This is a genomic window from Clostridium acetireducens DSM 10703, from assembly GCF_001758365.1.
Taxonomy (GTDB): domain Bacteria; phylum Bacillota; class Clostridia; order Clostridiales; family Clostridiaceae; genus Clostridium_C; species Clostridium_C acetireducens.
The window spans coordinates 1-57,671 of record NZ_LZFO01000005.1 but is presented as its reverse complement, the minus strand read 5'-3'; the positions used below and the strand labels follow the sequence as shown (position 1 = coordinate 57,671).

Annotated in this window: 47 protein-coding genes and 1 pseudogene (1 of these 48 running past the window's edge); all 48 read right to left on the bottom strand. The window is 24.9% G+C overall.

Annotated features, from left to right (window positions below; genetic code table 11):
• Positions 1–1,885: the 5' portion of a helicase-related protein gene (locus tag CLOACE_RS11730; RefSeq protein WP_070109466.1), read on the bottom strand. Its footprint begins 203 nt before the window's first position; 1,885 of the gene's 2,088 nt are visible here — the first part of the coding sequence; the start codon lies at positions 1,883–1,885; its stop codon lies beyond the left edge, outside the window.
• Positions 1,851–3,014, bottom strand: a complete 1,164-nt coding sequence (locus CLOACE_RS11725) for a hypothetical protein (RefSeq protein ID WP_070109465.1) — start codon at positions 3,012–3,014, stop codon at positions 1,851–1,853. Before CLOACE_RS11725 ends, CLOACE_RS11730 begins: the two co-directional genes overlap by 35 nt.
• A gap of 31 nt (positions 3,015–3,045) precedes the next feature.
• Positions 3,046–5,733, bottom strand: a complete 2,688-nt coding sequence (locus CLOACE_RS02470) for a DrmE family protein (protein WP_070109464.1) — start codon at positions 5,731–5,733, stop codon at positions 3,046–3,048.
• Between the two features lie 375 nt (positions 5,734–6,108).
• On the bottom strand, positions 6,109–7,095 hold the full coding sequence (locus tag CLOACE_RS02465; protein WP_070109463.1) for a helix-turn-helix transcriptional regulator: 987 nt from the start codon (positions 7,093–7,095) through the stop codon (positions 6,109–6,111).
• A 45-nt stretch (positions 7,096–7,140) separates the two neighbouring features.
• Positions 7,141–7,725, bottom strand: coding sequence for a GGDEF domain-containing protein (locus tag CLOACE_RS02460; protein WP_175429426.1), 585 nt, complete (start codon positions 7,723–7,725; stop codon positions 7,141–7,143).
• Positions 7,726–8,014: 289 nt separating this feature from the next.
• Positions 8,015–11,158 carry a restriction endonuclease gene (locus tag CLOACE_RS02455; protein ID WP_070109461.1) on the bottom strand — a complete coding sequence of 1,048 codons (3,144 nt, stop codon included), beginning with the start codon at positions 11,156–11,158 and terminating at the stop codon, positions 8,015–8,017.
• A gap of 11 nt (positions 11,159–11,169) precedes the next feature.
• Positions 11,170–13,164: a site-specific DNA-methyltransferase gene (locus CLOACE_RS02450; RefSeq protein WP_101495368.1), complete on the bottom strand. Its 1,995-nt coding sequence runs from the start codon at positions 13,162–13,164 to the stop codon at positions 11,170–11,172.
• Positions 13,157–13,885: a DUF4391 domain-containing protein gene (locus CLOACE_RS02445; protein ID WP_070109460.1), complete on the bottom strand. Its 729-nt coding sequence runs from the start codon at positions 13,883–13,885 to the stop codon at positions 13,157–13,159. The genes CLOACE_RS02450 and CLOACE_RS02445 overlap by 8 nt, the downstream gene beginning before the upstream one ends.
• Before the next feature lie 9 nt (positions 13,886–13,894).
• Positions 13,895–17,038 (bottom strand): helicase-related protein, encoded by a 3,144-nt coding sequence (locus CLOACE_RS02440; RefSeq protein ID WP_070109459.1) that lies wholly within the window; start codon positions 17,036–17,038, stop codon positions 13,895–13,897.
• A gap of 579 nt (positions 17,039–17,617) precedes the next feature.
• Positions 17,618–18,895, bottom strand: coding sequence for an FAD-dependent oxidoreductase (locus CLOACE_RS02435; protein ID WP_070109458.1), 1,278 nt, complete (start codon positions 18,893–18,895; stop codon positions 17,618–17,620).
• Positions 18,896–18,921: 26 nt separating this feature from the next.
• Positions 18,922–19,905 carry a sulfide/dihydroorotate dehydrogenase-like FAD/NAD-binding protein gene (locus CLOACE_RS02430; RefSeq protein ID WP_070109499.1) on the bottom strand — a complete coding sequence of 328 codons (984 nt, stop codon included), beginning with the start codon at positions 19,903–19,905 and terminating at the stop codon, positions 18,922–18,924.
• 124 nt (positions 19,906–20,029) lie between these two features.
• Positions 20,030–20,725 carry a response regulator transcription factor gene (locus tag CLOACE_RS02425; protein WP_070109457.1) on the bottom strand — a complete coding sequence of 232 codons (696 nt, stop codon included), beginning with the start codon at positions 20,723–20,725 and terminating at the stop codon, positions 20,030–20,032.
• A 66-nt stretch (positions 20,726–20,791) separates the two neighbouring features.
• Complete coding sequence (locus tag CLOACE_RS02420; protein ID WP_070109456.1) at positions 20,792–22,243, bottom strand: HAMP domain-containing sensor histidine kinase; 1,452 nt, start codon at positions 22,241–22,243, stop codon at positions 20,792–20,794.
• Between the two features lie 9 nt (positions 22,244–22,252).
• Entirely contained in the window at positions 22,253–23,005 is a 753-nt protein-coding gene (locus CLOACE_RS02415; RefSeq protein ID WP_070109455.1) for an ABC transporter permease, read from the bottom strand.
• Entirely contained in the window at positions 22,992–23,717 is a 726-nt protein-coding gene (locus CLOACE_RS02410) for an ABC transporter ATP-binding protein (protein WP_070109454.1), read from the bottom strand. The genes CLOACE_RS02415 and CLOACE_RS02410 overlap by 14 nt, the downstream gene beginning before the upstream one ends.
• Positions 23,718–23,800: 83 nt before the next feature.
• The gene (locus CLOACE_RS02405; protein WP_070109453.1) at positions 23,801–25,045 is read right to left on the bottom strand and encodes a hypothetical protein; all 1,245 of its coding nucleotides are present in this window, start codon (positions 25,043–25,045) and stop codon (positions 23,801–23,803) included.
• A gap of 147 nt (positions 25,046–25,192) precedes the next feature.
• The gene (locus CLOACE_RS02400; RefSeq protein WP_070109452.1) at positions 25,193–25,564 is read right to left on the bottom strand and encodes a hypothetical protein; all 372 of its coding nucleotides are present in this window, start codon (positions 25,562–25,564) and stop codon (positions 25,193–25,195) included.
• A gap of 78 nt (positions 25,565–25,642) precedes the next feature.
• Positions 25,643–26,428 (bottom strand): Cof-type HAD-IIB family hydrolase, encoded by a 786-nt coding sequence (locus CLOACE_RS02395; protein ID WP_070109451.1) that lies wholly within the window; start codon positions 26,426–26,428, stop codon positions 25,643–25,645.
• 180 nt (positions 26,429–26,608) lie between these two features.
• Entirely contained in the window at positions 26,609–27,274 is a 666-nt protein-coding gene (locus CLOACE_RS02390) for an ABC-2 transporter permease (protein WP_070109450.1), read from the bottom strand.
• 11 nt (positions 27,275–27,285) lie between these two features.
• Complete coding sequence (locus CLOACE_RS02385) at positions 27,286–27,909, bottom strand: ABC-2 transporter permease (RefSeq protein WP_070109449.1); 624 nt, start codon at positions 27,907–27,909, stop codon at positions 27,286–27,288.
• Complete coding sequence (locus tag CLOACE_RS02380; protein WP_070109448.1) at positions 27,902–28,768, bottom strand: ABC transporter ATP-binding protein; 867 nt, start codon at positions 28,766–28,768, stop codon at positions 27,902–27,904. Before CLOACE_RS02380 ends, CLOACE_RS02385 begins: the two co-directional genes overlap by 8 nt.
• A gap of 21 nt (positions 28,769–28,789) precedes the next feature.
• Positions 28,790–29,161 (bottom strand): GntR family transcriptional regulator, encoded by a 372-nt coding sequence (locus tag CLOACE_RS02375; protein ID WP_070109447.1) that lies wholly within the window; start codon positions 29,159–29,161, stop codon positions 28,790–28,792.
• Between the two features lie 130 nt (positions 29,162–29,291).
• Positions 29,292–30,962, bottom strand: coding sequence for an AAA family ATPase (locus CLOACE_RS02370; RefSeq protein WP_070109446.1), 1,671 nt, complete (start codon positions 30,960–30,962; stop codon positions 29,292–29,294).
• Positions 30,963–31,087: 125 nt separating this feature from the next.
• On the bottom strand, positions 31,088–31,426 hold the full coding sequence (locus tag CLOACE_RS02365; protein ID WP_070109445.1) for a YqfO family protein: 339 nt from the start codon (positions 31,424–31,426) through the stop codon (positions 31,088–31,090).
• Positions 31,427–32,095: 669 nt separating this feature from the next.
• The gene (gene csx20 / locus CLOACE_RS02360; RefSeq protein ID WP_070109444.1) at positions 32,096–32,482 is read right to left on the bottom strand and encodes a CRISPR-associated protein Csx20; all 387 of its coding nucleotides are present in this window, start codon (positions 32,480–32,482) and stop codon (positions 32,096–32,098) included.
• 16 nt (positions 32,483–32,498) lie between these two features.
• Positions 32,499–32,654, bottom strand: coding sequence for a hypothetical protein (locus tag CLOACE_RS11720; RefSeq protein WP_175429425.1), 156 nt, complete (start codon positions 32,652–32,654; stop codon positions 32,499–32,501).
• Between the two features lie 77 nt (positions 32,655–32,731).
• Positions 32,732–33,730 carry a WYL domain-containing protein gene (locus CLOACE_RS02355; RefSeq protein ID WP_070109443.1) on the bottom strand — a complete coding sequence of 333 codons (999 nt, stop codon included), beginning with the start codon at positions 33,728–33,730 and terminating at the stop codon, positions 32,732–32,734.
• Entirely contained in the window at positions 33,714–34,898 is a 1,185-nt protein-coding gene (locus tag CLOACE_RS02350) for a helix-turn-helix transcriptional regulator (protein ID WP_070109442.1), read from the bottom strand. Before CLOACE_RS02350 ends, CLOACE_RS02355 begins: the two co-directional genes overlap by 17 nt.
• A 159-nt stretch (positions 34,899–35,057) precedes the next feature.
• The gene (locus CLOACE_RS02345) at positions 35,058–36,887 is read right to left on the bottom strand and encodes an NERD domain-containing protein (protein WP_070109441.1); all 1,830 of its coding nucleotides are present in this window, start codon (positions 36,885–36,887) and stop codon (positions 35,058–35,060) included.
• Between the two features lie 169 nt (positions 36,888–37,056).
• Positions 37,057–37,593, bottom strand: coding sequence for a hypothetical protein (locus CLOACE_RS02340; protein WP_070109440.1), 537 nt, complete (start codon positions 37,591–37,593; stop codon positions 37,057–37,059).
• Positions 37,594–37,619: 26 nt separating this feature from the next.
• On the bottom strand, positions 37,620–38,459 hold the full coding sequence (locus CLOACE_RS02335; RefSeq protein ID WP_070109439.1) for an RAMP superfamily CRISPR-associated protein: 840 nt from the start codon (positions 38,457–38,459) through the stop codon (positions 37,620–37,622).
• Positions 38,443–39,267, bottom strand: coding sequence for a type III CRISPR-associated RAMP protein Csx7 (gene csx7 / locus CLOACE_RS02330; protein ID WP_070109438.1), 825 nt, complete (start codon positions 39,265–39,267; stop codon positions 38,443–38,445). The genes CLOACE_RS02335 and csx7 (CLOACE_RS02330) overlap by 17 nt, the downstream gene beginning before the upstream one ends.
• Positions 39,257–40,021, bottom strand: a complete 765-nt coding sequence (csx7, locus tag CLOACE_RS02325; RefSeq protein ID WP_070109437.1) for a type III CRISPR-associated RAMP protein Csx7 — start codon at positions 40,019–40,021, stop codon at positions 39,257–39,259. Before csx7 (CLOACE_RS02325) ends, csx7 (CLOACE_RS02330) begins: the two co-directional genes overlap by 11 nt.
• A 77-nt stretch (positions 40,022–40,098) precedes the next feature.
• Complete coding sequence (locus CLOACE_RS02320; protein ID WP_070109436.1) at positions 40,099–40,533, bottom strand: hypothetical protein; 435 nt, start codon at positions 40,531–40,533, stop codon at positions 40,099–40,101.
• A gap of 20 nt (positions 40,534–40,553) precedes the next feature.
• Positions 40,554–41,702 carry a hypothetical protein gene (locus CLOACE_RS02315; protein ID WP_070109435.1) on the bottom strand — a complete coding sequence of 383 codons (1,149 nt, stop codon included), beginning with the start codon at positions 41,700–41,702 and terminating at the stop codon, positions 40,554–40,556.
• Positions 41,703–42,242, bottom strand: a complete 540-nt coding sequence (locus tag CLOACE_RS11900; RefSeq protein WP_070109434.1) for an RAMP superfamily CRISPR-associated protein — start codon at positions 42,240–42,242, stop codon at positions 41,703–41,705.
• Positions 42,235–44,118 carry a Cas10/Cmr2 second palm domain-containing protein gene (locus CLOACE_RS02305; protein WP_070109433.1) on the bottom strand — a complete coding sequence of 628 codons (1,884 nt, stop codon included), beginning with the start codon at positions 44,116–44,118 and terminating at the stop codon, positions 42,235–42,237. Before CLOACE_RS02305 ends, CLOACE_RS11900 begins: the two co-directional genes overlap by 8 nt.
• Positions 44,111–45,109, bottom strand: coding sequence for a hypothetical protein (locus CLOACE_RS02300; RefSeq protein WP_070109432.1), 999 nt, complete (start codon positions 45,107–45,109; stop codon positions 44,111–44,113). The genes CLOACE_RS02305 and CLOACE_RS02300 overlap by 8 nt, the downstream gene beginning before the upstream one ends.
• 21 nt (positions 45,110–45,130) lie before the next feature.
• A complete protein-coding gene (locus tag CLOACE_RS02295; RefSeq protein ID WP_070109431.1) occupies positions 45,131–46,273 on the bottom strand; it encodes a putative CRISPR-associated protein in 1,143 nt (380 codons plus the stop codon).
• Between the two features lie 22 nt (positions 46,274–46,295).
• Entirely contained in the window at positions 46,296–47,585 is a 1,290-nt protein-coding gene (csx2, locus tag CLOACE_RS02290; protein ID WP_070109430.1) for a TIGR02221 family CRISPR-associated protein, read from the bottom strand.
• A 302-nt stretch (positions 47,586–47,887) separates the two neighbouring features.
• Positions 47,888–48,838 carry a DNA-processing protein DprA gene (dprA, locus tag CLOACE_RS02285; RefSeq protein ID WP_070109429.1) on the bottom strand — a complete coding sequence of 317 codons (951 nt, stop codon included), beginning with the start codon at positions 48,836–48,838 and terminating at the stop codon, positions 47,888–47,890.
• A gap of 12 nt (positions 48,839–48,850) precedes the next feature.
• Positions 48,851–49,423: a ComF family protein gene (locus tag CLOACE_RS02280; protein WP_070109428.1), complete on the bottom strand. Its 573-nt coding sequence runs from the start codon at positions 49,421–49,423 to the stop codon at positions 48,851–48,853.
• A 538-nt stretch (positions 49,424–49,961) separates the two neighbouring features.
• Positions 49,962–51,773 (bottom strand): non-homologous end-joining DNA ligase LigD, encoded by a 1,812-nt coding sequence (gene ligD / locus CLOACE_RS02275; protein WP_070109427.1) that lies wholly within the window; start codon positions 51,771–51,773, stop codon positions 49,962–49,964.
• Positions 51,774–51,777: 4 nt separating this feature from the next.
• Positions 51,778–52,800, bottom strand: a pseudogene (gene cas1, locus CLOACE_RS02270) (CRISPR-associated endonuclease Cas1).
• A 53-nt stretch (positions 52,801–52,853) separates the two neighbouring features.
• A complete protein-coding gene (locus CLOACE_RS02260; protein WP_070109424.1) occupies positions 52,854–53,702 on the bottom strand; it encodes a hypothetical protein in 849 nt (282 codons plus the stop codon).
• 1,187 nt (positions 53,703–54,889) lie between these two features.
• Entirely contained in the window at positions 54,890–55,798 is a 909-nt protein-coding gene (cas6, locus tag CLOACE_RS02255) for a CRISPR system precrRNA processing endoribonuclease RAMP protein Cas6 (RefSeq protein ID WP_070109423.1), read from the bottom strand.
• A gap of 195 nt (positions 55,799–55,993) precedes the next feature.
• Entirely contained in the window at positions 55,994–56,524 is a 531-nt protein-coding gene (locus tag CLOACE_RS02250) for a hypothetical protein (RefSeq protein WP_070109422.1), read from the bottom strand.
• Entirely contained in the window at positions 56,517–57,020 is a 504-nt protein-coding gene (locus CLOACE_RS02245) for a hypothetical protein (RefSeq protein ID WP_070109421.1), read from the bottom strand. Before CLOACE_RS02245 ends, CLOACE_RS02250 begins: the two co-directional genes overlap by 8 nt.
• Positions 57,021–57,671 lie beyond the last annotated feature (651 nt).

Here is a 57,671-nt window from a genome sequence, read left to right as displayed (position 1 = left end):
ATCTTTCTATTATTTCTTTTAATTTATTTTCCACATAATCTAATTCACTATTTTTTACCTCTTTATTCACATTAGTTTTATATAATAAATCACTCACTCTATCTATAATTATATTTTTAATCTTATCTATATCATAAGCAGTAGTATCAAAATATTCTGCACTATCTTCTGATGTTAAACCTAATATATGCCTAATCATAGCTATAAAAACAGAGTGGAGCATTCTATCTATTGCAGGCTCTGAAAAACAAGTTATACTTGTAGGTTCTACATGCTTATAAAAGGATTGATGATAATCATGGAACATTTCATAATGGGATTTATCTCTACTTCTAGATGGACTGTACAAAGTAAATACTAATCCTGGATTTTTTCTACCAACTCTACTAGTAGCTTGTATATATTCTGCTGTTAATTTAGGCTGCTCTAATACCATCATAAGATTTAATCTAGACACATCTACCCCAACTGAAATCATATTAGATGCTAATAAAACATCTATAGCATATTTTTTATTAGCTATATTTTCAGATGAATAATTAATCTCTAAATTATCTAATGTTTTATTTATTTCATTAGCAGTTTTTCTACTAGTAAGTTCAGTTGTATTATATAAATTTCTAGTATATTTTCTTTTTAATAGTCTATTAGATACTATATTTATATTCTCTTGAATATCTGCTTGAATTAAACTATTGGTCATTCCTAATTCTTTTAATGTATTAAAATAACAAACTAATGTCCAATATTCACTTTTAACTTCTTCCGGTATATCTAACATCTTAACTCTATTAGTAAGTGCTGACATTAATCTTACCTGTGTAGTTGTTAATGTTTTTCCTGTTGGTAATAAACCTGCATACATTCTTCCAGGTGCATATTTATTTTCTTTTACAAAAAAAGAATCCTCTGCTAATAACCCTGATGATGGAAATTGCTTTACATCTCTTACATATAATTGATTACATTGATCTTCAGCCCTTCTAATAGTAGCTGTAGATGCAATTATTTTAGGCTTTATTCCTTTTTCACTACACATAGCATCTATTGCAGTTTCATAAAGACCAACTATTGTTCCTAAAGGCCCAGATATTAAGTGTAATTCATCTTGAATAATAAGTTCTGGTGAAGGACTTTCATTACCCTCATCTAAAGCAAATAATTTTGATGCACTAGCTTCCCAAGTTGTCATTGCAAACTTATCCACTGTTCCAAATAATAGTGTAGGTGGATTTTCATATATGTCTTCATCTACAATCTGCACAGGCAAATATTTTTCTTTTTCTTTTGTAAAAGGACATTCTTCTTCTGGACAAAATATTTTACTAGTCTTATTAGTAAACTCATATCCCCATGTACCTATTTCAATGCCTTTATTCCTCTTTTTTTCATTTTTCTCTTCTTCATCAAATACATAATCCTTTTCTAGCTTAGTTCCACACCAAGGACATTTAAGTAACTGAAATTTGTTACTTGTATCTTTTTTATAATCTAATTCAAATTTACTATTAGATTTTTTCTTTAATTCATCCCAATATATTTTAGCCTGTGCTCTCTTATTTGGAGTTTGATTTGAACCAATCCATAATCCAATAGTTATTTTTTTCTTGCCCAAATTATATTTTCCTTCTCTTCTAATCAATTCACAAGCACATATCATAATACTTGCTCTTATAAATTGTTGAGCTGCAAGTAATCTTAATGTATATCTCATTAAAATAGTAGTTCCCACACCATTTTTAGGGTTTTTTAGTCTTCTTAAAAATATTGTAAATGCTGAAAGTCCTAAGTAAGCTTCCGTTTTTCCACCACCAGTAGGAACCCATATTAAATCAACAATATCTCTATCTTTACAATTTGGATGAACAATAGACTCTATACACATTAATATAAATCCAATCTCCACTCTCATTAACCTGTTGTGATGTTGAAACTCCATGCCCTGTTGCATAATTTTTCTTATTTCTATAAAGAAGTTCTAAAGATTCTTCTTCATCATCTAGTTTTAAATTATTTTTTACTAGTTTTTTAGAACTATCTTCTATAAAAAACATTCCTTTATTATCTTCTGTTTTAATTCTTATTTCTGGTTGAAAAATTGATTTTAAGTCTCTTTCATAGGTATCAAATTCTTCTTTATTAACCAACACCACAGTATAACTATTTATATCTTGTCCATATTTTCTTCTTACAACACATATTTCTAAATCTGCTCTAACTTTTATATTTTCTTCAGTTCCACCTATGCATTTTAATGGATAAATTACATAATCTTTATCCAACTTTATTTCTATAACCTCTTCAAAATTCAAAGGTTCTCTAACATATGAATTCCTTTTATTAACTTCATCTTTGCATTGTCTAGATAAAACATATAGTATGGAAATTATTTTTCTATATTCTTCATCTTCTTTATATCTAGTATCATCTTTAAATCTTTTAACAACATTTGATGTTAAATTTGCTTTAAGTTTTAAAAATTCCCCATCTCTATATAAATAATCTTCTAGTTCATTGCCTAAAAAGAAATCTTCTCCTTCATATTTTATACAACAGTCCTTTAGTGTACTTTTCCTATATTTAGCTGCTTTTAATCTTATACAAAGCTTATCGATATTACCTTTTGCAAAAAATGTTATACCCATTGATGAAGGTTTAAGCTCATTTGCCATAGCAATTTTTTCATCTATATGATCTTCAATAGAATCTACTGAGTTATTATAGTTATTCCCCTTATGGCTAATTTTCTTAGTTTCTTCTTTATTTTTTAACTCTTCATCATCTACTCGTGTAGAATTTTCCATATCTATAGAACTATTATCCTCTTGTACATTTTCACATTTTTGTGGAAATAAAATACCCGTAGAATATCTTGCTATAGGCTCATCTGTTATAAGTTCATGTTCTATTGAAGATCCTATATCCTCAGAGCCTGGACCTAATAGTTCTTTTCTTACACTTTCATAAATCAATTCACGGGCTTTTTTACATTCTTCCTTAATATCATACCCCATAATTATTCCTCCTGTTCTACAATGCATTTATTTAAAAAATTTCAGATACTGTTTTTTCCTCTAAAATACAATTGGTCTTATTTATAGGTATATTTATTGAAACGTCTTCAATGTCATAAATTTCTTCTATTTCAGCATATTTTTTCAAATCTCCTAAAACATCATATACCAAGTTTTCAAATTCCCCTTCGCTTTTTTCATTAACAACAGATTGAATTACCATAGAATTAAAATTATCTTTCAGTTTAGTCTTTAAGCTTCTTATTAAATTACAGGATTCATATATTTCTTCCCAATGCTCTAATAAATATTTATCATTGGTTATCTTTGCAATAGCACTATAAGCTTCTTTTTCTATAGGTCCTATTATATTTTCATTTACAATCCATGCTTTTATAGATTGTTCAGTTCTATCGATTTTGTAAAATGATAATTCTAAAGCTATAAGTGAATAGTCACCAAAATAACTATCTATATACCTTTTTAACGAGCCTTTCCAGTACTTCATGTTATAATAATGTTTATAATATTTACTCTTAAATTTATCAGAACACATAATTTCATAAAACAACTTTGTTATTTCATCCTCTGTTCTATCATATATAAAAATTAATTTATCACCTATTTGTAATGCATTAATATATTTTATAACTATACTATTATTTGTATTATCAATACATTTGCTCTTATAAAATGGAGTTAATAAAGCATACTTTTTATCTTTAAAATTTATTTTTTTCTTTACAATTCCAGTATCATATTCTAAAAACTGTTTATTTGAACTATTATTAATATTTATATTCAATAAATCTTCTATATCTAAATCATATTCTAAAAACTCTGTATAATTATGTTCTCCTTCATTAGAATACAAATTTTCTTCTATTTCTTTTTCTATTTTTTCTATGTTATCATCCTGCATAGTACGTTTTTCTATAAATTTATTGTAATCTATATTAATATTTTGTAATGTTAATATATCATTTGAACTTCCTAAATTATTATTTTCTTCTATTAAATTAAATAATTTATTAAATTTATTAACTTCTCTATTATATTTAGATACTTCTGATGGATATAATAAACTAAATATGTTTAAACTATGGAAACAATAAAATTGATTTATATTTTTATTATATACACCAGTAAATATAACCTTTTTTAAAAAACTAGAAGGTTTATAATTTTTTATACAATGTACTTTTATACACCTATTTTTTATAAATTCATATGTTTTTAATATATTTTCTTCTATAGAACTATTACAAATTATCAAATCTCCATAACTTAAATTAATACTTTTTAAAAAATTAAATTTAGGATTTTTATAATACATTAATTCATATAATTTTTTAATTAATTGACTTATATTATAAAGTACTGTATAAGTATCTTCATAGTCTTCATTTTCTTTTACTATATACATTAATTTTTCTATAAGCACATCTACTGTACAATTATTTAAATTATTATTTATTATAAAATCATTATACTCTTTTATAGGAACTATAATATTTTCAAATTTTTTTAATAATCCATAAGAAATTCTTAAAAAAATTTTTTTATTATCACAATAAAAATCTTCCTTTAACACTTTTGCTAAATCAATTTTTAATTTAAATAAATTTTCTACTATATCTGTACATTTATCTATAATTTTATTTTCTACTTTTCTATTTAAAAATGAGTCTATTTTTTTATGTTTCAAATATATTTGAAACATATACAGACTATTAATTTCTTTTAAAAATATCGTTTTTGTCCATGCTTTTAATTGAATATCAAAACCACTTTCTAATAATTTATCTAATTGATTAATTTTATCAAAGGTATTTAATATATATATTTTTTTTAATTTTTTTCTTTTTAATAAAAAGTCTAATGAATCCTCTATTTTATTAACATATGTATCTTCACCTAATAATAATAAATTGCTTATTTCTTTATTTTCTTGTATAACATCTCTAGCTACACCTAAATTTGATGTAAAAATAAAAATTTCTTTTAATTTAAATTTATTTCCTTTTAAGTCCATACTATTATCTACACTACTATAATATTTACAAGGAAAAACTTCAGTAAAAAAATATTTTTTATTTTTAATCCTAATCTTTATTTTTTTCAGTAATTCTTCCAATTTATTTTTACTAGGATAAACTATAACCATTTCCTCTTTAATTATGTTGCCTAAGTCTTGTAATTTTATATCTAACATATCTGCTAAAATGTATTTACAATTTCTTTTATTGCTTTTTTTATTAGACATGGTGCTTAATTCTTTTGAATCTCCTCTATAAATAGAAAGTTTATAATAATCACTTACCCTTATAGAACTAGTAGGATCCTCCAATTTTATACCATTAGTCCTATTTCCTTTATATTTAAGCTTTATTTTTTTCTCACCATCTAATTCACATATACCTAAATATTCTACTTTTCCGCCTTTATAAATTACTATATCTCCTACATTTAAGTAATTTAATATATTGTTTTGCTCATGGCATAAATTTTTAATATATAAATTTATACCTAAAATTATTAATGTTAAAATTTCTGTTGATTTCTTATCTGGAGTAATTAATAAATTAATCTTGCTTTTATTTTTAAACATTTCTTGAATTACTTCAATATTTTTCAAATGATATTCATCTATATTTAATACATTATCTTTAAAAAATATATTATCTTTTAATATCTCTATTAATGACAATTTCTCCATAATAATCACTCATTTCATATGATATAATTATTTTTTACTAGATAATCAATAATTCTTTTAATTATAATATAAATAAAATTCATCTTAATTCTTCTAGTTTTGCATTTATACACTATGTTTTTACATAACAATATTACTTATATATTTATAATATACCATATTATTCTGTATAAGTAATATATTCTTCAAAATTAAATAATTGTTGTAAATATTCTTTTATTTACCTTAATAAATATTACTAATTTTTTTGAAATTTAAATTCAAAAAAGGAACCGCTTAAACAGTTCCTTTAATTTAACCCTATTTGAGCTTTTGACATTACTTTTCCGCCTTGAAAAGTTACATTCATATTGCTTTCACCTGAATTACTATAATTCACCTATACATATTCCTCATATCTTCAATAGTTTCTATCATCTCTTCCCTAAATTTATCAGAACCTAAAACCTCTACAAACTTCCCCTGACTCAAAAGCCACATCTTTATACCTTTACCAAACATATTTGCCTCTACTATATATTCACCATTCTTTTCTTTTACTATTTTAGCATTAGGTAATCTATCCAAAACTGCTTCTATTGATCCGCCTACAAATCTAAATTTTATCCTTTCTAAATCTCCTGTTTGCATAAATTGAATTAATTTTCTGAACTTTCCATCTTGAAATCTTTTGCTATATTCTACTCTATAATTTCTATGGGTAACAATTAAATCCTTAATTCTATCTACCCTATATATAGTAGGATATTTATAACTTTTTCCTTCAATGAAAGCTATAAGATAAAAATAATATTCAGAAAATAATAATCCTTGTGGGTACAAAGTTTTCTTAGAAACATCCTTTTGAAGTTTTCCATGTTTACCAAGCTTGAAATATTCAATGTCTAACATTTTTTGTTCTTTTATTGCAATACTAATTTGCCATAGCTTGTCTAAAAGTTCCTTGCCATGCTGTGGTGAGACATAGTTAACTAACTCATTACCTATAATGTATTTAATATTTTCTTTATCTTCACATATGCAATTATTAAGAAGCTTGTTAAACATACCTTCTATCTCTGTCTTAATAAAACCTCTACTTTCTAAAAGTACTTTAGAAATAGCTAAAACTTCTTTTTCGCTTAAATTTTCTTCTTTTTTTCCTTTAAGAACATATCCTCCTTTTTTCCTATCCATTATAACTTTCTCACCTATTAGTGCTCCATCAGGTTTTTCCACAAAATCTTTTATATCTTTTATATATCTATAAAAAGTTCTTTCATTAATATCAAATTTGTTTACTATATCATTTTTCCGAACTATTTTCCCTTCTTGTAAATCATTATAAATGGATAATAATACATCCGCTTTAAATCTCTGCATGTTTCATATATTTCCTTTCCTAATTCTTTTTACCATTTATATTAATTATACACATGTAAGCAAATTCCTTCTTTTTTTCATTTTTTTCTTATACATTTCCTTATCAGCCTTTTGTATTAATTCATTAATAGACATTTCCCTTTGTATTTCTTTACTATACTCATAAAATCCATGACTTAAACTCAAATTATATTTATTATTATTATTGTTAATTGCTTTTATCTTTCTAGAAATTCTATACCATACTTTGTCAGCTTCTTTCATTGTTGTGCCAGGAAATACTACTAAAAATTCATCTCCCCCCATTCTAATTACAAAATCAGTTTTCCTAATACTTTCCCTTAGAATTTTTGCTACAAATATTAAAGTTTTATCTCCTTCTTCATGTCCGAAGTTATCATTTATCATTTTTAGCCTATCTACATCAACAAAACAAATAACAAGATTTTTCTCATTAGTTTTTGACCAATTAAGTTCTTTATTTAGTAATTTTAAACCTGCTCTTCTATTTAATACCCTAGTCATACCATCAATGTTTGCATAATAATTTAATTTTTCTTTTTCTAAACAAAGTGTTTTTAAAATGTCATCTTTCTGTTTTAAAATTTTAATAAGCGTTTTTTTGTCCATATGTTCATACTCCATTTAATAACCCCTACCTTTAATATTTATATCCCATAATCTTTAATTTAATTATATAATATTATAATGACATTGACTGTCAGTATGAATATAAAATAGAAACAATATACAAAAATGGAAACGCATAAATTAATAAAAAAAGAGAATTCTAATAAGAATTTATATACTTATTAGAATTCTCTTCTATTTTACTAATTGATTTTAAATTTTTTACGTTACCTAGATACCATTTTAATATCAGATTACACTAATGATTAAAATCAGCAGATTTTTAATCTTATAAATTATTTTTTTCTTTAAAATCTATATAAGACTTTGCCCAACTAAAACTTACATCTTTTCCTGTTTCTTCACTTATAGTTTTAAAGTGTGCTTCTCCACATTTGATTTTTAATTGCTCCACATCTGATAGATCTTCAAATTCCTTATCAATTTTTGTTTCGGAAATAAAGTATAAACTATCTTTATTATTATTCTCATATACTATAGCCCAATCAGGGGTGTAACTACCATATGGAGTATCTATTATAAATCCGCCTTTACTTAATTTAGTAAATAATTTTACCTTTGGATCTCTATCTAATTGAATAGCAAATTCTTGTTCACCTTTGCTATCAAACTTATAGTACCTATTAATTCCTCTTTTAGTTCCGATATTCTCTTTGCTTGGATCCTCTGGATATAGATATACATTTTCTTTTCCTATCTCAGTATTAATAATTGTATCCATTTTAAAGATATCTGTTCTATTCAAGCTATATCCTTCTAATAAATCATATTCTATTGGACTTTCGCTTATATTATTTAAAAGAGTACATTTTATTACATTTAAAGCTCCATCTAAATACTCTTGGCTATTAAATAAATGTTTTTTTTCTACTGTATCATATATTTCACCAATACTCTTACGAGGCAAATCCGTTCCTTCCATAATATAATCTACCACTTCAAGTTTACTTCTTTTGTTTCTTATATATTTATCTTCTATTTTTTCCTTTAATTCAACTGCTCCTTCATAAGCTGCACCTTTTAATTTATCTATATAGTGCATACCTTCCTCTACAGAATAGTATTGTTCTTGTAAATCTTTATACTTAAAATATTCATTTAAATTTTTTACAGCCTCTTTTAAAAATTTATCTTCATTTATATTTATTCTATAAGCTGTTCTATAAGATAATCTATCTCCTAAATTAAATACTATATTTTTAAAATTATCCTCATTAACAAAACTACTTTCTCTATTTACAACTTTTTTCTTATCACCATCTTCTATAATAATCCTCTTAGAACCTTTTTCCTCCATAGCTTTAACTATTTCTTCTTTTAATTTAATAGAATAAATATTTAATACTTCATTTTCAAATTCTAATTTTTCTAATTTATCTTCTATATCTTTCTTTAATTCACCTTTAGCATTTACAATGCCATTATCCTTTAATTCTTTTAAAAAAGTTGAGGACAATTCTGCATCTATTTCTGATGGTTTTAAGCCAGCATCTTTAAATACTTTTAAAATTATATCTGCACTTACTTCTTCCTTATTAAATCCTGCTTCTTCATTATAAGAGTTTTGTAAACTTTTACTAAACTCATCATAACTACTATTAGCCACAACAGTTAAAACATTGTACTCTTCATTTTTATGCCTTTTTCCATAGATATCTACTGGTAACCTTAAACCTCGTCCTATTTCTTGCTTTTTAGCTATTTCATTATCACTCTTTTTTAAAGTACAAAGAGTAAATATATTAGGATTATCCCATCCTTCTCTTAGTGCTGAATGGGAAAATATAAATGCTAAAGAAGTATCAAAGGAAATCAATTCTTCTTTTTTATTAAGAATAAGTTCTATACCATTTTCTATACTTCTTCTTTCCTTTTGATTATAAGATTTTTTGTTTTCATCAATTTCTATTATATCTGTTCTAGTTTTTAATTTATCTATTGCAAAATATCCTTGTCTAACAGATTTAACATCATTATAATTTTTAAAATAATCGCCATATTCTTCAAACTTACTATTCCATTTTTCTTTTTCTATTATTCTAGAATATTCTTCATCAAATATTTTAAAATACTCTCCATCTTCCCCATCTTCTCCTCTAACTTTTGCTACTTCATCTATAAAGAATAGACTTAAAGCTTTTATCTCTTTACCTGCATCTAATAATTTAAATTGTTGTTCTAAATGAGATTCTATAGCTATTCGTATTTGAAGTCTTATTATATCCTTTTCATCAAAAGGTGTATAATCTTCTCCTTCTTTTAATTCTAATTCTATTCCATTTGCATTTATCTTTAATGATTTTCCCTTAAAAGGATTTTCTACTAATCTAAAATCTTTATATTGTTTTAAGTCTCCTGAAAGTTCATATATATTATCTTTATCCTTATTAATATCAAATGTTTTTACTTTTACTTCTTTGCCAATATCTTTAACAAAAATCTCCACTCTGGCATCATTATTTTTAGTCATTCCTCTGTATTTAATATAGGGAAAGTCTTGGGGAACTTGTCTAGTTATAGACCTTACTCTTATTCTCTTAACTAATTTATTTATATAGGCATCATAAGAATCTAATTCATAAACTAAATTCATTTTTGACCTATGGGTTGCTGAATATCTAATTATAAATCTTGGCTCTGTTTCATATATAGCTTTCATGGTTTTAGTTAAATCTTTTTTAGAAGTTCCACCATCAAATTTTTGTGGCTCATCTAAAATTATTATAGGATGAATTTCTTTCATCTCATCCCATACAGAAATCCCATTTACATTACCTTCTGCATCTCTATCACGCAGTCTATTATTAACACTATTAAATGCTTGAGTATTAATTATTAAAATACTTAATTTATTTTTATCTAAAAAATTATCCCTAACACTAACAACTGGATCTTTCATATTAGCATCAAAAGTTAAAACATGACTTGAAATATCAATTCCATCATAATCCTTTGCCAATTTATCTTTAAATATTTCTATGCTTTTTTGCACTCCTAACCTTATAGCTACAGAAGGAACTACTATAATAAACTTGTTAAAGCTACCTTTATATTGTTTATATAGTTCCATAATAGTTTTTAAATAAACATAGGTCTTGCCCGTACCAGTTTCCATTTCAACAGTTAAATTTAAAATGCCTTTATCTAAATCTACACTGTCATTTAAAAAAATATTGTTTCCAAATTGAACATACCTTAAATTTTCTAAAAACTTATTTCCTAAAGATATGTCTCTATTTCTAACATATTTCCCAGAACCTTGAGTTTGTTTTCTAATAACATTTAATCTATCACCATATATAGGATTGGTAACAACTTTTGGAATATTAATAAATAAATCTACTATAGAATTTACTGCTTCTTTTTGATAAAGCAATTCTTCTATATCAAATTCTATTCTTTTGTTTTCCACAAATACCCCTCCTATATCCAATAAATTTTCTGTTCTTTTTTATGATTTTCTTTAACTATAGCTCTTAATCTTTTAACAGTGTTTAACTTTAAATTTATATTATTTCCAAAAGCACTATCTCTCATAATAATCCATGATAAATCCACATTTAAACTACCTATTTTTTCTACCATATCTTTTGTAATTTCTTCTTCTAAACAAATTAACATAGTACAACCTACTAAATAGGTTCTTTGTCCTATATCTTCTAATAGTGTTATTCTCTCTGTTAAATCTATATCTTGTCTTTTTAATATCATTTCATAAACTACATCTATATCTGTAAAGTGAGGATTAAAATCTTCAGCATCTTTTATTGATAAAGCTTTAAGTTCTGCTAAATCCATTCCAACAGTAGTATCTTTAGCTCGTTTTAAATTAGTATCTTCTACTCTAAATGCTTTAAATCCTATATCTAAATCCTCTGGGTTCTTCATTGATTTTCTTTCTTCTTCACTAGCTGAATTATATTTTTCTTCTAGCTTTTTCTTTATATCCTCCCCAGCACGTCTTATGCGCTCTTTTCCTATTTCGGCTATATTTTTATATCCTACTTTATAAGCTTCAGATTTTTCATCTGTTGGTTCTGGCAATTGAACCATTATATATTTTCTATTGCCACCATCTTCAGCATTTAAATCCATAACTGCATGTGCTGTGGTGGATGAACCAGCAAAGAAGTCTAAAATTATATAATCTTTTATTTCATCTTGATAATCAACCATGCTTATTATATATTCTATTAAATTACTTGGTTTAGGAAAATTAAATGGTATAGATAAATGTTTTAATTTTCTAGTACCTAACACATTATGAATATTATCTATATAATTTCTAGGTACCCTACCTTCCTTCATCCTGCCCTTTAAATATTGTTTAGTATAAATATTCCATTCACTTTGTTCTCCTTTTTTATTTAATAAAGGAGAAGTTTTTGTTTTTATAAATTCTATTTCGTTATTTTTTAACATTTCATCAAAAGTTTCTTTTATGCATCTCCACCTTTTTCCTTCAGGAGGAATACATAAAGTTCCATCTGGACATTTAATATAATATCTAGCATTTCTAGATCTTTCTAAAGTTAAAGACGCTTGATAAAAACCTACTATTTTATATTTTCCCTTTTCATCATCTTTATTATAATCAGACTTTTGTTTTTCACTTAAAGGAATTTTAAAATTAGATAATTTAAATATATCTTTACTATAAACTAAAATATAATCTATACTAGGTGCAAAAAATTGACCTGAATCACTAGTTTTCTTCGTAATTCTTGATACTTGACCTATAAAATTTTTCTCACCAAATATTTCATCACAAATTTTTTTCATATTATGTACTTCATTATCATCTATAGAGATAAATATTACTCCATCATCCGTAAGTAAATCTCTTGCTACTTTAAGTCTTGGATACATCATATTAAGCCAATTTGAGTGGTACCTTCCTGAATCTTTTGAATTTTTTACTAATCTTTCTCCATATTCATCTACTTCCCCTGAAAGTTCTGCATATTCTTCTTCTGTCATGGCAAAATCGTCCTTATATACAAAGTCATTTCCTGTATTGTAAGGTGGATCTATGTATATCATTTTTATTTTTCCGTAATAGGATTGTCTTAAAAGTTTAAGTACTTCTAAATTATCTCCTTCTATATAGATATTTTCTGTGCTTTCAGGTTTTTTGCTATCTTCTTCTACATACTTTAATGTTCTTCCTAATATATCCTCATCTGCCTCTTTTATAGCTTGTTTCTTTCCAACCCAGGTCATATTATATTTTTCTATTTTATTACTATCTTCATATTCTCCAAATCTATCTAATAATGCTTGAAAATCTACTATGCCATCTTTTATTGTTTCTGGAAATAGATTTTCTAAATCATTAATAAATTTATTTATAAATTCCTGTTTGTTATGTTCTATTTTATTAAATATGCCTATTGGAATTTTTTTAAATTTATCCACTTGTAAATTCCTCCAATTCTTTTAATAGTTTAACTAAATTTTTATTAATTTTCATTTTTTCTGAAGTTAATTTTATTTTCTTTTCTTTATTTTTTAAGTTTATAATTTGAATTATTATATCCATTACTTCTAAAATGCTTTTTCTACTGTAGAATATATTAGAATCTATAACACTTTTCCATTTTTTTATATAATCTTTATTAAAAATTAAATAAGCTTTTAACATACTTTCCAAATAAAAATCTAGTTTATTGTTTCTATTTCTTATTTCTTCAAAATCCAAGTATTTTCCATAAAAACTAAATTCTTCATCTAAAATACTTTCTCTATATTTTTGTGTTACAATGGTTTTTTCTAAAATTATTTCTTCTTTATTTATTTCCTTTAATCGTTTATATCCATATCCTAATATTATATTTTCCTCTTCATCTATAAATTTAATTATAGTAAATACCTTTAATTTTCTTTGAATAATACTATTAATAAATTCTGCTTGTCCTATATTTTTGATTTTTATTTCTAATAGCATTATCACCATTACATTGTGGTTTTTTTCTAAACAAGTAGGAATTTTCTCTCCTTCTATTTGACCTAAAATTTTTACTTTTAATATATTTTCCCTAAGTCTTTTTTTATTAGCTGTAGTTTCTTCTTTAGGTATAAAATTTGATTTATTTAACACTTTATTGATTTTATATTTTTCTGGTAAATTATAATACATAATGCACCTCTAATCTACTATTAAAAAACTTACTAGCTCAAAATCATCTATAGTTTCTTTTTTAAATAGATTTTGATATCCTCCAAAATCAAATATAGTTTGTTCCGCTTCTTCTTCTTCTTTTCCTTGTATGGAATCTATAGATTTTTCTAATAAATTAATATATTTACTCATATCCTTAAAATTTTTTGTTTCTTTTATTAATTTATTGTAACTTTCTTTTAATATTTTATATTTACTTTTACTTAGTCTTCTAAATTCTCTTAATATATTTCTATCTGTGTTTTCTTCATATAAAACATTACCTTTATAATCAATATAAACTAAATAATAAGGGTATAGAGAACTATCATTTTTAGGTTTTAAATCATTATTTTTATGTTTAAAACAATATATTACACCCTTTTTTCCTTTATCTGTTATGGAAAATATGCCTTTAGGTATTTTTTTTAATTCTGGATTTTCTTTAATATAATTAGATAGTTCATAAAGATATTCATTCATATTTAAATCTGTTAAGGATATACTATCACTTGCTTCATCTATATCTATAACCTCTTCTGTAAGTCGTTCTAATTGTTTCTTTCTAAAATTAATATCATTCATCTCTGGAGTTAATGGGTTACTATCTCCAGTACCTACTATATTGCCAATAGTCATTTTGTTCTTAACTCTTTGTTCTAGATTTAAATACTCATTAAGTTCCAAGTCTGGAAAAAAGTTAACCATTTTTATTTCTTTATTTTTAGAGCCAATTCTATCTATTCTTCCAAACCTTTGTATTAGAGACACTGGGTTCCATTGAATATCAAAATTTATTACTGTATCACAATCTTGAAGGTTTTGTCCTTCTGATATACAATCTGTTCCTATTAAAATATCTATTTCATTTTCTCTTGGTAGGGACTTTTTTAATTTAGCCTTAGGTGAAAAGCTACATAATAAAGAATTAAAATCTAAGTCTACATTTTTGTTATTGGATTTAGGCTTACCAGAACCTGTAACCAGTCCTGTATATACTCCTTCTTTTAAAAGTTCATTTTGTAAATTCTTATACAAATATTCTGCTGTATCCTTAAAAGCAGTAAATATTAATACTTTTTTATTGCCTTTGTTAAATGGTTCCTTTCTAATTTTATTTATTATAAACTCATTTAGTACCTTTAATTTCTTATCTCTATTATCTTCCAGTATCTTTTCTGCTTCTTTGTATATTTCTTCTAATATAATTTTATCATAGTATAAATCTTCTAAAAACTCTTCTTTCCTAAGGTGATCTACTTTTACTTCATATTTATAATCTAGTATTTCCTCTTCTATATCTTCTTCTATTAAATCTATATTTTTTTCACTTTTTTCTATAATATTTACATAGGAATTTATTCTCTCTAGTAATCTTCTTAAAGTTTCTTTAAAGGAATAAACGGAACTTTCTAATCTTTTAAATAGGTTAAATCTATGTAAAACCTTCATTCCTGTTTCTTGTACACTCATAGTTATATATACTCTTCCATCAGAACGTCTTTTTTCATATTTATCTGTGTAATATTCAATATATTCTCTTTTCAAATAACTCATAGGTGCATACACTGCTAAATTTAAATCTTCTAATAAATCATTTGTATTTTTAAATTTTAATAATTCTTCTTTTACATCTATAGTTGGAGTTAATGTTTTAGGTTTTAATTTTTCTGGAAAGCTTCCTATGCCTTCTGTTCCATAATAATTAGTTATATGATTTCTGCTTCTAGCTATTGTTAACATTTCTAATAGTTTGTAAAAATCACTAGGAAGTCCATTAAATAATTCTTCTTTTCTTTTATTTGGATTTTCTTCCCACTGGTTAATTTGCCTAGTTGTTCTTCTTAATGTTCCATCTATGCTAGGAATTCCTTGTTTTTTTAAGGCATCATCTTTATCAGCTGTAATAATGCTTATTTGATTTTTCAAGTCTACTAAGGAGTTGTTTACAGGTGTAGCTGAAAGTAATAATACTTTAGTATTTATTCCTTCTTTTATGGCTTCCTCAAGAAGTCTTTGATATCTAGTATATCCATTATCTCTTTCAATTCTATTTCTAAAGTTATGACTTTCATCTATAACTATAAGGTCAAAATTACTCCAATCAAATCTTTTTAAATCTATTCCCGTTCTAGACTCTCCTTTATATCTGGAAAGGTCTGTATGAAACATTATTTTATAATTAAATCTTTCATCTAACACACTATCTTTGTATCCACCTTTAAAAGACATCCAGTTGTCAAATAGCTTTGCTGGTGTTAAAACTAATACATTGTCTTGCCTCATTTCAAAATACTTTATAACTGCTAAGGCTTCAAAAGTTTTTCCTAGCCCTACACTATCTGCAATTATACAACCATTATATTTGTTTATCTTTTGTATTGCTGAAAGTACCGCATCTTTCTGAAAAGGATACAGTGTTTTCCAAATTTCTGTATCTTTAAAACTTATATTGTCCTTTTCGAATCTTTCTACACCATAGTCCAATTGTTTCCCAAATAATTCATTTAAAGTATAATAATATAAAAATTCTGGAGAATATTCTTTATAAATAGAAATAATACTTTCTTTTAAATCTTGTTTATAATCTGATAAAAAATTATCTCCATACCATAATTGATTAAATTGCTCATTAAAAACTTTTATTTGTTCTTTATCTATTGTATAGTCTATTACTGTGTTAAAATTAATTTCTCTGTTGCTTAATCCTTTATCAAATTCTAAAGATGAGCTTCCTGTTATCATAAATTTATCACCTATTATGAACATATTCCCGCGCACTTTATATTTAGGATTAACTATCTTTACTTCCACTTTGTTTTCTATAAATTCATACATATTTTTAGAAGTAGAAAAATGCTCCAACTTGTTTTTTCTTCTAATGTCATACTCTCCAAATAAAATGTCTTTAATTTCTTTTTTTATATATTCTTCATTTTTATTATCTAAAGAGTACATGTCCCTAATTATTAATCTTACTTTTTTTATATTAGCTAAATTATCCTTTAAGGCATTAAATACAGATAGTGTAAATTTATCATTTACAATATTTATGATAGAGCCTGGATTTTTCTCTAATATTTGATTTATTATTTCTACAAAATCCAAGCTATTGCGAATGTATCTCTCCATAACACACCTCTATTATAATTATTTATATAATGAATTTTATTCAAACTCATAATTTCATTTTATTTATATTATATCATTTAAGATAATATATAATAAATAAAATTCATTTGCGTTTGTGTCAATTTAAAGTTGTCAATTTTATCTTATCTATGAATATGATTATCATCATTTTTGATATTCAGGTCTATTTTCATTTTTTCTATATTTTATTAGTATCACCAAATACAAAAATGGAAACGCATAGGCTAATAAAAAAGAGGATTCTAATTCAATATTTATTGAACATTTAAGTTCTTTTAATCTCTCATTTAACTCTTTTTAACTTAGTATAACTTTGTTTTAATTGTTTAAAAACTCTGTATAGTATACCAAACATATATTTATATAAATCTGATTCTTTATCTTTATCTATTATTTTATTTAATCTAGTATTATTATGTTCTATTACATTAACTATATAATATAATTCTTCTAATTCTGAATCTTCTTCAAAATAATCAGTTAATTTAAATCCATATCAACATTCTTACTTTTAGACATTAATAAAAAAAACATCCCCCACCAAGGAGGGACGCTCCACTAAAGCAACTTCTCCGCCATAATTCCCTTTAAATTCAATCTCTCTACTCTCTTATCTATTTCTTCACAATCAAGAGTGTACAATCCCAAATCTTCCATTCTCTTAAAATACTCCGCTCCTGCAAATGTATATCTCTTTCTTCTGCCTTCTTTAGTCATCATTTTATAATTTGCATAAGCTATTATATCTCCTATAACTGTAGCTTTAGGCAATGTTAAATAAGGCATGCCAATGTAACATCTTACTGCATTGTGACCTGCTAAACTTCCTGTGCATATAGCTTCTGTGTGACCTACAAAAAGACCACATTTTTCTCCAGCACAGAATAAATTATCTAAGCCTTTTACTCTCATTTCATCAGTTCTAGGTGCTACAGATAAATATCTTATGGAATTTCCTTTGCCTCCTGCGTAAGGGTCTACAAATTTTACATTTTCAAGTCCTTTTATTTTTCTAAGTTTTTCTAATGGATAATAGGATGTCATAAGTTTTATATGACCTGTATCTAAAAGCACTACATTTTCTGCAAATTCTTTTAGGGCATATTGTTGACATACTTTTAATTTTAATTTATCTGGGTTTATATCCTCCTTTGGTACTTTTAATATAGCTACTCCCTTTTCTTCTAGTTCCTCAAGTACTTCTTTGGATACTGTTTCTTTTGCCAGTTTACAAGAACCGCTAAAAGCTCCTAATACGTCTTCTTCTCTTTCTCCTTGAAGGTCGTCTACTCCTGCTCTTTGGCTTAAGCTTACACGGGGACCAAAAGCTGGACATCTTAAAATGCACATAGAACAACCATTGCCGTATCTTAAACAGTTTCCCATAGGACCTGTGGAGCCAGTGGTTTCTATGAAAACATCTCCTTCAACATAATTTCCATCAGATAAATATATGCCTTCTATTTTATTTTCTTCTTTTTTTATGTCTATAACCCTACTTATTAAATTTATTTCAATTCCCATGTGTTTTAAATATCTTCTTACTTCTGGTTCTATTTTGTTTACATCATATAGCCATGCATGTTTATGTCCTGGAAAGTCTACGTTTTTATGTCTAGTGTTTTTATCTGTTATATTAATTAAATCCCCTGCTCCTAGAGATTTTAGTTCCTCTGCTGCAGTGTATCTTCCATTGTTTCTCATTATGCCTCCTACATTTCCAAGACCTAAAAGCATATCAGTTTTTTCATAAAGGCTTACATCTGCTCCTGCTTTTTTAGCTGTTATAGCAGCAGCGCAACCAGCCCATCCTCCTCCAATTATTATAACTTTCAATTTAATACCCCCATTTACTTTTAATTTTACATAAGTCTTCTATCTTTGAATATATACTTTGGATCTACTTGAAGTTTACAAAGTCTCTTTACTACTTGACCTTTGTATCTTACAGTGCAAGTTCCACAAACTCCTTCACCACAACACATTTTGGCGTTATTGCTACAAGAAAAGTTTATAGAATCTTCTATTAAATTTAATGCTTTGTATATTATAATATCCTGTGCTGCACAGTGAATTAAATTGACATTTTCATCTTTTATAATATTAAATAAGGATTTTTTAAATTCTTCTGTTAAATCTCCTTTGCTAAATACGCTACATTCTATTAAAGTAGCATTGCACATATCTAAATAATTTTTTATAAATACATTATTAAAGTTTGCTTTATCTATAATAGCTATTATTTTATTTCCATTGCTATATAGTTTTTTCATAACAGGTACTATAGGTGCTTGACCTATTCCTCTGCAAATTAAAACAGATGTTCCATCTTTGCTTTTATTTATATTTTTTAAGCCTAGCACTCCATTCCAAAAAGGTCCTCTTATTAAAATTTTGTCATCTACATCAACAGAATCAATACTCTTTGTTTTTATTCCCTTTATTTCTATAGCTACTTTTAATGTGTTTTCTCTTGTATCCGATTCCATTACAGATATAGGAGTATCGTAAAATTGTTTTGTTTTTGGGTTTCTTAAAAAAATAAAGCTTCCAGGATAAACTAAATCTTGAGCTAATTTGTGTGGTACTAGTATTGTAAATATTAATAATTCTTCTCCTATTTTTTCTTTGTTTAAAATAGTGCATATATAATTTTTTCTACCTTCTTTAGCTTTTTTTCTATTCCATATATACTCTTGGTATATACAAACTCCTTTCCAATTTGTACATTCGCATAATTTTTTTCCTGAGAGTTGGGAGCAAAGTATGCAATCACCAGTTTCTGCCAAATGGCAAGGACAATATTCTGTTCCAGCATCTATGCAATCCTTTATTTCATAATCCATATACAAGCTTTTTCCTCCTAATAGAGTTCTCTATTGATATAATACTTAAATACTTAAAAATAAGTGACAAAAAAAAGACTTCATTTTTAATGAAATCCTTTTTTATTAAATACAAAATTAAATTTTAAACTCTAACTCTATATCCAACGCCCCAAACTGTTTCGATATATTGGGGCTGGGATGGATTAAATTCAATTTTTTCTCTTATTTTTCTAATATGCACTGTAACTGTGGAACTATCTCCCAAGGAATCAAGTCCCCAAATACTTTCAAATAATTCTTCTTTTCCAAATACTCTATTAGGATACTTTGCCATATGAGATAACAACTCAAATTCCTTTTGGGCTAGGTTAATTTCTTTGCCATTTATAAATACTTGCCTAGAATCTTTATTTATTTCAAGACCTCTTATAGAAATTACATTATTATTTACGCTATTACTAAATTTACTCTTTAATCTTTCATAATTTTCAATATGAGATTTAACTCTAGCAACTAATTCTCCTGGGCTAAAAGGTTTTGTAATATAATCATCTGCTCCTAGGCTTAATCCTTTTATTTTATCAATTTCTTCTTTTTTAGCAGAAACCAATAAAACAGGCATATCTTTATTTTCATAAATAATTCTTAAAATATCTAATCCATCAATTTTAGGAAGCATAACGTCAAGTATTATTAAATCATATTTATTTTCTTTTATTTCATTTAATCCAGATACACCATCTTGGCAAACTTTTACCTGGAAACCTGAAACCTCTAAATAATCCTTTTGAAGTTCAGCAATACTCAAATCATCTTCTACTATTAATATTTTTTTCATATTTTCAAAATCCCCCTAACTTTTGATGTAAGACTATTTATTGCTTACTTCTGCTAATAATTTATATTAGTTAAAATTTAAATTCTTTATTTTACCTAAAGATATAACAATACTTGTTCCTTTATTACTATGATTAATTGCCCATATTCTTCCATTATGCCCTTCTACAATTTCTTTTGCAATAACAAGTCCTAAGCCGCTACCCTTTGCCCCACTTCTTGCTGCATCAGTTCTGTAAAATCTATGGAATATTTTATTTATATCATCATTATCAATTCCTGGACCATTATCTCTTATGTCAATAATAATACTGAAATTTGTTTCCCTTAAATTTATAACTATTTTGCCTTGGGGTTTATCCATATATTTTCGAGAGTTTCCTATAATATTTAGTACAACTCTTCTCATTCTTTCTCTATCCATCATAACAAATTTATCTGTATTTAGCTCATTATTTAAATTTATTTTTATATTATCTTTTATAAGTTCTGGCTCAATTTCAGATACACAGTAATTAAAATACTCAACAATATCTACTTTTTCAAAATTAAAAGGAATTTGCTTTAAATCTAACTTTGAATACAAAAGCAAATCGTCAATCATATGGTCTACATGCTCTGCTTTTGAATAAATTGTTCTTAAATACCTTTCTTTTTTTTCAGGTGTATTTGCCACACCATCTAAAATTCCTTCTACATAGCCTTTTATTGATGTTATAGGTGTTCTTAAATCATGGGAAATGCTTGATATAAGTCCTTTTCTATTATCATCATACTTCATTTTCACCATTGTAGAATCTTTAAGTTGTACCCTCATAGCTTCAAAATCACGACATAATTCTTTTACTTCTTCATCGCCTTCCTCCGCAATAGTACAATTTAAATTTCCATTCCTAATTTCCGAGGTAGCTTTTTTTAAAACTTTAATAGGCTTTATTATGCTTTTTGATAAAATATAAGACATAACTATATTAGTTATTATAAAAATTATTATAAAAACAAAAATAGTTATTATAATAAATTTATTAAATAAATTTATTTCTTCTTTTATAGGTGCTAATAATATTATAACACCTGTAGATTTATCTTTTAAATTTAACTCTATAGTTTTAAATACATAAGAAGAATTATTAATTATTATATTATTATTTATATTATTTTCTTTTGACATTTCAATGCATTTTTCTATATCTATTTTATTAACATATTCTGGCTTGTATATAATTTTATTGGATTTAATAATAACAAAATCACCATTTATTCTTGAAAGTTGCTGTGATAAATCATTTTCAAATTCACAATTTTTCATGGTTTCATCACTTTGTTTTAATATATTATTGCTAATTGTCACAAGCTGAGATTGTATATACATACGTCTTTTAATTTCATCATATTCTATGCTATCTCCAGTAATATTTGAGTAAATAAAAAATAAACTAGACATAATTATAACTGTTATAACAATAGGAACTACAACAATTATAGTATTAGATATTATAAATCGCTTTTTTATATTCATTTTTCCACCTTAAAATTCTTTTTTATCAAATAAATAATAACCTAATGTAAAAAGTAAAATTCCATAGCTGCACATCATCATAAATTTACGAAAAATCTTAAAAAATGGGAAATTAGTCATTTTCCATAAATTATACCAGTTAATCATTGATGTAAAAAATATTCCTGAATAAGAAGAAAAAACAACCTCCATTATTTTAAAAATAATAAAAATAAGTATAAATAAGAAGAAAGTTCCCACTCCACTTTTTAATATGTTAGCAAAAACTGCTACTATAAGTGCTAAAATTACCATAGGTATTATACTAACTGCATAGCATAAAAATACTTTTCCTATGCCTTGAAATGTAAATGAATTTGAATTTAAAATAGCTCCTGTAACAATAGAAAAAATCATTACAAATAAAAGATTAGCTAATACAAATAACATTACAGCTACTATTTTAGCAGTAAAAAGTTTTAATCTTGAAATAGGTCTTGTAACTACAATTTTCATAGTATTTTGAGAAAATTCTCCTGAAAAACTATCTATAGTAACAAGAGCAGTAAACAAAGGCAAAATACTATTTAATACTAATGAAAGTACTAATATTGGAAATTCCATACTGGAGGTGCCCCTTAATCCAAATCCACTTCTTAATCCCATAATAGCAAGTTGTCCTACTATAATAAAAATTAAAGATATTATTGCTGCCACTAAAATTTTCTTCTTTTTATACAATTTCTCAACTTCATTAATTACAGCTACTTTAAATACGTCCATTTTGTTCCACCTCGCTTACAAAATAATTTTCTAGTGAAGCATAATTATTTAATATATTTTTAGTGGTGTCTATATTAATCATTCTTCCACCATATAAAATTCCTATTTTGTTACAAGTAAGCTCCACATCATGAATAAGATGGCTTGATATAAAAAATGTGGTTTTTTCTTCTTTTGCAAGATTTTTTATAATATTTCTCATGTCAATCATTCCCTCAACATCTAATCCATTAAAAGGCTCGTCCAAAATAACAACTTCAGGTTTAGATAAAATTGCTGCTGCAATTCCAAGTCTTTGTTTCATTCCAAGAGAAAATTTTCTTGTTATTTCATTTTTAAATTTTAACATACCTGTAATTTCTAAAACATAATCAATTCTTTTATCATCAATTTCTTTGTAATACCTGGAAAACTGTTTAAGATTTTCATAAGCAGTTAAGTATTGGTAAGTTTCTGCAGTTTCAATAATGCATCCTACTTTTGCCATGGATTTTTCAAATTCTTCCATAACACTATGCCCTAAAATTTTAACATCACCACTATCTGGCTTAATAAGTCCTGTCATAATTTTCATAGTTGTAGTTTTTCCCGCTCCATTAGGACCTAAAAAACCAAATATATCTCCTCTATTTATTTCTAGATTAATGTCTGTTATACCTCTGCCATTTTTATATACTTTGTTTAAATTAATTATTTCAATAACCTTTTCCAAATTAAACTCCCCTTATAAAGATTTCTAAGCCTCAGACAAATTTTAAAAATTTATCTGAAGCTAAAAACTATATTTACATAATATTATTCAAATACTCTATTGAAATTGCCATCATCTTGTATATTACTTCTTGCTCTGTTAGGTATATGCAAACTTATATTTGAAGAATGCCTATCAACATTCATATATATTTTTTCTGATGAACCTTCAATATTAAATGTTGCAGTATATTTGCTTTCATCAAATTTAGCATTAAATTCAAGCTTTGATGAATCTCCTGCATAATTTTCATAACCTTTCATATATTTTTCTTCATAATTTCCAGAAATAGTTTTGTTATCGCAGTGAGTAATATTTAATGTTCTTTCTCCTATTTTTTGGAACTTACCATCTTTTTCTAAAACAATATCATTTTTATACTTACCTACATACTTTTCAGGATTTGCAAATTCATCTTTTTGTACAAACTTTTCAACTTTCTTTCCTGAAAGATTTGGCTTATTTACAGTAGTAGAGTTAACATTAGATAGTTTATAAAGTGCTTCAAATGTTAAATTGTGTTCCAATCCCTTATCATCCTTACCATAAAATGTTCCTATTAGAAAAATGTTTTCTACTAATCCATTTTTATTTACTAGCATTTTGCCTTTAACTTCTTTAACATAAGCATCTTTAGTAATTACAGGCATATTACTTCCTTCTGGATTGTTTCTATTATCCATAGAAAAATTGCTCTTTAACATGTAAGAAGATACTGCATTTATAATAGTAGGTATTTGAGCTTCGCTAACTGTTCCTGATAATTCTTTGCTTCCATCAGGTTTTTCATTTGATACAACACAATCTTTTAAATTACCTACTAAAGCATCTGCTATTTTTTCAATATCTCCTGCATTTTTTTCTTTGAAAGGATTTTTAAAACCTTCTTGTGAATCTTTTTTTCCATTTTCAAATTCAGTTACATAATATACATTGTTATCTTCAGAATTATTATTAATAGAAACTTTCTTATCTACATAATAATAATTTTTAGTTTTTTTATTTCCTTTAGTGGATGTAGTAGTACTTTCTTGAGCACTATTAATTCTATCAAATTTGCTTATAGTGCTGTCAGAATTAACAATTTTGCCATTATCCTTTACAACCATAGATATATCCATGGTGTAATTTGAAAGCTTACTTGTAAAACATTCTGCAGAATATTTTATTGAATCTTTGGCTTGATCATAGCCAGTTTTAGAAACTACTTCTGCCAAAACAGTTGTTGTAAACATTAATGTACCTACAACAAAACTAGTAATTATAGCGGTTTTCTTTTTTATTTTCATTGTATTCTCTCCTTTACATTTTAATATTACCAGGAAAGCTTTCCCTAATACTATATTAAATCATATAGCTATAGTTTTTCTAAAGTAATTCTTAAGAAATTCTTAACTTTTATCTAGAAATAAAAAAAGACTCTGAATAAACAGAGTCTAATCTTTTAATTCCACCATTTTTTCCATTCTATTTTTTTGTTTTTCCCTTAAATTAGTTAAAACTTCAGGATTCATTTTGTCATAATTATTTTCTAAATATCCTTCACAAAATTTAAAATTTTTTTCTAAATTTTTCATTTCGTCACTTTTACCATTTCCGTATACAATGTTTTCTTTTATATTTTCTATTTTTTCTTTTCTATCATTTTGAAGTTCTTTAACGTGTCTTATATTGCTTGGGTCTGATATATCAGAATGCTGCTCTAAGTGCCTTTCTGTTCTTGTGTAGTTTTCTACTATATTTATAAGCTCATTTACCCTGTTTTTATTGTCTATTTTACTTTGCATTCTATCAACATTTTCACCCATCAAAAAGCCTCCTTTAAAGAATTTCAATATTAGTTTTAGTAGAAATGAAGCTTTTAATACGGTTTAATAAATGGGAAACTATAATATTTTTCTTATTGCATGAAGAACTCCATCTTCATTGTTGGTTTTTGTAATAAAATTAGCGTGTTTTTTTACATCCATTGGAGCATTTTCTACAGCATAACTATAATAGGCTCTTTTAAACATAGGAACATCATTGTAATAATCTCCAAATACCATAGTTTCTTCTTGTTTTATATTAAATTTATTTTGAATAAGTTTTATAGCTTTTCCTTTACTTACACCTTTATTCATTATATCCAACCACTCTTTCCCAGATACAACACATTCCAATTCATCTTTAAATGTTTCTTGTAAAAGTTTTAAAATATGTGGTCTAACTCCGCCTTTTTCAAAAAATGTTATTTTAAATATTTCATCTTTCACTTCTTTTACTGAATTTAATATAACTGCAGTAGATTTTCCAAATTGAAGAGATTCTAGTAAATCTTTAGAAGGATTTTCTAAATAAGCAAAATCTCTATTGCATAGTAAAATTTGCAAATTATTTTCTCTGCCAATATCTATAACTTTATTTATTATTTCAGGTTTTATAGTGTCTTTGTATAAAGTATCTCCATTATTAATGTACTTTATTATTCCTCCATTGTGACCTATTACAAGCATATTTGAATTTACTTTTTTAAAATTATCACACAATGTAGAATAAAATCTTCCGCTAGCTGCTGCAAAAATTATTCCCTTTTCACTAAGCTTGTCCACTATTTTATAAAAATCATTATTTAATTTTCCTTCATCATTTAAAAGTGTTCCATCTAAATCTGTAGCTATTAACTTTATCATATAAATTCCTCTCTTTTGCATTTATTTTATTAGTTAATATTTTATTTAACAAAATTATATCAATATTAAAGCCTTAAATCAAATTTGTGAAATATAATGCATTATTTATTGAAAAATGCTTGTTTTTGAGCAAAAATATATTCGCTAAATTGTGATTTAGCGAATATATTGTAATTCTTATTAAAAATCTATATTTTCATAAATCTTTACTGATGTAAAAAATGACATCATAAACATTAAAATTCCTAATACTAAAATTCCTAGTATAACTATATGCGGATTACTTATTCCCCCTATAACCATTATGAATTTTTGTCCTATTTTAGTTCCAACGAATTTCTTTAAAATTTGTGGCAAACAAAACATAAAAACATACATAAATACATTTATTCGATTAGTTTTTCCAAAGTTTTTAATAGAAAAGGGAATGTATATTGAAAAATATATTAAGCTAATTAATAAACTCATTATTAAAATTTCTAAAGTAGCTACTTCCCCTCCTTTAACACCTACCAATTTTAGTATGTTAGTTTCTAAAATAGCAACAAAAGCAAATATTACATTATATACAATAAGCATTAAATATTCTAAAACAACTAAATCCTTTCTTTTAACAGGAAAACTATTAACCACTACAGCTTCTTTTACACTTTTATAATTTTCCATAGATATAAAAGAAAAGCAAGTCATATAAAATACTATAAATAAATAGGCAGCTAAATATTGAAAATATGCATCAAAAGGCATTTTATATAATACAAAAATTATTATTAAAGTTATAGGAATAAGAAAATATAGTAAACTCTTCTTCATAATTCTTAAATCTTTCATTATCAAGTTAAGCATTTAATCACCTCTTATAAGTCTTTATTTTCATAAACTCTTAAAGATACAAACATAGATATAGCAAAAAGCATTAATATTCCTAAAACAATTAAGTTAAAATTTAATCCTAAACCATTTATCATATCAAGTGTTTCTTTTTGGGATGATTTTGACAAAAATCCAAAACAAAATCCATAAGTAATAGTATAAACTATTATTCTTAAAATATTAGATATTCTAAATGGTATACAAAAATATAATAAATAACTTATAGCATTATAAAATGTAATAAAACAAATTATAATAAAAGCTGGGTAAAATTTTAAAACAGGTAATCCAAAAGGACCTCCTACATAAGTTATAATTTGAAATATTGCTGTAACTAAAATACAAATAATAGTTCCACTTAAATATTTTGAAAATACCACTTCTTTTCTAGTTACAGGAAGTGAATTTATAATATATACTCCTTTTTTAAATTCATCCATAGTATCTGCAGTATTGGTTAAAACATAGACTATTCCAAGTATAATATAAAAATATATTCCTTCTGGTATAAGTTGTTTTCCTAAAATTATTAATACAACTAATAGCCCTAGAGTATGCTTAATATTAGACAAGCCTTGTATCATTTCTTTCCTTAATAAATTAAACATACTTATCCCCCTTTACAATAAATAACATTATATCTTCAAGAGTTGGTCTTTCTATTATTACATCATCTTTATATTTTTTAGCTATAAATTCTTTTTTATCTGTTAAAGCTTCAAATCCAAAGCGATTTTTTCTAACAGCTATAAAATCTTTTTTATTTTCTTCATTTAAAATATCATTAGATCCTTTTATTAAAGCGTAGTTTTCCATTATGTCATCTTTTTCTTTTGAAAATACAATTTCACCATCATTAATAAAAGTTATATAATCTGCAATTTTCTCCAAATCTGTAGTTATATGAGTTGAGAAAAATACACTTTTTTCTTCATTTTGTATTAAATCATAAAGTATATCTAATATTTCTCTTCTAAATATAGGGTCCAATCCAGCAGTAGGTTCGTCCATTATTATAAGTTCTGCATTATGACTTAAAGCTACTGCTAAAGAAAATTTAGTTTTCATTCCTTTAGATAAAGTTTTTACCTTAGCATTTACATCTAAATTAAAATCTTTAATATATTTATTAAAAGTGTCATCACTCCAATTTGAGTAAAAAGGCTTAATTATTTTCCTTATTTCATTTATTTTTAAATCTTCATAATAATAGTTTTCATCATATACAAAACCAATTCTATTTTTAATTTCTTTTTCGTGTTTAATATTATCTAATCCAAATACTTTAATTTCACCACTATTTTTCTTTATAAGATTCATTATAAGTTTTATAGTAGTACTTTTTCCCGCTCCATTTGGTCCTATAAATCCCATAATATATCCCTTAGGAAGATTAAAATTTATATCCTTCAAAACAAAGTTCTTATATTCCTTTCTTAAATTCTTGATTTCTAAAATATTTTCCATAAAAATTCCTCCTTAAATTTACTACTCTTCGTAAAGTATTTTAAGCATTTGTATAAGTTCTTCCAAAGAAACTCCCATAAGCTTACTACTCTTTACCACTTGCTGTAATTTATCTTCTATTATTTTTATTTTCTTTTCCCTCATAAGTTCTTTATTTTGAGGTGCTATAAAACTTCCCTTCCCAGGAACAGTTTGTATAAATCCTTCTCTTTCTAATTCTTCATAAGCTCTTTTAGTAGTTATCACACTAATATTAAGTTCTTTTGCAAGATTTCTTATAGAAGGAAGAGCTTCTCCTTCTTCTACATTTTCTTTTATAATGTTTGACTTTATTTGATCCACTATCTGCTGATAAATAGCCTTACCAGAAGAATTGGATATAATTATATTCATAGCCACCATCCTTACTTTTATGTATATACTGTATATACTTATTATATACAGTATATACATAAAAAGCAATATCAATATATAAAAAAATACATATTGCTTTTTTGCAACATGTACTTTTAATTATATAAAGTTATTTAGATTTCACCAGCACTTCTTTTCCTTCAAAAGCTATACCTAATTCAATTATATTCTTAATTCCTAAATCCAATAATTCCTGTTTATAATCTTTTTCTTCTATTTGATTTAAGGCTTTTTCTACTCCATCTTCTAAAGTTTCTTTTCTTCTTTTATTAATTTTTTTAAATTCTATTATTATGCCAAGATTTTGCTTATCTTTAGGTATAATCATTACATCATATCTTCCATAACCGCTTTCTCTATTTGATTTTACATCATGAGTATCCTTTAATGCTACTAACATGCCTAAAACAAATGCATGATAAAACTTTTCACTTTCTCCTGATACATCAAAATAACTTAAAGTTTTTTCTACTGTATCTGCAAATATCATATCGAAGGTATCTATATCCCCTTTTGTTAAAGCTGTTAACATATGTAGAAACTCATCATTATTTATATTTTCTTTAAACCATTTTAATATAATTTCTTCATAAATAAATTTTACTTCTTTATTAGGTATACCCAAAGTGCAATACACCCTACCATCAATAATTTCAGTATTCAATATTTTTAAATATCCACTAAACAATAAAAAGCTCCAAAGATTTTCTGTACTCATTTCTATTTCATTCATAACTATATTTTCATCAATTGCTTTTACTAATTTCTTTCCATTTATAAGAGTTTCCAATTCAGATTTTACTGCATTATTTCCTTTAGCTAACAAATCTCTTATTAAATCATTACTACTAGTATTTGCCCAATAAGCTCTAAAGCCCATTTTTCTTTCTCGTATATAATTTAATACACTCCAAGGATTATAAATAGTTAATTCTCCAAATTTATAGCCATTATACCATTCTTTAATATTTTCAATATCACAATTTATTTTATAATAATTTAAAAGTATCTCTAATTCTTTTTCAGTAAATCCAAAGTATTGATTGTAATAAGGCGAAAGTATACTATATATAATTAAATTATTCAATCCTGAAAATATACTTTCCTTAGCCACTCTTAAAATTCCAGTTAAAACAGCTTTTTCTAAGTAAATATTATCCTTTAAAGCCCCACTAAAGAAATTTCTCATAAATCCTATAAGTTCATCATAATACTTCTTTAAGTAAGCTTCTTGTATTGGAACATCATATTCATCTATTAATACTATAGGCTTTTTCCCAGTTTTTTTATATAAAAGTTCTGTTAAAACCTTAAAACTCATTTCCAACTCAACTATACTACTATTACTTGACAAAATCTTATTATAATAATACTGTTCTTGCTCAGAGGATTTTTCATCTATAACATATTTAAAATCTTCAAATATACTAGATATCAAAAAAGCTATAGCTTCCCTACAGTCCTTCCAATTAGAGTATTTTATATCTTTAAAACTTATATAAATTACAGGATATTTTCCTTGATAATTCATAATATCTTTATAGTTACATATTTCTAAATTCTGAAACAAAACACTATTATCTTCTTGTGTTTTTTCAAAGAAATACTTAAGCATACTCATATTTAAAGTCTTTCCAAACCTTCTTGGTCTAGGTAAAAGTATAGCCTTAGCTCCATCTTCAATTATATCTTTTATAAATAAAGTTTTGTCTACAAAATAATAATTATCTTGTATTAATTCCTTGAAATCACTTATGCCTACTGGAATCTTTTTTATCAATATTTTCACTCCTTGTTTGGAAAAGTACCTAAATTAATTATACTTATATATACCCAAAAGAGCAAACAACATTCTTTATACATCCAAAACTCTATGCACTAGCAAAAGCAACATAGAGAAAATTTTTATATAAATTGCTTATAATCAAGAATAGGAATTACATTTATGACTGGTTCTTCATATGGATGAACCTTTTTTATAGTTTTTAATGTCTCCTTTAGCAATTCTCTTTTACAGCAAAACTCTACTTTAATTTCTTCTTCTATAGAAAGTTTCCCCACTTCTCCATCAAAAGGATTTGCTCCTTTAAGAGGTCTCCAAGATCCTTTTACTTTTGATGTGGACATGCAACTGTCGTAGTTTCCTCCAATGGTTAGGGCACCTATGGAGTTTAGGTTTTCTCTTAGAGGGTTTATGTATTCTTCTGGTATGAAGGTTTCTATTTTGAATATTTGAAATTCCATTTTTTGAGTTCTCCTTTTTAGTTATGATTATATCATTTGTATGAGGAATTATCTATGGAAAATATCCATTGAAACATGGTTACTTCATTTCTATTGTGGAAACATCATTGATACCATGTGAACCTAGAAATCTAGGGGTGAAAATCCATTCAAACATGGTTACTTCATTTCTATTTAAAAGACTGTTAGATGAAAATGGTTATAAAGAAACTGTGAAAATCCATTCAAACATGGTTACTTCATTTCTATAGCACCCCTTGGGAAGCAACTTATATCAATGCCTCCCAAGAGCATTTTCCAAAACCTTTTTAATTTCAGCTTTTAGTTTACATAATATCATGTTTTATACATTAATGTATAAAATTTTTATCTAGCTTCAGGTATTGATTTTCCTGCCCTTATCCCTGTTTTCAAAAACCCTCTATGTATAAAATCATTTTGAGGTTTTTGCATAGCATAAATTAACTTCCATGTATATTATACCATATGTAATTAAAATAGTTAATCTGTTTATATAATCTTTTATTATACATACATATAAGTAAACTTATCTTTTAATTTATCTAAATCTAAATACTCATTATTAAAGCAATTTTCAAAATTTCCTTTTATATTAGGATAGTTATCTAAAAGTATTTTCATTTTGTTTTTGCTATTTTTATCATAAAATTAAAATTCATACACTTTAAATCTAATATGTTTAAAAAAATGCACATTCTGAATTTTGCCATCACTTAAACAGTTGCTTCTAAATTCCCTTTTAGTGCAGGAATATACAGCTTTTAAATTATTATTTAAACACCAATTTACTATTTTAAAAGTAATACCATATTCCCCTTCTATAAGTACTAAATCTTCTTCAGTAGCATTATTTTCTAAAAAATTTATAAAAGGCTTTTCGTAGTTATATGAATATTCTTCAATTGGCACATTTGACCACATTTTTTGAAGCTCTTTAGGTAAATATATAAATTCTTTTATTCCAAAATTTTCTTTTGCATCTTTTACTTGTTCTTCTGTAAGAGTATGAGAAAATAATAAAAACATATTTTTCATTAAAACACCTTCTATATTATATATACTGAATTAATATATTATATTTCCTTACATTTTCATATTTGATTTTTCCTAGTTTTTTAAATTCCTTTAGTAATCCATCTATAACTCTTTTAGGTAATTTTTTATCATTGATACAATAAACAATAGGTCCTCTTTTTAATTTAATCATTAAATCTCTCCCTTAGTTATAAATATATTCAACATATTCAATATACTACAAAAGGAGATACATTTTATTTCGCAAAGTTATAATTCGCTATTTAATTTTTCCCATTTTAATATATCTTCTATAATTCTTTTTCTAAGAAAATCTGGCTTTAAAATAACTAACTGAGCACCAAGGCTTCTTGCCCATCTTAAAAAAAGATTTTCATCTCCTATTTTTATTGTATATTCTAAGTAATTATTAAATCTATCAATCTTTAATATATCCTTTTTCAAAAGGTATCTATGAGCTATTTCTATAGCATTTTTCTCATTATATATTCTTACTTTTACAATAGTAGTATGCTTAGAAAACCCCCAAGTATAATTATTCTTACTTATTTTTTTATAGGAATTAGGACACTTTTGTATTGATTTTACTTTATTAATTTTAATTAAATAATCTCTTTTTCTTTTACCATAATGTAAATACCAATTATTAGTATCATCATCAAAAAATACTTTTATGGGGGATACATCATAAATTATGCTACCATTATTTAAATTTATTTTTATACACTGGTTATGGTTAATAGCTTTATAAAGGTCTAACAATATTTTTTCATCTAACTCAAATATATCTAAATATTGTTTAATTACTCTTCTATTTTTAATGATTTTATAGAAATCTTCATATTTACTGTTTTCATAAAATTTAATAATTTTACTAGCAGCATTTTCAATAAAACTATTATTACAGGTTTTTAAAAAATCATATAATACCCATATTTCTGTATTATTAAGTACATTTATTTTATCTAAGTATTCTGAAGTACAGAAAACCATAAAATCTAAATTCTCTGTATTTTCTTTCATATCTTCAACATCAAATATTTCCCTTTTAGTATTTTCCCTGTCCGTTATTAAAATATCTACCTTATTAAAATCTTTATATTGCAAAAGTTTGTCCAAAATATCAAATAAATCTTCTTTAGATATACTTAAATTTTCACATATCTCTTTAAAAGTTTTAGATTCATCATCCTTGCCAATAAAGTTAATAACTCTATACAAATTATTTAAACTATTCATTAATTCCATACCTTTCCTTTAAAAGTTCTATGTCTTTTGAAATTCTATCTTTTAATTTTAAAGGTTTAATACACTTTGCACTTTTTCCAAAACTTCTTACCCATTTTTCTATTTCTCGAACTCCACAAACTTCATCTCTTAAAATATATTTATCACTTTTTTCTTCTATTGAAGCAGTTTTCCTTATAGATGAGTACACTTTTAACTTTCTAAAAATAAAATCCTCCTTATCAAAATGTATCTCTACAGAAGTAACCTTTTCCATAGATGCTCCAAAACTTTTACTTAATAAATCCTTGTTGAAATCAGGTAAGTATTTAAGTTTATCCCCTATTTCTATATAAACTATTCTATCTAACCTATAAAGTCTATCATTACTACAAAGCATGTACCATAAATCCTTCCAATGATTATAAACTAATCCTAATGGAATTTCTTCAATAGTTTCATAGCTTTTATATGTTTTATAAATAAAATTTATTTTTCTTTTTTCATATATAGCTTTATCTATGGTTTGTAGTATTCTTTCATCAAAAGCACTTATGTTATGTTTGTGAGGATAAATAATAATATTATTATTAAATTCACCTCCTAGTTTTTCAAATTTCACTAATAATTTTAAAAAAATGCTATGAAGTTCTACTCTTCTAGGATATATATTTTTCATAACATTTATATAAATTAATAAACTTAAAATTTCATCTTTATTTAATACATCTAGTGGATTTTTATCTATAAATATATAATTGTTTTCCATATTTATATATCCATCTTTTTTTAAAGAATAAAGTAATTTATTAGCATACTTTTCAGTTTCAACATCACAAATTTTATTTTGAATTACATAATTTATAAAATTGCTTTTATTTATTTTTTCTTTATTGAATTCTTTTAAGTTTTCATATAAAATTGCTTTTTTTATAGATGTAATATTTAATGAATCTTTAATAGTTTTGTAATTATATGGTAACTTTAATACATTGTATTTTCCTTTTTTAGATCTTATATAAAAGCCAATAGAATTATAATATTTTACATAATCTTGTATCCTTCTTTTAGTAAAGCCAAATATATCTCCAATATCTTTTGCTCCATATTCTCCTGGATGATTTAATATAAAGCTTAATATCCTATTTTTAAAATATGTAACTTTCTCATCAGTAGATTTATTTGCCATTTAATCCCCCTTAATGAAAATACTTTTAGTATTACAAAATATTATAACATATAATTTAAATTTGTAGCACAATTTTAAAATTTGTAAAAAGACTATTGATAAAGTGTAATTATCAATAGTCTTTTTATATTAAAATAGTTGATCATAAAATTATATATTCTAAACTTTACTTGTAAAAAAATTATGATACTTTTCATTTCCCATGTTTACTATTAAAAGATAATCCATAGCTCTAGTAATTCCTGTATAAATTAATTCATCTCTTAAATTAGTATCTGAATCAATAATAAGCACTAATGTTTTAACTTCCCATCCTTTAAAACTGTGTATAGTACATAATTTAACTGTACCTCTATTCATCCAAAAATTATACTTTCTGCTTCTTCTTATTTTATCTAAGAGATTCTTTCGCTTTTCACTTTCTAACTTTTCATATTCTTCTTTAGACTCAAATATAGTTTCTGTTTCTTCTTTCTTAGTATTTCTTATAATATAGTCTACTTCTCGTAGAAGTTCTATTTTTCCACAAGTAAAGCATATATCGTTAGGATGTATAGAGTATTCTTGGAAAATACTATAACATTGATTAACCATTTTTTCTAAGTTTTCTTTATCTTCATTTTCTAAGTACATATATTCTATATTGTGACATATATCTCCTAAAGTAGTTTGAATGGATACTTTTTTCATATCATCAATGTAATATTTACCTTTGAAATAATTTTTTTGAAATTCCATAGCTAGTGTAGCTATATTAGTCTTAAGTCTAAAAGATTCATTTAAACTTTTCCAACGACCTGGTATATTGGTTTTAGGTTTTTTATCTTCCTCCAAGTCTCTTTCATATATATTTTGTTTTTCATCACCAAACAAAACATATTCCCCATTATCATTTAAAAAATATTCTTTAATTATATCTAACCAGACTTTCTTATAGTCTTGTACTTCATCTATAAAAATAGCACTATATCTTCCAATACTATCTTTACTTTCCTTAAATAAACCTATGTTTGAAAAATACTTTTCTTCTAAATATTTATTTAGTTCTTTTTTGTTTGAAATTCTAGGGATATTAATAGGCACACCTACATTATTAAGTACAGTTCTAATAAAATTATGATAATTGTCTATAACAAAATTTCCCCAAGAAAAATCTTCTCTAACTTCACTTAACCTATCGTGAATATAATTTCTCAAAGTAATATTAAAAGTTAAAATGAGAACTTTACCTTTTGTCCTTTTATATGCTTCTACTGCTCTCCTTGCTAATATAAGAGTTTTCCCCGAACCTGCTACTCCCTTTATTTTTTGATTTGAAACATTGCTTTTTATAAGCTGCTTTTGTCTAGCAGTATAATTAATGTGTTTTCCATCTTCATATTTATGCATAGGTGGCAACAAATATCTTTTTATATCTTTATATATTTTTTCAGTAAAAAGATAACTTCTTTTAGTTAAATAAAATCTATTCAATAAAGAATATAAATTTTCTCGATTTAATTTATCTCTTGTTAATATTCCATTATTTTTATAAATCTTATTTGCCTTTTCCCCTAAAAAACTGCGTAAATGCTTTTCTGTTTCATTGTGAAAATAAACTGCACATTTAACAATACCATAGGCTCTTTTATCTTCTATTAATTTATTTAAAAGTTCTACACTATGAAGAGAATATATTTTGTTTTTATACTCATTTACTTGTTTAAAAGGAGATTTTACAATGCAACATTCTTTATTTACAATAAAGTTTCCTTGTTCATCTAATGTATAACTATTCAAATTCCAATCCTTTACTTCTATTATTAAAATACCACTGTTTTTTCTCATTAGTATTATATCTGGATTATCTCCATTTATTAATGGTTGATAATATATTTCATAACTATCATCTAAATTTTTATATAAAAAGTTCAATAAACATATTTCGCCTGCAGTAGGAGTTTGATTTGATGAATAAATCAAATCAAATTTAGGATAAATTAAAGCCATAGTTTTCCTCCTTTTATGGAATTTTAATTATATATTAATATGTTTAAAGAACCGTTTTATTTCGCAAAATAAAAAAAGATTGCCATGCAATCTTTTTTAGTTAATAGTTTATAAGAAAAAGTTAAGAGTTTTAAATAATTTTGATTTTTGTAAATACTATATATATTTTTTATTTTTTAAAACCTGCTTTGGCAAAAGAATCTGCCATAATATTAAATCCACTATTTCCTTCTGAATATACATTCTCATGATTTTTTGTTTTCTTATTGGAGTTTTTTCCTGGTTTTTTTGATTTCCCTTTATTAGTTGATTTAGCAGGTTTCTTATTATTACTATCTAATAACTTTCCAAACCTTCTAACCCATGCTATAACAAATTCCAATTCTTCAACTGATAAATCATTTAAAGTTTTATTATTCATGTAATAAGAATTATTGTTCTTTTTTATTTCCAAAAAATCATCTATAAAATAGTTATAATTTTCTTTAAGTGCTTTTCCTCCACCTAATACTTCAATATTAGAATTTTTAATATTATAAAGAATTTCATAAAAATTATTTAATACTTTATTTTCATCAGTATTCTTTTTATTTGAAACTTCTAACATATTGTGAATAAAACTTATATATTCTGAAGACCCTTTTCCTTTTAATTCTTCAGCAACAGTTTCAATGACTTCAAATAATTCTTTTTTAGATTTTTTCAAGTTATCACCTCACTTAATAAGCATAGTTAAATATTTTTTACAGCATTTTCAAAGTTCAATACTTCTATTATTTTATCTATATTTGTTTTTATATCTTTGTCATCTATATTTTTATAATCATTTCCTTTTTTCACCCAATGACTTTCAGCAGTAACTTCTATACTTCCATATAGATAAGACTTTCCAAAGCCTATTTTAGGATGTATATCTCCAGTAATACCTAAAGAAAAACATAAAAGTTGAACTTGTTCATCTGTTAATTCTTTAAATATTATTTGTCCTTGAAACTCTGTTCCTTTTGGAACAAATTCATAAGGAATATCCCCTTTTAGTTGCACTCCATTTATACCATGCATATAAAATTTATAACCTTTATATTTTCCGTCATCATTTAAATAATCCTTTGAATTAGGATTAGGAGTAAAAGATTTAGGTAGTTTTATTATTTCTGTTTTATTTTTTGAAGTGGATTTACTAAGTTTTAAATCACTAAATTGTATTCTGCTTTTATATCCCATAGCTCCAAACATATTACATATAATGCATCTACTATATTTAGGTTCTCTTTTTGAAACTGGTATCTTATTTTCGTATATATTTTTAGATTTAGTCATGCAACTACGAGATAAGGCTTCAGCTATATTTCTTATACATCCTTTAAAGCTTGTACCAGGAATTATTAATTCACCATTATTTCTAATAAAACTTGAATATATAGTTTTATTATCTTTAGTATCATAAGCTCCTGAAGATATATGAACTGGTGTTAAAGTTTTTACAGTTATATTTATTTTCCCTGAATTATTCCCCTCTATTTCATAACTTTCACAATTTATAAAAGGAATAAATTTAAAGTACTTTTCCATTTTTTAAATCACTTCCTTGAGTTTTAACCTCTGTTTCATCTATTTTTATTTTAGAAAATATATTTTTAACTTCTTTTTCATCTATTTTTCTTTCAATATAAAATCCTTTATCTTCATATTTTCCATTATTTTTAGATTTATCATAATATCTTATTTTCATATTTATATCTTTAACTTCCATTTGTCCAAATCCTTTTGAAGTAACTCCTCCTAAGGTGACAAATCCTTCATTAATATCTTCTAATATTAATAATATTAATTTTAAATTCCATGGAAAAAAGTTTTTAATTTTTATTTTACCTTTAAATTTACCATACTCTACATATTCAAAATCATAAAAAGCTCCCTTCCTTGCCGCTCCTGAAATCCTATCTATGGCTACACCTTTTCTTTTTCCAATTACAGGATTTTCTATAGGATAGAAATCTTCAAAACTTATTCTGCTTTTCAATCCTTGTGAACCAAAAAGTTTGCAAACAGCACAACTTAAATCATATTTATCTATACCTGTAATATTTTTATTCTTTTTTTGTTTATCAGCAATTTTTTTACCACAACTATTATTGTATGAAAAAATATTACATATACCATATTTTTTAAGAAATACTTCTGCTCTACTTCTAAAAACTCCCTTTAATCCTGTGCCTGGAATTACTGGAATCATCTTTCCTTCTTTATAAAAGGCAATATATGAATCATCTGCTGCTGTTGGATTTAATGGATCTTCTTCTCCTGACTTTATGAAAAGAGGACTTCTAGTTTCTAATATACATTCAATTTGTGCTTCATTAATTAAATTACTGAACATTTTTCCACCTCATTTCATCTTTTAATCCTGAAAGTAAATATTCTTTTAAATTTTCTTTAGTAATTTTATAACTCTCCATGTCTTCAAGTTTAATTTTTCCAAGACCTACTGAAGTTTTTCCTCCTATTTGTAAATCTCCATTTTCTAAAACTTTTATTATTATTTTTAATAATTCCTCATGATCATCATCCAAATTATCTATTACCATATTAAAATTAAATTTAGTTCCCATAGCTACTTGCTCAAAATCATATTTTCTACCATTTAAAGATGTCCCAGAATCTCTATCTATTACTACTCCATCTCTTTTTTCTATATATGCTTTTTCATCTTTTAAAGTACAATCAGATATTTTTAGCTTAGATGCAAAAAAATTACACCCAAATATTTTACACACATCGCACATTTTTTTATATATATCTATAGCAATTTTTTTATCCCTTTCTTCGTTATTTCTAGGATATTTTACTTTTAATTCATTTACATATTTATTAGATATACAAGGTTTATCAATTATAATACATGTTTTAAAATTAGAGTATATTCCACTATTTATTAATGCTTCCATGAAACTTCTTAAAACTCCCTTTAAAGAACTTCCAGGAATATAAGGATTTCCATATACATCTCTTATTACTGTATTATCTACTTGAAGTGGATCGAAATCTTTATTTCCCGCTCCTATATGAATAGGAGATAATGCTATAAGAGTACCTTTAATTAAATATTTATTTTTAAACTTTTCTAAAAGCATTATGTCACCCCTTTTATTTACTTTTGTAATTTATTAATTAACATATATTTTTAATACTTATAAAAAAATTAATTGATTCACTTTTTTTTCTTTTTCTCATTAAGCGATTCTATAACTTTCTTTTTCCAATAAAAGTAACCAAAAAATTGACTTATATTTTTTAGAGCTATTTTATCATCTTTATTAGCGTTACTATATATTTTCTCTAAATAGAATACTATAACATCTCCAAGTTTTTCATTATTTTTAAATTCCATTTCCCATCCATTACATTTTGCTGTTTTATATTGCATGTAAAGTTTAAATTCTTTATATGAATCTGCATTTAAAGCTGTATTAGCTAATCCTCTAATATTAGTACTTCCTACTCCTCCGCCTTCTTTTAATTCCTTTCCCTTTTTTCCAAGCTTATTATCTTTATTAAGCCAAAAATCTTCATCTTTAAATATTTCATCTACATAAGCTATTAATTCATCTTTTAATTTTTTATTATCTTTATTTTCATTATTCATAATAACACCTCCAAAATAAACTAAAATACTTGTCCAAAATAAAATTCATAATCTCCAAAACCATTCTCATTTTCTAAACCAAATCCCTTAATAGTTGAAAAATCATTATATATGTCTTCAAAGGCTTTTTGTGTTTTAAATACAATTACACTGCCTTTTTTAACCATAACACAAGTTTCTTCTCTTTTATCCTCACTTATCTTAGACATGTCGTATCCTCTAAAATTGAATGTTTCTGCAAAAACTTTTTCTATTTCATATTCCTCATTAATTTTTAAAGCCTCTTTCCACTTTTTCATATACTCTTCAGTAGTTATATAATTTTCACTTAATTGAAAATTCATTTTAGTATCTGAAATAAATTTTATACAAACATAATTTAAACTATCTTTTTTATCCTGAAATTTACTGTATTTACTACTAAAATCTTTCATACGTTTTACAATTTTATCTTTCTTAACATTTTCTTTTTTACAACATATTAAACTACACTTTCCAAATCCAATAGATATATATGAACCTAATCTTAATTCATCTATATTTTTTATATCATCTTGTTCTATTCCTTCTATATAACCTTCAAATATGTTTTTACTATTTTCCTTAGTTGCATTACTTTCTGTTTCGCTTACACATACTAAAGAGTACAGTCTACCATCTTTTGATGTTTCAGTATATTTATCTATTTGATTCTTAGTTAAAAACATTTTTTTCACATTATAATCTTCATTATTTTTTAAGTATCCAGTAACACCTTCTACTCTTCCATTTCCATCAGGACATTTTTTACAAACCTTTTCATCAATCAGACAATCTATAAATCCATGTTCTTCATTTTCCTTACACCTCATGGCAGTTATAGGTATAATTTGAACTCCTTCAGGATAAAAAAACGAAAACTTCATAGTACTAAACTTTTTACATAAATTCTTATATAAACATTTCTTACATCTCTTTCCATCTCTAAAAGTAACCCAATTTTTTCTTTTAACACCATCTACTATAATCTCTTCTTCCTCTTTAAACTCACTACAATTTTCTAGTATAAACTTAGCAAAAGCAGCTCTTACTACATTACCTTTTATGTAATCCATACTTTCAATATAATTATTGGTAAGTTTTATTCCTCCAGTTATAAAAGGAGATTTAAAATTTAATTTGATTTTCAATTACTTCACCTCCTCAAAAGAAACCTCTACATTTCCGCTTCCTCTACTTTTACTTCCGCCTATAAAATCTATCATTTTAATTGCCATCTCTAATTCTTCTTTATATATTTTAGTTTCTTCATCAAAAACAATAGATACCTCTCCTAAAAATTCTTTATTATAACACTGTTCTTCTGTAAATAATGCTCCATCTTTTGATACTTTTCTAAATCTATCTATAGAATTTGAAGTTTTTATGCTTATTTTACTTTCTTCTTTAGTTTCAAAATTATCTACACATATTTTAGAAGGACTATTTCCTGACTTCCCAAATAATTTACACATTGGACAGTTACAACTTTCATTATTATCTTTATGTTTAAAATCACTTATTTTATAAAAATTACTTTTTATTTTCCCTTTTATTGTACTTCCAGGTATATATGGCTTTCCTCTTAGCTTAACAGTATATTTATTTATAAAATCATTTTCTCCTTCTCCTGTATTTATATTAAAAGGAGATTTAAAATTTAACTTTATCATGTATTTGCATTTATGCATTTTTTATCACTCCTTCTGTATAATCCCAAAGGATTACTATATCATTCCATGGAGAGATTACTTTTTCTTGTCCTTTTTCATCTTTAGTAAGTATAAGTCCTGCAAAATATCCTTCTTTTACATTAAACATTTCATTAATGTACTTTGTATATGCATTAGAGTGCCTAGCTTGTTGATATAGATAAAAAAGTTGAAATTCCTTTTCTGTCATATTGTTATACGCATATTTTAATTTGTATATTTGACTTATTTTTATATTTTTACTATCTCTCTTCATTTTTCTTATTATCTCAATAGCTTTTTTAGTTTGATTGCAACTCATAGGAAAACAGCTTTTTCTGTTTTGCAAATCTACATTACTTATGCCTTCCATAATTATTACATCTATAGTGCCCTCATTTATTTCTTTATTTTTTCTTAAATATTTTTTAGCATTTTTTAAGCAACTTTGACTTATTTTAAACATATTTTGTATAGGAGTACTGTCTTTAGAAATACATACTCCTACAGACATAGTCATTTTATTATCAAATGCTTTATCAAACTTTTCAATTATTTTAGTAGATATATCAAGTGAAACATTTGCCGGAAGTATTATAAATATATCGTCTCCACCTAGTGCTATAGCTTCAAACTTAGCTTGTTCTCCCATTACATCATATATAGATTTATAGACACATATTTTGGTAGTTCTATCTAAAATCCTACTAAAATACATTTGTTGAAATGGATTTTTAATTTTTCTTATTACATTTCCCATGTTATTTCCATCTGCATAAACTACAGCAGAATAATTTTGAGAATCTGAAACATCTGTTATGTTTTTTATATTATTTTTATTTTTCATGGTTATATTTAAATATCTTTCAAATTCATCAAAAAATTGTGCTTTATTTCTTCCCACCTTGTTTTTTCTCAAACAAGAAGGGCAAACTTCTATATCACCATTAGGAGAATCTATTACGTATACTGCATCTCTTATTCCACATAACTTGCATACATTTTTGCTCTTAGTTTTATTTTTAAAATCAATTTTTATATTTTCGTTTTTTATGTTAATATTTTTTAAATCGTTGTCTGGATTTATTGGATAAACTTTAATTTTTTTTCTTTCTTCTAATTTGTTATTAGCTTTTCTTGCTTGATTACTATAGTCCATAAAAAATTCATTTAAAGAACAACTAGTCCATTCAAATGCATTTTTAACTGTTAAAGCTACTTTTGTATATTCTTTTTCTAAATCTTCACATACCAATTTTCCCTTGCCCTTAGGTACTAATAAAAATACATTTCCTCCTCCGCAATAAAGTGAGCATTCTTTTATATAATTTTTCTCTAAATAATCTAAAGTATAATCTTTATTTAAAGCATCAATTATACTACTAGCCCCTCTTATATCTTTTATTTTATTATTTTCTAAAAAATACTGTTTAATTTTATATATAGATCCTTTTACTAAATCCACTTGTATATCTTTAAATAATTCTTTATTTTTATCACCATTAACTGATTGATATAAAAATTTTTTTGTATCATCTGTTTCTTTAGAAAAAAATTTTAAATATACTTCTTTGCGAAAAACTTCTTTATTATTTATTTCATTATTCAATTCATTTATTAAATACTGAATTAATGTATACATATTTAAAACATCTTTTATGCTAGGAGCAAATTTTACCTCTGATTTAAAATAATATGGTATGTATCCATAATGCTCAAAAATTTCTTCATTGTTCATATTACTAATTCCCTTAATGTTTTTAGGAAGTTTATTATTTAACAAAAACTCTTTTAATTCCTTTAAATGTGCTTGAAATTCCTTTTTAGCCATTGACTTAGGATAAAGAGCTTCTAGAAAATTATCTTCTTTACTCATTTAACCTATCCTCCTTTAATACATATTTTCCAAAGCCTATAAGATTTCTACAGCCTATTAAAAGTTTCTCACCAGCTATTAAATAATTGACATATTGTTTTATTTTTGAATGAAACTCTACATTTCCTAAAAAACTTTTAATATAGTAATTAAATTTACAAACTTGAGGCAACTTTAAAGTGCAACATTCTTTATTATAACTATATATTTTTATACTTTTACTTAGTTTTTTTAAAGGATATTTTCTTGTTGTTAGTTTAAAATCATATCTATTTATTAAATTTTTTTCTAACTCTAAATTTTTCAGTTTTTTTACATCTTCTTTTTCTAAAGCATTTAAACTATTCAAACGTTTAGCTATGCAATAGGATATAATAGCAGAATTAAAACTACTTGCATTGAACAATTCAAAATATTCTGTATAAAATGGAGATACAAAAACCAATTTATTAACACCGTTAATCTGATTTAATCTTTTATCTATATATTTTTTTATAGAATAAGGTTGTAAATTTTCTTCAAAAAACTGATTTTCTTTATAAATTACTTTACACTCATCATTTAGAATTTCATCTAATTTAAATTTACATCTATTTTTTCCTATACCTTTTTCCCCCATAAGTTCTATAAAATAAATTAATTGACTAGAAAAAAAGTTAGCATCATTATATAAATATATGCTGAATTTTAATGTATCTCCCTTTTTATAATTTGTATTATATTCATCACATACTATACAGATATTAGAATAAATGCTTTCACTTTGAACTATAACTGGTAAATTTCCTTTATAATTTCCTCCTAGTATTTTCTGTATAAAACAATTTTTAAACTGGAAACAACTTGTACAATTATTATTATTTACACAATATACCTTACTTACTTCATTGATTAGTGCTCCTGCAAGCATTAATGACTTATGCTTTGATAATTTACTATCCTCTTCCATTACTACTTTAATATCTAATATACAGTACTGTATATCTTTCAAAAGTATCACTCCTGATCTATATTAATCAAAGTCATCCCATTTTATAAAGTTATCTTCTCTAAAATTATTTTTATATACTGTTTTCTTTAATTTTAATTCATATTTATCATGATCTAACTCTACCAAACAAACTTTAACTATATCATTTTCCATGTAATAAAATGCTCTAGGACTAGTATTACTTTCTTTAAATATTTGCAAATCTGTAATTGTATCCTCTGGCTTATCATGTAAATTGTTTTTTCTTAAATTTGGATCTAAAAGTTTTTTAAATAAGTTTTTTATACAACTAATTTTATTAGAATCATTAAGTTTTTTTAAATCATTAAATACTTTTTCATAAATCAATATATAAGGTTTATTTTTAGTACTTAAATATTTATTATATAATAACTCTCCTATAGCAGAAAAAGTTACATAATTATCCTCATCACTTTCTATAAATTGATAATAAGTATCTCTTTTATCAAATTCTATACCTTTAAAAAACTCTTTTTTACTCACTATTTGATTATTATATAAATAGTTAAATTTATCTTCATGGTCCTCTATAGGGTTAAAATCAAATTCTACAGGTATAGGTGGAAGGGTTATAAGTCCTTCTGTATTTTCAAATATATAAGTTATTTTCTTTTTATATATCATTCCAGCCAAAGTTATGTAAGGTACTACTCCTTTAAATCCACCAGTAGGATTAAAAATAATTTCTTTAGAATAGTTATTATTATTTACTATTTCTACAATTATTTCTAAAAGTTTTTTTACAGCAACCTTTTCAAATAATTTAGCATTATTTACTTGAAGTCCTTCTATTCTTTCTATATATACTTTACAATTAAATTTATCCTGGAAAAATTCTTTCAATATTTCACTTGCTAATAATCCGTTATTTGTATCAGTAGAAAGTAAATATATAGAATCATTTTTAGTTATTCCTATTTTACTTAAACTTTTAATTTCAGCAGACATTTTTTTAAAACCTTTAGCATTTTTAATTTTTGAAAGTACATAACTTTTTATTAAACTAAAATCAGCTTCTTCTTTAAAATTTCCTTCATTATAAATATTTTTGAAGTTTATATAATCTTCATTATATTCTTTTCTAGTTTGATTAGAAAAAATTGAAGTACCTACTGTGGCTATTATGGTTTTATCTTTCGTCATATTGACCTCCTAAAAATTAAATTTATATGTTAGTTTCAACGTATTCTTTAAATTCCTCGTAATATTTTTCTATGTCTTTACTTAAAGTTTCATAATCTTTAACTTTCTTGCTAAATCCAAAATGATTAATATCATTCCTTGCTTGACTTATTTTATCTGCTAACTTAATAATACTTTCATCTAAACTATCTATTATTTTTTTAATGCCTTCTCTGTATTTCTCATCAATTTGCCATTCACTTTCTGGCTTTTCTTGAAATTTTAATTTAATAGCTTTATTAACTAACTTTTCTCGATTTTCATAATTAGAATCATCTAAATTAAATTTACTACAAACATAAGTTTTTATAGTTTCTTCTAATGCTGTATATGCTTGTTGAATCAAGTTATTATCAATACTCCATTTAACTACTGCTAATCCAGTAGATACATTATCATTATTTTTAAAATCAAAAGTTCTTTTTTGAATTTTCTTAAATAGCGGTGTTAATGGTTTTATAACTTTAGATTCATTGTCCAATATAGGTTCTAAAGCTCCTTCCATATTTTTATAAGCACAAGCTATAGATTTTTTATTATTATTTTTTACATTTTCTATTAATTTTCCTCTGCAAGTATATACACAATTAGTAAAATCATTTAATCTATCAATAAATTGCTTTGTTTGTCTTGAACCATCCACATTTTTTCTTAATTTTTCCTGTAAATTTTTCATAGATACTTTTGTTATTTCTTTACTATTTCCATACTTTAAAAATATGTTTACTGCTTGTGTCCATTCTAAAAGTTCATCAAATTCTGTAAGTTCAAATATAGGAGTAGTTGGTGGATTAGTATTTTCATCTCTAGCTTCAAAAGCTCCATAATAAATTCCTTTAAGTTTTATATTTTTAATAACTTTTGCATAATTAAGTATTACAAGAACAAGCATAGGTATTGATCTAAAACCATGGGTTATATCAAAAATTATTTCATCGCCTTCTTCAATAACATTAAAAATGTTATCATATATTTTCCATATTTCTTCTGTATTTTTTCCATCAACTATTGATACATCCTGTACCGATAAGCTAAAATTCTTTAAATCTTTTAAAGTATCTCTCAATCCTTTTTCTTTATTATTTTCCCAATTTATTTTTCTTGCATCTTTAGTTAAAAATATTATTGCTTTATCTTCTTTAGTCCAATTAGAACAAAATGTCTTTATTAAAGCTTCTTGCACAAATCTAGTTTTATTTTTTTCTTCTCCATATACATAGTTGCAATCTTTATACCTACCTGTTCCTAGCACACTTAAAAACTTTTTACCCATTTTTAACCCTCCTATGTTATAAAAAACAATGTTTTTCAAATAAGTTACAAAATCTATAAATTAAACCTAATATATTAATAATTCTTCAACAAACTTCATAATCCTTCCTTAATTACATATTATTTATATTTAAATCAAATTTAAACTTTCAGGATAAATTATAAATAAAAGGACTAAAATATTACAAATACGTATATTTTTTTACTAAAAAGACTCTTAATTACTGCTTTAATTATTAACAATAATTAAAAGTCTTAAATCTAAAGTTTACCAAATTAATTAACTATTTAAATAATCGCTTCTTATATGAATTCAAAATTAACTTGTTTAAATTCTTGTTTATGAAAATTAGAATAATCATACTCTAATAAAACTTTCTCTATATTTTCAATATCATTCTTATTTTCCAAGGACTTTACTCTATTATCTTTTAAAAGCTCTATATTACCAGACACTATATCAAGTGTTCTATTCTTATATGGAGGCACATAAACATATAATTTCCTTTCTTGCTCTAAAGCAAATTTAGCAGTATGCATAGTTCCACCTTTTAAATCTGTTTCGACTACTACAACCACTTTACTCAATCCACTTTGAAGCCTATCTCTCTCCACAAAATAATTTCTTTTAGCATTTTCTCCTGGTGGATATTCACTTATAATACATCCGCCTTTTTCAATAATATCATAAGCTAATTTTTCATTTTCTTTAGGATAAATACTATCTATTCCACAAGGAAGAGAAACTACATTTAGCCCATTTACTTTCAAAGATCCTAAATTAGCAAAAGTATCACAACCTAAAGCTAAACCAGTAACTACTGTAAATCCTCTTTTTCCAAAAATTTCTCCAAGTCTTCCTGCCACTTTTTCACCATGAATTGTTGGATTTCTAGTACCTACTATAGCTATTGAAGTATTATTTATAGCTTCTAAATTTCCTTTATAATATAACAATACAGGGAAATCTGGAATGCATTTTAAGCTTTCAGGAAATCCTTTATCTTTAAAAGATATTATATTTATGTTTTTATCATAAGCTTTTTTTCTTATATTCTCCCCTTGAATTTTTGCTTTTTCTATTTCATATCTCTCAGGAATCTTAATCCTTTTATACTTATACTTAGCCTCTATAAATACATCTATAATTTCGTCTATATTAGTTGGTTCAAAACCAGCAACTTGAATAACTTTTTCTAAAGTTCTTTTACCTATTCCAGGTATGCAAAGCATATCTATAATGAAATTAACCATTTAAAGTTCCCCCTATATATTAGACACCTTTCTATGTCTTGACTTAGTTTTAGCTAAAACAAATTTACAAATACCACTTACTCCTAAACCTCTTAATAAATCCTCACATGCCAACATTGAATTCCCAGTAGTTGTAACATCATCTAGTAAAATTACTTTTTTCCCCTTTAGTATATTTATTTTATCAACTTTGATTGTTTGCATATGAATATTCTTGTTCCTTCTACCACCATGAGAAAGTTTTTGTATTGTTGCTACTCTTTTTAAGCACATCTTTCCATTTATAAAACCTAGAGCATTACATAACTTATCTATAACTTCTTCAAAACTCCCACATCCTCCTGCTGAAGTATGAGAAGGCACTGCTACTAAAACTATATTTTCTCTATCTGGCAAATCAGAAAAAATATTAAATAGGACTGAATAAAAAAAACCTACAGCATGTCTATCTCTCTTTTTAAAGTTTAATATCTTACTACTAAAATCATCAAACTCAGGATTGTGTACTTTCATGCAGTCATCATAAATCCAATAAGAATTATATGACTTTAAGTATAATATATTATTAATTTTATCTTTTTTCATTAAACAATCACCTTCCATGTATTAACCTTGTTTTCAAGTTAAATATACATGGTTAGCTATACCATTTTATTTCGTAAAATTTTATGGTACATAAAAAAAGAAAAACTACGACAATAAGTAGTTTTTCTTTTTTAACATTTTTAGAAATTTAAAAATCCATTCAATCATGGTTATATCATTTCTACTATAGTAAATGTGCTATTAAAAAAGAAGGAGAAAAAGCATGTGAAAATCCATTCAATCATGGTTATATCATTTCTACCAAGATGTAATTACATCAATGAGAAAAACAAACGAAGAAGAGTGAAAATCCATTCAATCATGGTTATATCATTTCTACAGCACCCCTTGGGAAGCAGCTTATATCAATGCTTCCCAAGAGCATTTTACAAAACCTTTTTAAATTTAGCTTTTAGTTTACATAATATCATGTTTTATACATTGATGTATAAAATTTTTATTATACTTTAAGTATTGATTTATCTAACTTTAAAGCTACTTTTCAAAAACCCCCTATGTATAAAATCATTTTGAGGTTTTATATTTTAAGCTCTATTACCCAATAATCTTCTTCATTTTCATTTTCTATTTTCTTTAGAACTCCAATATCTAAATCTATCTGTTTACAATTTAAGCTTTTATAAATAGAATTTATTTTATTTTGAAGTTTCTTTATTCTTTTATTAATTCTTTCTCTTTCTTCTTTTAATCTAAATATTTCTTCAATATTATCTTTTATATTATTGTTTATAGAATTTTTTATAAACTCCCCTTTATCTGCATATATTATAGGAGATTCATACATACCATTTTGTAGTTGAAAGTTGCAACTACAATATATTGAAAATTCTGTATCTCTTATATACTCCCTTATTTTCCTACAAGATATAGGTTTTTCAGGTGCATTTGATATGTACCTCTCAGTTATATTATAACTATAATTCTCCATGTTTTCCATAATAAAATGCAAAAAGTTTTCACCTTTTTCTATATGGTAAAAAATACAAAGCATAATAAGCCTTTCAAAATGTTTCATACTACTTTTACAAATTGATTTTTCTAAAATGTTTTTTACTACAATACAATTTTCTATAATTTTATTAGCTTCAGGAAATTGACATTTTACTTGTTCCATAAAATCTAAAAATTTTTCTTTATTATCAAAAGTAAATGTATTTTCAAAAATATAAAATGGCTCTTTAAAATTTAAAAATTCACATTTTTTCATAGTTTCAGGGTGATATCCTTCTGAAAGTTTTATTATATTTTCTGTTTCTTCAATAAAATTAGATTTAGGTCTTATTTCTATTTCTACGTCTTTTTCAACTGAAATTAATTCTAATACATTTTTTGCAAAGTTATTAATTTTTTCAACTTCTATAAATTCATTAAAAAAACACCATAAATGATACCCCTTCTTGCCACTAAACTCTGTATAAGATTCATAACCTTCTTCTTTTAACACATCTTTTAAATCTTCTGTTACTTTCTTAGATTTATTAATATCCTTACTATCTACATCAAAAACTAATATATTGCTTTTATTGTCTTTATCTAATCTTACAGCTATATTAATAGCTCCTTTAAAATGCTTTAATATTAATTCTTTTGTTATAGGTTCATTAATTTTTATATATTCTTTTTTTCCTTCCATTTTGCATAAATAATATTCTTCTTTTCTTATTATAAATCTATCCATAAAGCATTTTAATACTTTATCTTTAGAATCTACTTTAGAAATTAAATCTTCAAATTTATAGGCCCCTTCAAATTCTTTGTTTTCTAACAAATTCTCAATCAAATCATATTTATCATACTTTAAAACTATATATTTAAATAAATTTACATAGACTATACCTAATTTACCTTTTATTAAATTTAATATTTTTTCTATATCCTCTTCTTTAATATCATTATATATGCTTATTTCTTTTAAAATATTTATAAAATCTTCTTCATTGAAATTTTCAATAATACTGTTTACTTTCTCTAATTTATTATGACTATTATATTTTGGATATAATACAGTTTGGAAATTTTCTTTTTTTATATCAAATCCTAAAAATTTTATACTTTCACCATAACTTCCTATAAAAGTTTTTTCTTCAGAAATATTTAAATTAATGTTTTTTAATTGCTTCTCTATTTGTAATAGTATATTCTCATTACTTAAAAACATCATATCATCTGCGAATCTTACATAAATTATATCTTCTAAACCTTGAAAATATTTATCAAATTCACACATATAAATATTAGATAAAATTGGACTTAATGGACTTCCTAAGGATAAACCTTTTATTCCAAGCCTTTCTTCTTCTAAAAATATATCTTGAATTTTTTTTATCAAATTACTATCTATTATATAATTTTCTAATTTCTTTATTAATAGATGGAAAAAAGCTTTTTATATCACATTTAATAAAATATTTATATTTCTCTATATTATCATTAATTTTATCTACAGCTTGTTTAGCATGTTTACCTTTTAAAAAAGAATATACATTATCAGAGAAAACTACATATTCTTCAATTTTTTCATAATTTTTATTAAACTTCTTTATATATTTTCTAAAAGCATTTTGTTTCAAACGAATTCCATCTTTATTTTTTGTAAAATCTGTTATTCTTATTTCTTTTCTTCTTAATAACTTTAAAACAAAGTCATCACAAAAGTTTGATCTATATAATTCTAGTAAATCCAATGATAATGATTCTCTTCCATACTTTATACCATGCAAAAATCCTATAAAACTATCTAATCCTACCTTTTCTATTTCACTCAGTATAATACTATTAAGTATAGAATATGTAAGACTTAATAAAGCATTTACTTCATCTTTTGGTGGATTTTTATTTCTTCCTTTAAACTCATAAGGCTCTGGAATTAAGTTTGTTAAACTTTGAAAATAAATTCTAGCTGCCGCTCCTTCTATACCCATAATTTCATTTATCTCTTTAGCATAATTAACTTTATTTATAAAATAGTCTATTTTATCATTTTTTATATTATATTTTTTTAACAACTAATTTTGTCTAATTATTTTATTACGTATTATACTTTTAGCGTAATTAATCTTTATATTTTTCTTTGACCATATGTCATATTGGGCCAATCGTAAATATACATTTTTAGAAAATTTACCACTTATTTTTCCCTTAAATCCACCACTAATAGTTAAAAATAATATATCTATATTATTCTTAAAAGCTAAGTTTAAAGCTTGACTGGTTATTTGTTGATTACCAAAAATAAATATATTTTCAATTTTATACACTGGAATAGTTGTAAGCTTTACACCGTTTTTAGAAATTAAAAAAGAAATATTATCTTTTTTTATACTACATCCTTGATCTATAATGTATAATGTTTTCATTTTTTACTCCTATAGTATATTTTTAAAAGAAGCTACAATAGTTTGCAGCTTCTTTAATCTAGGTATAAATTCTCTCTTACTAATAGTATAAGTTCTTTTAATTTTTCTTGATTATCTGTAACTAATTCTAAAGCCTTATCTAATTCAAATTTAACTTGATAAACAAACTCTGAATCCATATTAATTAATTTACTTAATGCAATTGCTTGGTTTAAATGCCATCTTGGATTTGAAGGTTCTAATAATATAGCTCTATATACTAAAAAGGAAATAGAAATTGGACTAAATTTTTGTGAAATAAGGTGTTGTGTAAAATATCCATAATACAACGCTCTATTAGGATTTAACGATATAGCTGTTAAGTATAAATTATTTATTGCATCCTGATCATCAAAATTTTCCATGCAACTATGAAGTATTGCTGCTAAAAAAACATAATGGGCTTTTTCCTTATTTGATGCATTTTCATTACTTGTACCATCTTTTATGTCTTGCCATAATTGCTCTATCCTTTGATGCCTGTATTCAGATTCTTCTAAAGATAATATATCATCTAATTCCTCTATTTCATCAAATACATTGTCTTTTATTTCAATACTTTGCTCTTCTTGAAAGTTATCTATCTCTGGAAGTGTTTGTAATAGCCACTCAACATCTTGCAATAAACTTAATATATTTTTAGCTTTGTTATTATCCAATAATTCAATATTATCTTCTTTATTTAATTCCAAAAACTTTTTAAAATGTATACAACTTTCTTCAAATCTTCCTGTGAAAAATTCAGATAAAGCTGCTACTGCTAAAGCATACGTATCATCATTTCTCTCATTACTAATATATTTAAGTGCCATATCATAATTGTGATTCATCATAGCTTTTACTGCTGGAATTAATAAACTCATTTTCTACCATCCTCCTAAATTTGTTTGTATCCATATATTACGATGCGCTTTATACCATTTTATTTCGCAAAATTGTATTCTATATAAATGCACAAAAAAAGAAAAACTACGCTAATAAGTAGTTTTTCTTTTTTAATATTTTTAGAATTTTTAAAATCCATTCAATCATGGTTATATCATTTCTACCAGCACCCCTTGGGAAGCCTCTTATATCAATGCCTTCCAAGAGCATTTTTCAAAACCTTTTTAAATTTAGCTTTTAGTTTACATACTATCATATTTTATACATTGATGTATAAAAGTTTTATCATAGTTTAAGCATTGATTTATATATCTTTAAAGCTATTTTTCAAAAACCCCCTATGTATAAAATCATTTTAGGGTTTTTTAAAAAACTATTTCAAACTCTAAGAAAATTACACATTTGTTATTTTTCCTAAACCAAAAAGTATTTTAACTACATGCATAATTTTCTTGCTAAAATATATTATTTAATTTTATTAACACTTTCAAGTAAAATAAATTTTTAGCAACTTCTGCAAATCCACTATATTGCTTTTGGCTATTTAGAATTAATCACATTTACACCCCAACATATACTAAAATCCCCTAATTAGTACTTCTATACAAATCCCATAAATCCTCTTTTATTTAAAAATTAATATTTTTATATTAAAATCATTTTGTCGAAATAAGTTACCCACAGATTGTGTATGAAAAGTTATCCACACGACATATTTGTCATGAGTCATGCGACATATTTGTCTTAAGTGATACGACATATCTGTCGCCTAGAATAATTACAAATTTAATAAATATATATATATATATTATTTATAGGTATTATATATAAACTTTCCCATATTGTCAATCCCTAATCGTCATACAAAAATCAACAAAATTTTGAATGATATAAGCAAAATTTATAGTAAATTATGTAGAAAGTTTTTTAATATAAAACGGATTTATTTTAGTTAATTTTTTGATTTTTTTGAAATTATGTGATAATATATATTTATACACCCTATTTGAAAAAAATATTTTTTAGTAAATATAAATTTAATTCCTAAAAAGTATTCCCTGTTTTCACACTACCACTATGCCCATTTATATTAACTTCTTGCAATAACACCTGTGTAAAACAAAAAAAGTTGCAAAAACATTGCAACTTAATAATTATATTTATTTTAAAAAAGACCTATTTCGAATTTTCCTAAACCAAAAGATGTATTTTTACCTATATGTATTATTTCTCCTGCTAAAATATATTCTTTTATTTCATTAATACTTTCAGGTAAAATAAATTTTCCGGTAACTCCACCAAAATTCATGTCTTGTTTTTGTCTATTAGAATGTCTTTTTACATTAATCCATTCACTATTTACTTCTTCAATATTACCTTCTAAATCTATAATAGTATTATCCACTTTTATACCATCTAATGCATTTAAAATTATTAATCTCCTATATAAAGCAATAATTATATCTTTATAATTAATTTTTCTAACTAGTTTTCCCTTTTTTAAAACTCTAAAAGGAGTTGTAAAGTTTATAGTTTTTACTTCAGGTATTTGTTGAAATCTATTTGATACATATTCTTCAAGAGTCCTAATTTTTATATTAAATTTCAAAAATTCATTATCATAAAAAATTGGCTCTTCTATATCATTACTTACTTGGACAAGTTCATATTTAGCATTATAACTCCCCAAGCCTACATTTTCCATGGCTTGAAAAGCATATAAATATTGAGGGAAAAACACTATTGAATCACCAAAAATAGTTATGTAAAATTCTAAAATATCTCCTTTTTTAAAATTAGTTCTTTCATCTTCACATTCAATGACAAAAGAAGAAATAGAAGTATTTTTAGGTACAAATTCTACTTGTTCTCTTAATCCATGTGACATTATATTTTGAACTATACAGCTTTTTTTAAAATAGCACTTATTACAGTTTTCATCCCCTATACAGTTAAAAGTTATTAAAGCTTTTCCTAATACACCTCTTAAAGCAGAACTTTTAAACTGGGGAAGTATAGAATCTTTAGTAAACCTGAAAATAAACTTTGCCTTTGTATATTTAATATTAAGCATATTAGCACCTCAATGTACACCTAAAATAATTCCCTATGGTGGTTACTTCTATACAAACTCCGTAAATCCTCTTTTATTTTAAATTAATATTTTAATTATTTCGTCAAATAAAGTTATCCACATATTTTCTATATGTATATTCTCAAATGTGAATTCAAAAATATATTTACTAATAATTAATTTATCAGTATGATTTTACACTACTGATATTTTTTCTTGTTGCAAAAGCTCATTTTCCTTATCTACTTTTTTATTTTCTACAATAAGATTTTTAATAATATTTTCTTTTTCCGCTATTTCTCTTTCTTTTCCATATAAATAACTTGGCATTTCCTCATCTCTAGGGGTAAATTGATTTCCATAAGAAGTTACTGAACACCAAACAACTTGTGCACATAATTCCCTATCTAATTTTCTACTTCCGCTTAATATTTGATATGAAGCAATTCCAAATATTAAAATTCCTCCTATAGGTCCTGTTAACAATCCAAGTATAGATGTAGCACTTGTATATACTGCAAAAGGCAGTGTTATACCCAGTATAGTTGTAAATATTGCATGAATAATAGTTGTAAGTGCCACAAATGCCCCAAAACCTGAAACTGATATTGCTGCCAATATAGCTGTAGGTGCCCCTGCTTTCAGTAATGCACTACGTATGGTTTTTCCAGTTAAACTTTCCACTTCCAACGCTTGTCTTATTTGTTCTTTTTGATATTCATTCATAGTTTTTAAGCTGTCTTCTAATGCTTTTTCTGTTTTTTTTAGCTGCTTTTTTATCTTGTTTCTTTAAATATTTTTGCGTATTAGCTAACATTCTTTCATAAAATCTTCTATGTATACTATCAGCCTTTTGAGCAGGAGTTAGGTTTTTATCAATTTTTAAAGCTTCCCCTGCTTCATCTATTATTTTTGCAGAAAGCATATCATAAGGCGGCTCTTCATAAGTAAGTTTAGCCTTTTTCTTTAAAACTTCTACTATTCTATTATCTAATTCTTCTCTAGAAGTTCCCATTAATTCATTTCTTTTTTCTTCAATTAAATTCCATATATTTTTTACATCAGGTTCCTTTATTTCAGGATTTTTTCCTATTACCTTACCTAAATAATTAATTGCACCTATAACCTTTTTCTTAGCCTTTTGCACCATAGGTTTAGATATATTAGCCATATTAATGTTTTCTAATAATACAATTTGCTCTATAATATCTTCATCAGACATTTTTGTCATGCCATGAAAAATGTTAGGAATGTAACCACCTTTTTACTATAATCTTGAAATATTTAGAAAGTTGTTTGTACTATTATCATAACATAATAATATGCTAAAAATGCAGCATTTTATAAAATATAAAACTCTTTACCTACAAAACTAACTCCATATTTTTATTTGTTCCATAGTATTTATACCTTTTGATATTTGTGTCATTATCTCTTGTCTATATACAATTTTAATTTCTTTATTAGGAATTGCTAATTTAGCTACTGTAAATCCAAATTGATTTTGAATAATATCTATTGCCTTTAAATATCCAGATAAAAGTAAAAGACTAAATAAATAATTATCCTCCTCGTATAATATAGTTGTAACATTTGATAGAAAACATCTTTATTTTCTAACGAACATTACTAATCTAATTTAAAATATTATTCTTTATTTGATTAATAATCCTATCAGATAATTAGTCGTTTCATTTTATAGTTTTCTATCTTAATACCTGAAAGGAAACTTAACTTTACTTGTAGATCATTGTATAATATCTCCTGAATAGAGGTTAGATGGATTCCTCCAGGGCATCTCGGTAGAGATTATACCCGTAAATAAGCGTATCATTCCATCAGTGAGATTTCTATGGTTTAGCTGGTTGGGTTT

Excerpts from the sequence above, each read along its gene's own strand:
- CLOACE_RS11900 (WP_070109434.1), bottom strand. The coding sequence starts at position 42,242 with ATGCATAAATGCAAATACATGATAAAGTTAAATTTTAAATCTCCTTTT.
- CLOACE_RS02335 (WP_070109439.1), bottom strand. The coding sequence starts at position 38,459 with ATGGAAAAGTACTTTAAATTTATTCCTTTTATAAATTGTGAAAGTTAT.
- CLOACE_RS02350 (WP_070109442.1), bottom strand. The coding sequence starts at position 34,898 with ATGGCAAATAAATCTACTGATGAGAAAGTTACATATTTTAAAAATAGG.
- CLOACE_RS02260 (WP_070109424.1), bottom strand. The coding sequence starts at position 53,702 with ATGAGTTTATTAATTCCAGCAGTAAAAGCTATGATGAATCACAATTAT.
- CLOACE_RS02245 (WP_070109421.1), bottom strand. The coding sequence starts at position 57,020 with ATGTCTGATGAAGATATTATAGAGCAAATTGTATTATTAGAAAACATT.
- CLOACE_RS11725 (WP_070109465.1), bottom strand. The coding sequence starts at position 3,014 with ATGGGGTATGATATTAAGGAAGAATGTAAAAAAGCCCGTGAATTGATT.
- CLOACE_RS02400 (WP_070109452.1), bottom strand. The coding sequence starts at position 25,564 with ATGGGTGAAAATGTTGATAGAATGCAAAGTAAAATAGACAATAAAAAC.
- CLOACE_RS02440 (WP_070109459.1), bottom strand. The coding sequence starts at position 17,038 with ATGGAGAGATACATTCGCAATAGCTTGGATTTTGTAGAAATAATAAAT.
- csx2 (WP_070109430.1), bottom strand. The coding sequence starts at position 47,585 with ATGGGTAAAAAGTTTTTAAGTGTGCTAGGAACAGGTAGGTATAAAGAT.
- CLOACE_RS02380 (WP_070109448.1), bottom strand. The coding sequence starts at position 28,768 with ATGGAAAATATTTTAGAAATCAAGAATTTAAGAAAGGAATATAAGAAC.
- CLOACE_RS02430 (WP_070109499.1), bottom strand. The coding sequence starts at position 19,905 with ATGGATTATGAAATAAAGGATTGCATAGATGCTGGAACAGAATATTGT.
- cas6 (WP_070109423.1), bottom strand. The coding sequence starts at position 55,798 with ATGCTTAATATTAAATATACAAAGGCAAAGTTTATTTTCAGGTTTACT.
- dprA (WP_070109429.1), bottom strand. The coding sequence starts at position 48,838 with ATGGTTAATTTCATTATAGATATGCTTTGCATACCTGGAATAGGTAAA.
- CLOACE_RS02415 (WP_070109455.1), bottom strand. The coding sequence starts at position 23,005 with ATGGACGTATTTAAAGTAGCTGTAATTAATGAAGTTGAGAAATTGTAT.
- CLOACE_RS02460 (WP_175429426.1), bottom strand. The coding sequence starts at position 7,725 with ATGGACAAAAAAACGCTTATTAAAATTTTAAAACAGAAAGATGACATT.
- CLOACE_RS02320 (WP_070109436.1), bottom strand. The coding sequence starts at position 40,533 with ATGAATAATGAAAATAAAGATAATAAAAAATTAAAAGATGAATTAATA.
- CLOACE_RS02365 (WP_070109445.1), bottom strand. The coding sequence starts at position 31,426 with ATGGAATTTCAAATATTCAAAATAGAAACCTTCATACCAGAAGAATAC.
- CLOACE_RS02385 (WP_070109449.1), bottom strand. The coding sequence starts at position 27,909 with ATGTTTAATTTATTAAGGAAAGAAATGATACAAGGCTTGTCTAATATT.
- CLOACE_RS02395 (WP_070109451.1), bottom strand. The coding sequence starts at position 26,428 with ATGATAAAGTTAATAGCTACAGATTTAGATGGAACACTTTTAAATGAT.
- CLOACE_RS02425 (WP_070109457.1), bottom strand. The coding sequence starts at position 20,725 with ATGAAAAAAATATTAATAGTAGAAGATGATTTGAGTATTGCTGAACTT.
- CLOACE_RS02250 (WP_070109422.1), bottom strand. The coding sequence starts at position 56,524 with ATGAATGAATATCAAAAAGAACAAATAAGACAAGCGTTGGAAGTGGAA.
- CLOACE_RS02445 (WP_070109460.1), bottom strand. The coding sequence starts at position 13,885 with ATGTATTATAATTTACCAGAAAAATATAAAATCAATAAAGTGTTAAAT.
- CLOACE_RS02420 (WP_070109456.1), bottom strand. The coding sequence starts at position 22,243 with ATGAATATAAAAAAGCGATTTATAATATCTAATACTATAATTGTTGTA.
- csx20 (WP_070109444.1), bottom strand. The coding sequence starts at position 32,482 with ATGAAAAATATGTTTTTATTATTTTCTCATACTCTTACAGAAGAACAA.
- CLOACE_RS02390 (WP_070109450.1), bottom strand. The coding sequence starts at position 27,274 with ATGCTTAACTTGATAATGAAAGATTTAAGAATTATGAAGAAGAGTTTA.
- CLOACE_RS02465 (WP_070109463.1), bottom strand. The coding sequence starts at position 7,095 with ATGCAGAGATTTAAAGCGGATGTATTATTATCCATTTATAATGATTTA.
- CLOACE_RS02345 (WP_070109441.1), bottom strand. The coding sequence starts at position 36,887 with ATGGCTTTAATTTATCCTAAATTTGATTTGATTTATTCATCAAATCAA.
- CLOACE_RS02405 (WP_070109453.1), bottom strand. The coding sequence starts at position 25,045 with ATGAAAATAAAAAAGAAAACCGCTATAATTACTAGTTTTGTTGTAGGT.
- CLOACE_RS02470 (WP_070109464.1), bottom strand. The coding sequence starts at position 5,733 with ATGGAGAAATTGTCATTAATAGAGATATTAAAAGATAATATATTTTTT.
- CLOACE_RS02305 (WP_070109433.1), bottom strand. The coding sequence starts at position 44,118 with ATGAGTAAAGAAGATAATTTTCTAGAAGCTCTTTATCCTAAGTCAATG.
- CLOACE_RS11720 (WP_175429425.1), bottom strand. The coding sequence starts at position 32,654 with ATGATTAAATTAAAAAGAGGACCTATTGTTTATTGTATCAATGATAAA.
- CLOACE_RS02295 (WP_070109431.1), bottom strand. The coding sequence starts at position 46,273 with ATGACGAAAGATAAAACCATAATAGCCACAGTAGGTACTTCAATTTTT.
- CLOACE_RS02375 (WP_070109447.1), bottom strand. The coding sequence starts at position 29,161 with ATGAATATAATTATATCCAATTCTTCTGGTAAGGCTATTTATCAGCAG.
- CLOACE_RS02355 (WP_070109443.1), bottom strand. The coding sequence starts at position 33,730 with ATGGAATTAATGAATAGTTTAAATAATTTGTATAGAGTTATTAACTTT.
- csx7 (WP_070109438.1), bottom strand. The coding sequence starts at position 39,267 with ATGTTCAGTAATTTAATTAATGAAGCACAAATTGAATGTATATTAGAA.
- CLOACE_RS02280 (WP_070109428.1), bottom strand. The coding sequence starts at position 49,423 with ATGAAAAAAGATAAAATTAATAATATATTATACTTAAAGTCATATAAT.
- csx7 (WP_070109437.1), bottom strand. The coding sequence starts at position 40,021 with ATGCTTTTAGAAAAGTTTAAAAATAAATATTTAATTAAAGGTACTCTT.